Source organism: Methylobacterium sp. J-078 (genome assembly GCF_022829285.1).
Taxonomy (GTDB): domain Bacteria; phylum Pseudomonadota; class Alphaproteobacteria; order Rhizobiales; family Beijerinckiaceae; genus Methylobacterium.
On the sequence record NZ_JAKSYI010000094.1, the window covers coordinates 112,267 to 157,797 of the forward strand.

Below are 45,531 nucleotides of genomic sequence, written 5' to 3' on the forward strand. Positions count from 1 at the left end.
TGCTCGGCGCGTTCCTCGGCGTCGGATCCTCGGTGGTGGCCACCCAGACCCACCTGCTCTCGGGGACGAGCGCCGTGGCGGCCTCCGCCGAGACCTACCGCCAGCTCAGCCTGTTCGGCGACGTGTTCGAGAAGGTCCGCACCGACTACGTCGAGAAGCCGGACGAGGCGAAGCTGATCGAGGCGGCCGTGAACGGCATGCTGACCTCCCTCGATCCGCATTCGAGCTACATGGATTCCAAGAGCTTCCGCGACATGCAGGTGCAGACCCGCGGCGAGTTCGGCGGCCTCGGCATCGAGGTCACCATGGAGGACGGCCTGATCAAGGTCGTGACCCCGATCGACGACACCCCCGCCTCGAAGGCCGGCATCCTCACCAACGACGTCATCACGCAGATCGACGAGGACCAGGTCCAGGGTCTCACCCTGAACCAGGCCGTCGACAAGATGCGCGGCCCGGTGAACTCGCCGGTGAAGCTTAAGATCAGCCGCAAGGAAGCCAAGGACCCGATCGAGGTCACGCTCAACCGCGACGTGATCAAGATCAAGCCCGTGCGCTCGCGCGCCGAGGGCGGCGACGTCGGCTACATCCGCCTGACCCAGTTCAACGAGCAGACCTTCGACGGCCTGCGCGCGGCGATCGACAAGCTGAACACCGACATCGGCGCCGACAAGCTCAAGGGCTACGTGCTGGATCTGCGCAACAACCCGGGCGGCCTCCTCGACCAGGCCGTGATGGTGTCCGACGCCTTCCTCGACCGGGGCGAGATCGTCTCCACCCGCGGCCGCAACCCCGACGAGACGCAGCGATTCTCGGCCAAATCCGGCGACCTGACCAAGGGCAAGCCCATCGTGGTGCTGGTGAACGGCGGTTCGGCGTCCGCCTCCGAGATCGTGGCCGGCGCCCTGCAGGACCACAAGCGCGCCACGGTGCTGGGCACGCGCTCCTTCGGCAAGGGCTCGGTGCAGTCGATCATCCCCCTCGGCGGCTCGGGCGCCCTGCGCCTGACCACGGCGCGCTACTACACGCCGTCGGGCCGCTCGATCCAGGCCAAGGGCATCGAGCCGGACCAGGAGGTCCTGCAGGAGGTGCCGGACGAGCTGAAGGGCAAGGACGAGACCAAGGGCGAAGCCGGCCTGAAGGGCCACCTCAAGCAGAAGGACGTCGAGGAGCGCGGCGGTTCGTCGGCCTACGTCCCGCCGGACCCGGCCAAGGACAAGCAGCTCATCGCGGCCTTCGACTTCCTGCGCGGCATCCAGAAGGGCGCGGCCAACACGCCCAAGGCTTCCGTCCCGAACTGACGCTCGTCCTCCGGCGCGACCCGGATTTAGCGAAGCGTTAACCATGGCGGCCCCCAATGTCGGTCCACGACCGATTTTGGGGGCCGTCTTCGTCTGGACGCGCGCCGCCCCGACCATCGGTCCGGGACCTTGGGGAAGCGCCAGCGCGTGGCCACCGACGACATCCTGACCCGGCCCCTCGGGGCCAAGCCGACCGCCGGTCAGCGCCTGCGGGCCCTGAAGCGGTTCCGCCCCACCGTCCCGATGGTCCTCGGCGGCGTGGTGGCGGGCCTCGCCCTCGGCCTCAGCATTCTCGTGGTGACGGGCGATCCGGAGGGCGGCGAGCCCAGCGCCGTCGCGGTCATCACCCTGCGGGAGCCCGTCGTCGCTCCCGTGGCGCAGGCCGCGCCGAAGCGCGAGGCATCCAAATCACCCTCCAGCAACGCGGACGAGGTCGAGAGCGCCTCGGGCGTCACCGTGTTCCGCCCGCCCGGGACCGCCGCCCCCGGCGATGCGGTTGTGATCCAAGTGCCGTCCGCGGCACCCGTCAAGCTCAACGCCGCCCCCGATTCGCGCCTCGTCGAGCGCGGTCGCCACGGCACCCTGCCGCGCATCGGCGAGGGCCGCCTGCGCCCCCTCGACGTCTATGCGCGGCCCGAGGGAAGCGGCTCCGGGCCGCGCGTCGCCATTCTGGTCTCGGGCCTCGGCATCGGACAGGCCGCGACGGCGAGCGCCATCACCCGTCTGCCCGCCGCGATCAGCCTCGCCTTCGCGCCCTATGCCGGCGATCTCGAACGGACCGTGGCCCGGGCCCGCGAGGCCGGTCACGAGGCGCTGCTCCAGGCACCGATGGAGCCCTTCGACTATCCAGACAGCGACCCGGGTCCCCAGACCCTGCTCACCACCGCGCGGCCGCCCGAGAATCTCGACCGGCTAAGCTGGGTCATGAGCCGCTTCCAGGGTTTCGTCGGCATCGTGAACTACATGGGTGCCAAGCTGACCGGCGATGCCGCCGCCCTGGAGCCGGTCCTGCGCGAGATCGGCGCCCGCGGCCTCGGCTTCGTGGACGACGGCACCTCGCCGCGCTCGCTGGCCACTACCCTGGCCGGCAAGGCCAAGGTGCCGGTGGCCCGCGCCGAGATCGTGCTCGACGCCCTGCCGCGCCCGGAGGCCATCGACCGGGAATTGGCACGCCTGGAGGCGCAAGCCCGCAAGAACGGCTTCGCCTTCGGTTCGGCCAGCGCCATGCCGATGAGCATCGACCGGATCGCCCGCTGGGCGGCGGAGGCGGAGGCGCGCGGCATCCGGCTGGTCCCGGTGAGTGCGGCCCTGCGCGGGCCCGTCACCACCCGGGTAACGAGCGCGAAGCCCTGACGCCGGGGGCACCACGAGGCGCGCGCTACCGGAGACGAATCCGTGCAACTCGACGTTTCGTGCGTTGCGGCACATGGCGTGCCTGCCTATGGTCGCGGCCATGACCGCATCCCCGATCGCCGACGGCGCCGACCTGTCGTATCGTCCCTGCGTCGGCATCACGCTGATCTCGCGGTCCGGTCTCGTCTTCATCGGGAGACGCCGGGCCGATGCGGGTCCCGAGCACGTGGCGGACGGGCGCGCCTGGCAGATGCCGCAGGGCGGTATCGATGCGGGCGAGGATCCGGAGGCGGCGGCCCTGCGCGAACTCTACGAGGAGACGAACGTGGCGGTGGGCTCCGTCGTGCGCCTCGGTGAGACGGAGGGCTGGCTCTCCTACGATCTGCCGCCGGACGTGCTGAAGCAGGCCTGGAAGGGGCGCTATCGCGGCCAGACCCAGAAATGGTTCGCCTTCGGTTTCGTCGGCTCCGACGACGAGATCGACGTGGCGTCACCCGGGAATGGCGCCTTCAAATCCGAGTTCGACGCCTGGCGCTGGGAGCCGATGGCGGGCTTGCCCGACCTGATCGTGCCCTTCAAGCGGCCGGTCTACGAGGGGGTGGTCGCCGCGTTCGCGGGGCTCACGTCCTGGCGGGCCCCGCAGTGACCGCCTGAGCCGGCGCCCCGATGCGGTGGTGGTCGATCCCGATCCTGTTGTTGCTCGGGTGGTTCGCGTTCACGCTGACACCCCTGTGGGCGCTCTACGACCTCGCCCGCGCGGTCCAGGCGCACGATACCGACTACATCGCGCGGCACGTCAACTTCCGCACCCTGCGCCTTTCGGTGATCCGGCAGGCCGCCGCCGCCGCGCAGGCGCGTGATCCCGCCGCGCCCGATGTCGAGCCGCGTGAGCGCCAGCGTCTCTCCGAGGCTGCCGCCGCCCTGGCGGTCCCGATCGCCGAGGCGCTGGTGACGCCCGCCACCGTGGTCGATCTCCTCGACGACGGCTGGCCGCAATCCGTCGAACTGGGCCAGGAGGCGCCCGCCCCGCGCTCCGGGGGCGGGGGCCTGCGCATCGACAACCTGCGCCGACTGATCCCGTTCTACCTCGCTTCGGAGATGCGGGGCTTTCGGACGGTCGTGGTGGGTGTGCCGCCCGAAGCGTCCCGCGAGCGTCGGCTGCGCATCCGCCTTCGCCTGCGCAACTGGACCTGGCGCGTGGTCGACATCGAGTTGAACGACGATCTGCGGGCGCGCATCGCCCAGACGTTCGCGCGGGCCGACGCGAAGACGCGCTGAGCGGGGAGGGGCCTCCAAGAGCCCCCGCGCTCAGCCCTCGGCCTGTTCGGTCTCGCGGTTGGTGAAGCGCGCATTGCCGAGGCCGGTGCCGATGGTGAGGATGCCCCAGCGGGTCACGTCCTTGCGGTCCGGCACTTCGCTCAGGCCCTGCACCACGGCGTCGTTGTGCATCACCACCATGGTGGCGTGTCCGCCGATGCGCGGGATGGACGCCGCCACTCGTTCGGCGAGGTTGAAGCCGTCGCTCTCCCAGTTGCCGGGCAGGTTCTGGCCGCCACGGGTGATGGTGCCGTCGGCTTCGATGAGGCCCGGGCAACCGATTCCGATGAACGGCGCCAGGCTCAGATTGGCGCGGTCGGCCCGTCGGATCAGGTCGGTCAGCATGTCGATCAGGCGCTCCACCGCCTCGTCGCGGGTCGGCGTCGGCTCGTCGTCGCGGTGGCGCCAGATCTCCGAGCGCCAGACCTCGCTGCGCGACAGGTCGGGGGCCTTGCGCAGATTCGTCGTGACCACACCCGTGCGGATGTTGCTGCCGCCGATATCGACCGCCAGCAGGCTGTCGTAGCCGGAGAAGATCCAGGCCGGCGCGAGGTGGACGGCGCCGATCAGACCGCCCTCGTCCGGATGATGCCGGATCGGCTCCAGGGTGATGTCAATGCCTTCCGCGCGCAGGAGGTAGCCCGCGCGCCCGATGGCGAGGCAGCCGGCGCGGCTGTCGCGGAACCCCCCGCCTACCGCGATCGCCTGCGTGCCCTGCCAGCCTTCCTGGGCCAGGAAGAGACGGACCACGCGGGCGAGCTCCTGCGCGAAGGCCTCGATGGCGCTGAACACCGTGCCCGAGGCGAGGGTGTCCTCGGCCAGGAGGATGTGATCGAGGCGCCGCTTGGAGAAATCGCAGCTGTCCCTGTCGCCGAGAGGATCGGGGCCGAGAGCCCGCATCCGCGCGCGGCACGTTTCCAGCATCTCGCGGAAGGCGGCCTTCGAGACCCGGTCGCCGACGAAGCCGTCGCCGTCCTTCAGCTCGATGTTGTAATCGTCGACGATGACGGACGGCAGCCGTTGTGCCGCGTGCGCGATCCCCGCCTCGCGGACCGAGGTCTCTTTCGCCGTACCGTTGCTCGTCATGTTCGTCCGCCTGACCTTCGCCGCATCATCACGCGCGTCTCAACGCGCAAGCACGCTATTTCGGCTTGACGGTTTCGGGAGCGACCGGCGCCTTCGGCTCGCGGGCCTCCATGAGGTCCTCGGCCTTTTCCTCGTCGGTGTCGCCGCTGCGCTCGATCGTCTTCTCGGGGTTGGCCGCGAGCGCCCGGATGATCGCCACGACGCGCTCGCACTCGGTCTCGTACTTGTAGGTCTCCAGCACGATGGCGGCGTCGCGCAGCGTGCGCAGGTCGCGCACCGTCTGCTTGTTGGCGGCCTCGCGCAGCTCGGACTTTGCCGCGATCGCCTCTTCGAGCTTGGCCCCCTTCACGTCGCAGGCGGCGCCGGCCATGGCGGTGCTGGCGGCAAGGATCAGGGCGGCGGCGAGGATGCGCATCGTGTGGCTCCGGAGGGCGGGTCCCGCGCGGGTCGCGCGGTATCGTCAGGCGTGGTGGGGGTTGGGACGCAGGATGCCGTTGGCCAGGGCCACGAGATGGCTCAGGCGGTAGGGCTTGGGCACGAACACGGATTCGGCGACCGCGTCCGCCTGGGCGAGGTGGCCGCGTCCGCCCGAGGTATAGACCACGGGCAGGTTCGGCCAGTGCTGGCGGGCGCGGCGGGCGAGCGTGATGCCGTTCGTGTTGCGGGCCAGATCGATATCGGTGAAGAGCAGGTCGACGCGCTCCCGCGCGAGGATGTCCTCAGCCGCGTCGGCATCGGCGGCGGTGAGGACCCGGTAGCCCTCGTCGAGCAGCGCCTCGGCGGCGAGCTCGCAGACCATGGCTTCATCCTCCACCACCAGGACGGTCTCGGCGGCGGCGCGCGGGCTGAAGGCGGGCAGTGTCGGAAAGGCGCAGGCGAAGGAAATCATGACGCAACTCCTACTCACCCGGCATGAGGCCGTGGGGCCCGTGCCGGATCGCCAGACAAACGGGCCGCCAAGGCCCATCGTTCGCCGCCGTTCACTCCAATTGCGCGGACTTGGTAAGCGAAGCTTTAACCCTGTGGGCCGGGTCGTGAAGGCGTGCCTGCCGCGCCCATGACCCGTCCCTGGCATCTCGGCTTCGGCCTTATTCTCACGGCGCTCGCGGGCTACGTGGACGCCCTCGGCTTCATTCGCCTCGGCGGCCTCTACACCTCGTTCATGAGCGGAAACACGACGCAGTTCGCGGTCGCCCTCGGCCATGGCGATCCGCATCACGCCCTGCTGCCGGCCCTGCTGATCCTCGCTTTCCTCCTCGGGGGCATCTGCGGTGGCGGCCTCTCGGCGCTCACCCCGGCGCGGTGGGTGACGCCCGTGATCCTCGGCTTCGAGACGGCGGTGGTGACGGCGGCCTTTCAGGCCGCGACGGCCGCGCCGGATTCCGGAATCGCCTCCCTGATGCTGGCGCTCGCCATGGGCGCGCAGAACGCCGTGCTGTCGTACGTCCAGGGGTTCCGGGCCGGCACCACCTTCGTCACCGGCGCCCTGTTCGGTCTCGGCCAGAAGCTCGCCCTGGCGCTCGCCCGGCGGGGCGCGCGCACCGCTTGGGTCGGGGATGGCGTCGTCTGGTTCTCGCTCCTCGCCGGATCGGTGGCCGGAACGGTCGCCTACGGGAAGCTGGCGTTGTATGCCCTCGCCATTCCCGCCGGCCTGGCCGGCTCCCTCGCGCTCCTTGCGACGATCCTGGTCGCGCGGTCCGCCTCGGCCAAGGGTCCTGCCAAGGCACCCGCCATCAAGGCCGTGGCGAAGTGAATCGCGAGGACCAGCGTTGAGAGATCCGTCCGGATGAGTGCCCCCTCCCTCCTCGATCACGTCGCGCCGGTCGCGGCGGGCGCCCATGTCACCCAGGCTGTCTGGCTGAAGGATACGCTCGCCCTGGCCCTCGGCGACGGCGGCTTGCTCCTCGTCTCCGGGCAGGAGACGCGTCGCGTCGAGGCGCATCCTGACGCGGGAATCCTGGTGGGTGTCGGCGACGGGCGCCGCCTCGTCACGGGCGGCGACGACGGGCGCGTGGTCGCGACCTCCGCCAGCGGCGATGCCGTGGAAGTCGCCTCCGCCCGGAACGGCGCCTGGATCGACGCCCTCGCGGTGCATCCCGATGGGACGATCGCCTACGCGGCCGGCCGCAACGTCGTCGCCCGTGACGCCAAGGGCCGCGAGAAGACCTTCGCGGCGCCCTCCACCGCGCGCGGCCTCGCGTTCGCGCCGAAGGGCTACCGCCTCGCGGTCTCGCACTACAACGGCGCCACCCTCTGGTACCCCAACCTCGAGACAGCTCCCGACTTCATCGAGTGGAAGGGCTCGCATATCGACGTGACCTGGTCGCCCGACGGCCGCTTCGTCGTCACGACCATGCAGGAGAACTCCCTGCACGGCTGGCGCCTCCAGCCCGATCGCGGCCACATGCGGATGTCGGGCTATCCCGGCAAGGTGCGCTCCGTGGCGTGGTCCGGCGACGGCGACTGGCTCGCCACCAGCGGCGCCGAGGCCGCCATCGTCTGGCCGTTCGACTCGAAGGAGGGTCCCACCGGCAAGGCGCCGCGCGAGTGCGGCGTGCGCCCGGCCCGCGTCTCCCGCGTGGCGTTCCACCCCAAGGCCCTGGTCCTGGCCGTCGGCTACGAGGACGGCTGCATCCTTCTGGTGCGTTTCACCGATGCCTCGGAACTGCTGGTGCGCCATGCCGTGAAGGGCAGCGCGGTCTCGGCGCTGGCCTGGGACGGGCGCGGCACGCGCCTCGCCTTCGGCTGCGCCGACGGGCAGGCCGGCATCCTCGCGCTGCCGACCTGAGGCCGCCCACGATGGCGCTGTTCGGATTCGGCGGTCGCCGCGCTCCGGCCGACCAGGGGGCCCGCGAGGGGGTGATCGCCCGAGTTCGCCGCCTCGGCGGCTTCGATGCGGAGGTGATCGTCAAGGTCAGCGAGATCGTCTGCGCCGATCCGGCCTGCCCCGGCCTGGAGACGGTGATCCTGATCATGGTGCCGGGCGATCCGACCCGAGCGGTCAAGATCGCGCGGGCCATGGCGGAGATCGGCGACGCGGACGTAGCGGCCGCCCTCGCCTCGGCTTCGTAGGGCCACCGGAACCGGGTGCCCGGTTCCCGCCTTGTCCTCGGCAGCCTTCGGTTCCCCGCCGTGCCCGACCGGGAGGTCCCGTGTTCCGCGTCCTGCGCACCCTCGGCCTCGCTCTGGGTCTCCTCGCCGGCGCCATCGCCGCGCAGGCCCCCGAATTCGCGCAGCAATACGCCCAGCGCCTCGGCGGCACCGTCGACGAGCTGCGCCGGGTCGTGTCCGGGTTCGAGGCGGACGCCGCTGCCACCGGGCGGAGCCGCGACGACGCGCTCGCCCGCCTGAGCGGCGACCGCGACGCGCTGGTGTCCCGCCGGGGCGCGGCGGCGCGCGCCGACATCGCGCGCCTCGAGGCGCTCTCCGGACAGCAGCGCGCCGTCGTCGAGGCGGGCGGCCCCCTGGGACGCGCGGTGGCGGTGCTGCGCAATCCCGACCCGTCCCTCGTCCGGGCGACCTACCAGGACTACGTTCCGGCGATCCCCACCACGGCGGACGGGCTCACCGCCGGGCTCCTGGGCTTCCTCGCCACCTGGGCGGCCTGGCGGCTCCTGGCCGAGACCGGGCGGCGGATGGTGCGGGGGCGCCGGCGCCCGGTGACCCAGGGCGCCTGACCCGCTTCGCGGTGGGCCACGGCATCGTGACTGTTGCACATCGTCTACAGCCCCTCCGCCGTGGCTGCACTAGGACTGGGACGGTAGCGCGCGGGCCTCACCCTGGCGCCGTTTCACGGCCTTCGATCGAACGCATGGCGCGCGCCTCAACTTCTTCCGTCGATCCGGCGAGCGATGCCGCCGCGCTCCTGCGCCGCGTCGGCTTCATCGGCCTGTTCGTGGTCATGCCGGTGGCCGCGCAATTCGCGCGGCGCGCCGTGGTGGTGCTCGCGCCCATCGCCATCGCGCTCCTGGTGCTGGCCAGCATCATCGACGGCAAGTCACGACCCGTCCGGCCGGCCTCGACCCGCCTGCTGCGCTCGCCCGCCTTCCTGGCCGGCTGCCTCTTCATCCTCTGGGCCGCCCTCTCGCTGGTCTGGACACCCTTCCTCGATCTCGCCACCGAGCGCCTGCTCAACCTGGTGGCGACCCTGCTGATGACGATGGCGGGCTACCTCGCCCTGCCGGACCGCATGCGCTCGGCGAACCTCTACCTCCTGCCGGTAGGGCTCGCGGCGGCAGCCCTGGTCGCCATCGGCCTCGGCCTCACGGGGCAGGGCCTGTTCGGCCAGCGCCTCGCCCGCATCGGCGACGACGAGGGCATCCTCGACCGCGGCCTCATCCTCCTGGTCCTGCTGGTCTGGCCGGGCGTGGCATGGCTGCGCTCGCGCGGCCGCGACGGCGAAGCCCTCGGCCTCGCCGTCCTGGTCTCCCTCGCCCTCATCGTCTCGCCGGGTCCGACGACCTTGGTCGCTCTCGCGGTCGGAGCTCTAGCCTTCGCGTTCACGGTTTTCCGGCCGACTCAGGGGCCGCGCATCCTCGCCCTGGTCGCCGCCGCGCTCCTCGTGCTCGGCCCGGTCCTGCCCTTCATCGCCCGCCCGATCGGCGCGTGGCTGTTCGGCGGACGCTCGCCCGGCGTCCTGAGCCTGAAGGCCTGGCAGGCGATCGTCACATCGGAGCCCGTCCGGCTCGTCACCGGGCACGGGTTCGAGACGGCCCTGCGGGGGCGCTACGTCAACCTGCTGCCCATGAACGCGCCCCGGACCCTGCTGTTCGAACTCTGGTACGAACTTGGCCTCGTCGGTGCCTTCGCCGCCGCCTTCGCCCTGCATGCCGCGATCCGGCGCGCGGGCCGCGAGGTCTCGGTGCTGGTCCCGGGTGCCATGGCGGCTTTCGCCGCGGCCTTCCTCATCGCCTGCATCGGCGTCGGCATGATGGTGATGTGGTGGCTCACCACCCTTGCCCTGGCGGTGTTGGTCTTCGTGGCGGTGGAACGCGGCCAGTTCCGCACGCGCCGGCCCAAGGCCAGCCTGCTGCGCCCGGCCGGGACCGCCTGATCAGGGATCCACCGCCGCCTCGATGGCCTCCATGTCGTCGTCGGACAGGCCGAAATGGTGGCCGATCTCGTGGACGAGGACATGGGTGACGAGGTGCCCGAGGGTCTCGTCGTGCTCGGCCCAGTAGTCCAGCAGCGGCCGCCGGTAGAGCCAGACCTGATTCGGCATCTGCCCTGTGGCGGCCTCGCCCCCTTGCGCCATTCCGATGCCGCGAAACAGGCCGAGGAGATCGAACTCGCTCTCGCAGCCCATTTCGCCGAGGGTCTCGTCGTCGGGGAAATCCTCGACGTGGATGAGCAGGCCGGCGCACAGGTTGCGGAACGCCAGGGGCAGGCTGGCGAAGGCGGCGTGCGCCATGTCCTCGAAGGCCGCGAGATCCGGTGCCCGCGCCTCGGTCCAGTCCGGTCTGGTGTTCACGCGAGTTCCGGCAGCACGCGCTGCGCCAGGAAGCCCGCGAGGTCGCTGGTGATGTGGTCGATATGCGGTTCGCGCACCGCTTCCTGCTCGAAGGCCTCGCGGAACGGGTCGATCGTCGGGGGCACCACCAGCACCGTGGACATCCCGATGTCGTGCGGCACGACCAGGTTGCGGGCGATGTCCTCGAACAGGGCCGCCCGGCGCGGCTCGACCCCGTGCCGCTTGAGGAAGCGCTCGTAGGTGGAGCGCTCGGGCTTCGGGATGAAGTCGGCGTCGGCGATGTCGAACACGTCCTCGAAGTGATCGAGGATGCCGAGCTTGGTCGCCACGTTCTCGGCATGCCGGCGCGAGCCGTTGGTGAGGATCAGCTTGCGCCCCGGCAGGGCCTCGATGGCATCGCCCAGGGCTGCGTCGAGCCGGATGGTCGAGTGGTCGATATCGTGCGCGAAGTCGAGGAAGTCGTGCGGGTCGATCGCGGATTCGACCATCAGCGCCTTCAGCGTCGTGCCGTAGCGATGGTAGAAGTACTTCTGCAGGGCGCGGGCAGAGAGGCCGTCGAGCCCGTAGAGGCGCATGACGTAGAGGGTGATCCGCTCATCGACCTGCGGCCAGACCCGGGCGTCGCTCGGATAGAGCGTGTTGTCGAGGTCGAACACCCATGTGTCGACGTGACGAAAGCCGCGGGATTGGGCGGTGGTGAAGTGGCTCTCGCCGGGGAGGAACAAGGCGTCTCGACATGGTTCGGGGTGGGCTCGCGAAGCCCGGCCGTCCGAGATGGGGACCGGTCTCTGCGAAGGGAAGCGTCACCTGAGGCTGTTTCAGAGCATGGCCGTGGGCATCCGGCAAGCGTCGAGGGCGATCGACGGAGGCGCCACGCCTCGCACGGACTCTCGCCAATTCCATCAAGCGTGGCGGGAAATTAAGCAATAAGCTGGAAATTTGAGCGTATTTCGCCAGCAACTGATGGGGTCGGAGCCTTGGATTCCGGCAAGTTTCGAGGTGTGTCCTTGACGCCACTTTAACCCGACATACACGAATGCGAGACTAGTTCTGAGCGGCGGTATGGCGCACCCTGGGTCGGGCGCTCCGCGCCTCGTCCGTCGGGAGAGAAACCCTTGCTCGCTCGCGATTTCATGAACTTCTTCGACGCGTCCCGGCGTCAGGGTGTGATCCTCTCCTTCGGCGGCGATATTTCCGAGAACGTTCTGTTCTCCCTGGGCGAGGTGCTCAAACTGCGCATGAGCCAGGGCGAGACGGACGCCTCGGTGGCCAAGCGCGTCTTCGCGGTCTTCGTCGAGCAGGCCCAGAACGTGATCCGCTACTCGGCCGACAAGGTGGCCAAGCCCTCCGGACCGGCGCCGGGCCTGATTAGCAACGGTGTGATCGTGGTCGGTATGGAAGCCGCGCGGTTCTACGTTCTCTGCGGCAACGAGATGCCCGACTCCGACGTGCCGTCCCTGCGGGCCCGCCTCGACCACATCGCCAGCCTCAACAGTGATGAGTTGAAAGCCTATTACCGCGAGAAGCTGCGCCAGCCCCCGGACGAGGGCAGCCTCGGCGGAAGCATCGGGCTCATCGAGATCGCTCGACGCTCGAGCGCCCCGGTCGAGTACGACTTCCAGGAGCTGGGCAGCCAGCGCAGCTTCTTCTGCCTCAAAGCCTATATCTGACGGGCCCGCCACCGATGGATCGCATCCAGCTTGCCGCCACGGACCGCTCGCCGCAGGTCGATTTCGACTTCGCGTCGGGACACCTGTCCCTGCGCGGCGAATCCTATCCCGAGGACGCGGCCGCCTTCTTCGGGCCATTGCTTCAGGCCCTGAGGGCCCATCTGGCGGACCAGTCCGGGGCACCGATCGTGTTCGAGGTCGGCCTGGCCTACTTCAATTCCTCCAGCGCCAAGGCGTTGATGAACCTGTTCATGCCCCTGGAGGATGCCGCGGAGGAGGGGCGCTCGGTGACCGTGCGCTGGCACTTCGTCGACGGCGACGAGACCATCGAGGAGGCGGGCGAGGATTTCGCCGCCGATTTCTCGCATGCGCGGTTCGAGATGGTGAGGGAGTCGGTGGCATGACGCGCGCGGTGCGGGCCGTGGCCGGGACGCCTCCCGCCAAGCCGGAGGATGCCTTCAGCCTCTACGACGCCGAGGAGGCGGTGCTGGCGCGCTCCGAGGCCATGCTGGCGGGGCTCTCGGACGTGGCGGGCGGTGTCCAGGCCCTCGCCGACGCCTATCGCCGGGGCTACCGGGAGCAGCGCCGCCTCGTGCGGATGAGCGACCGGATGCAGCTCGACCTTCAGAAGGCGAACCAGGCGCTCGCCGAGCAGCGCCGCGACCTCCAGGCCCTGAACGCCGCCCTGTCGGGCGAGATCGAGCACCGGACCCGACTAGAAGCCGAGCTGCGGCGCCTTGCCGACACCGACGACCTCACGGGGGCGCTGGCACGCCGTCGCTTCATGGAGATCGCCGCCCGGGAATGGCTGCGGCACGAGCGCAGCGGTGCCCCGGTCTGCATCCTCATGCTCGACCTCGACCGTTTCAAGCTCCTCAACGACAGCTTCGGACATGCCGCCGGAGACGCTGCCCTGGTCGCGTTCGTGGCGACCTGCCGGGCCAACCTGCGCACCCTGGACTTCATCGGCCGCACCGGCGGCGAGGAATTCGCCATCGTGCTGCCGGACACCCCCATCGAGGGGGGCTTCACCTTCTCCGAGCGCCTGCGGGAAGCCGTCGCCGTCACGCCCGTGGGCGGCGCCGACTCGGCCGTGACCATCACGGTGAGCATCGGTGTCGCCCAGGCCTGGCAGGGCGAGAGCCTGGAGGGCGCGATGCAGCGCGCCGATGCCGCCCTCTACGCGGCCAAGCGCGGCGGCCGCAACCGCGTCGGTCTCAAACCCGACACCGCCGCCCCGGAGCGCACGTGAGCGCCGAGGCGACCCCCATCATTCCGACACAGTCAGCCCCGGGCCAGGACGCGGTCCCGCGCCCTCGGGGCGGTTCCCTGCGCGGAGCGGGGCCCCGCCGGAGCAGCGACTTCCTGGAGGCTGCGGGCTTCGTCGACGTGCCGACGGGCGAGCCCGACACCATGCGCCCGGGTGCGCTGCGCGGCGCGGCGCAGGGGCGCGATCTCGACACGCTCGCCCACACCCTGTTCCTGCGGATCTACCCCGTCATCGCCGTCGTCGTGCTGGTGACGCAGATCGGCATCGCCTGGGTGAACTACCGCGACCAGATCCACCTCTACACCGAGCGGGCCGACCTGATGGCCTCGCTCACCGCCAAGGCCATCGCACGGCCGGACTGGCGCGCCAGCCCGGAGATCTACCGCCGCCAGGTGGAGGCTCTGAGCCTCGATCCGGCCTTCCGCTCGGCGACCCTGCGCGACGCGGCTGGCACCGTGCTGGTGAGCCTCGGCGATGCGAAGCGCGGCCGGGGCTTCGAGCTCATCACCGCACAGGCCGACCTACCCGCAGAGCCAGGAAGCGCCGCTCAGGGACGTCTCACGCTGGCGATTTCGGCAGAGGGCCTGCGCGGGAACGCCGAGAAACAGGCGGTGCTGGCTGTCGTCACCAGTCTCATCCTGATGCTTGCCTTTGTGCTGACGCTGCATGCGAATGTGCGCCGGCACGTGCTCGCGCCACTCAAGCGCCTTCTGCTCGCGATGCGCGAAGTCGAGCACAAGCGCTGGGTGCCGGTGGAACTCGACGGGGCGTTTCGCGCCAGCAACGAGATCGACGTGATCTCCCAGGCCTTCAACCGGATGGTGGATGGCCTGCGCAGCGGCGACGAGGCCAAGCAGCTGCTCCAGCAACTGGAAAAGGCCCACCAGAAGCTGGAGGGTGCCAACCGCCTCGTGATGGAGAGCATCGGCTATGCCCGCCGCATCCAAAGTTCCGTGCTGCCCGACCGGACGGCCCTGGACGGAACCGGCCTCGAGGTCGCCGTCCTGTGGGAGCCGCTCCACCTCGTCGGCGGCGACTACTTCTGGCTCGAGGAGATCGATGGGCTCGGCATCCTGGTGGTCGCCGATTGTACCGGCCACGGCGTTCCGGGCGCCTTCCTGACCCTGATCGTCGCGACCGCCCTCGACCGGCTGCTGCACGAGCGGTCCTTACGCGATCCGGCCGCAATCCTGGAGGCCCTCGACGGCATGGTCCGGACCCAACTGCGCCAGGATGGCCGCGGCTCGGAATCCGACGACGGCCTCGATTGCGGGATCTGCGTCTGGGACCGCAGGCGCGGGGAGATCCGCTTCGCCGGGGCCGGCACTGCCCTGACGATCATCGACGGCGCCGCCGTCACCCGGATTCGGGGCGCCAAGCGCGGTCTCGGCTATCCCCAGCGTCCGGGCGAGCGCGTCTCGGTTGAGGAGACGACCCTGCGCGTCATGCCCGGCATGAGCTTCTACCTGATGACGGACGGCATCACCGACCAGATGGGCGGCGCCGGGCCCGCCCGTCGGCTCCTCGGCCATCGCGGCGTCACCGACATCCTGGCCGGCGATCAGGCGGCGCCCCTGGCCGAGCAGGTCGCGCGGCTCGACGCCGCGCTGACCGCCTACCGAGCCGATGAGGCTCGCCGGGACGACATGACCCTGCTGGCTTTCCGGCCGCGCCGGGAGGTGCTGCCCACGGCGGCGTGAGGGCGGGTCCCGGGGCACCCGGCCCCGGGTCGAGCATTCAGGCCCGGCGGATCAGGGTGCCGGCACCGTAATCGGTGAACAACTCCAGCAGCACCGCGTGGCTGACCTTGCCGTCGAGGATGACCACCGCCTCGACACCCTGCTCCAGGGCGTAGATGCAGGTCTCGACCTTGGGGATCATGCCGCCCGTGATGGTGCCGTCCGCGATCAGCCGGCGGCAATCGTCGATCGACAGTTCGGGAATCAGCTTCTTGTCCTTGTCGAGGACGCCCGGCACGTCGGTCAGCAGCAGCAGGCGCTTGGCCCGCAGCGCCCCCGCGATGGCGCCCGCGAAGGTGTCTGCGTTGACGTTGTAGGTCTGGCCGTCGGCGCCGAAGGCCACGGGAGCGAGGACGGGGATCAGCTCGGCCTTGAGCACCGCGTCGAGGACGCCGCGCTCGACATGGTCGGGCTCGCCGACGAGGCCGAGATCGAGCTCCTGCTCGGTCTGGCTCTCGGGATCGATGATGGTACGCGTGGCCTTGCGGGCCCGCACCATGTTGCCGTCCTTGCCGCACAGGCCGATGGCGCGTCCGCCCTCGGCCGAGATCCAGCCGACGATCTGCTTGTTGATCGAGCCGGCGAGAACCATCTCGACCACCTCGACGGTGGCCTCGTCGGTGACACGCAGGCCGCCGCGGAATTCGGATTCGATGCCGAGCCGGCCGAGCATGCGCCCGATCTGCGGTCCGCCCCCATGCACCACGATCGGCTTCAGGCCGGATTGCTCCAGGAGCACGATGTCCTCGGCGAAATCCTCGGCAGCCGCGCGGTCGCCCATGGCGTGCCCGCCATACTTGATGACCACGATCTCCTGATCGTAGCGCTGCATGTGGGGCAGGGCCTGGACGAGTACTTCGGCGCGCACATGAACGTTGGGCAGCGGTTCTTTCATCGTGGGGCTGGTCCTCGATGGCGCGTCGGGCGTTGCGCGCGACGCGGGGCTTCTAGCGCAGCAATGCGGCGGTGCGAAGCAGGACGCGGACGATTTTCGCCGCTCGGGTGGATTGCGGTGCCCAGCGGGGCAGGTGGATCGGGCGTCGAGAGCGTGGTGCCGTGGAAGGGTAAATCTTTATTAAGGTTGACGAATCATCATCAAGGCATCGCCCGGGAATTCGCGCCATGCTCCATTCCGACCCGCTCCAGCCGCGTCCGACCCTCGTGAATCCCAGCCATCTCGCCAGTGCGGTCGACCAGCTCGGCCATCACGCTTCGTCGCAGGCGGAGGTCTGGCACCTGCTCACCCAGAACTTCATCGTCGACCTCGACGCCGTCGCCATCCTGCTGCCCCGCAGCGAGCCCGAGCCGCACTGGCTGCCCACCCGGCGCTGAGCCGACGACCGCGCGGACAGCGGATTCGCGCGTCGCCTTTCCGGACCCTTCCTGGCACACGCCATGCTTGAGCGAGGGGCAACGTCAAGAAGCCGATCCGACAGGTAAGGGGAAACACCAGGACAACGATCACGCGGACGCTCTGACGCCGGAGCCACACCGCGGACCTTATTCGCCATCTCGAACAAGGGGTCCGTCATGTCCGAACTTCTCTCCGTCGCCCTCGTCTGCGCCGCCACCCTCCTGGCCAAGGATTGCTCGCGGGACACCGCCCTCGACGTCATCGTGTCGCCCGCCCGCACCCCCATGGAATGCCTGATGCACGGGCAGGCCGTGGCCGCCGCGACCGGCCTGCCGGGCGGCGACAACCGCTACCTCAAGGTCACCTGCGAGCGCCGCCATGCCGACCTGCGCCACCTGCGCCGGGCCGGCTACGCGGCCGCCATCGTGCTGGTGCGTCGCGACGCGATCTAGCCCCCGCAAGGGACGGCGGCGCTTCTCCAGGTCCGGAAGGCGCGAAGACCCTGTCCTTCTCTGCGCTCGCGCGAACGCGGCACGATTCGAGCGCCGAGTTCTCGTCATGGCGAGCCGATTTCGTCTCTGGCGCGATGAATCCGGGTTGTGTTCGCATCACGTTCGAGTCGACAATGGGCGCGAAGGAGCCGTTCGATTTGTCGATGCGGTGCGTATCACGCCCCCTTTGGGCTACCCGGTGAGCCATGATCGATCTGAAGACGTATTTCAGTACGCAGATCGAGGGGCGGAACGGGCAGCTCTTCTATACCGGCGCGGACGGGGCCGCGAGCCTGCTGAACTACTACACGGCTGGCATCAGCCCCGCCGCCGTCCAGTCGTGGCGGGCGACCTTCGCCCGCCGTGGCCGAGAACTCGCCCGGCGTGGCATTCCCTATCACGTCGTCATCGTTCCGGGTGCGCATGTCGCCTGCGGGGACGATTTGCCGGACGCCTTGCGCGGGACGATCAAGGCACCGTTTCCGGAACTGGCGGCGGTCATGGAGGGCGTCCCGGGCGTCACCCTCCACGACGCCCTGCCGGATCTGGTGGTCGACGACCCGCCCTACCGGACCTACCGGCGCAACGACACGCACTGGACGGATTACGGCGCCTATCTGAGCTATCGGGCGGTGTGCCGACGCGTCGCGGAGGACGTCCCCGTCCGGATGGTCGCGTCGGAGGACGTCAACGTCGAGATGAAGGACGCCTTCGGGGACCTCTCGATCCACCGTGTGCCGGAGGGGGCGCCCGAGCCGATACCCCTGATCAAGATCGGCCGCAGGCACCGCGCCCGCTTGGTCCAGAAGAACACCACCGTGGTGCGCAACCGCTTCATCCGGATGGAATCCGACACCGCCCCCCCGACCTTGGCGCTCTTCTTCCACGATTCCTACGCGACGGCGCAGGCGAAATTCTGGGCCCGGAGCTTCGGCCGCACGGCCTTCGCGGGCGTATCCCATCGAGTCTATCTCGACGCGGTCGATCGCGACCGGCCCGACGTGGTGTTCACCATCATGGCCGAGCACCGCCTGTTCCAGAAGCCGAACGACCACGATCACTGGACCTTCGCGGACGATTTCGAGAGCGACTGCGCCTCGGCGGCGGGCGTGAGGACCGCCGAGATCCTGGTCCTCTACCGACAGCAGAGGCTCGCCGAGGCGGCTGAGAGGGCGGTGGGACTGGCGGATCTTGCGGGCTTCGGGGCCTATCACGCCCGCGTGGCCGCCCAGGTCACCGTTTCGGTCCATCGCTATGACGACGCTGTCGCGTTGAGCCGGATCGCCCTGTCCCTCGATCCCCAGAGCCCGTCCCATCTCTGGATGGCGGCCTATGCCAGCCTCTACGCGGGTCAGGCGGACGAGGCCGTCACCCTGGCGACCTGGGCGGTGGGCCAGGACCCGCAGAACGGGGCCTGGGCCGAACTCCTGGCCTCCGCCCTGATCGGGCTCGGCCGCTGGGACGATGCCGCCCTGCTCCTAGAGAACACGATCCTGCGGATCGACGACCATCCCGCGCTCTGGCGCCACCTCGCCCATGTCCGGGACATGCGGGGCGACCCGGTGGGCCGGGATGCGGCGCAGGCCGTGCTCACCTTGCTGGACGGGCCGCCTCCGCGGCTCGACGCCTGACCGGCAGCCGTTGCCGGCTCGGAGGCGCGATCGCACCCGGCGCGGTTGGCCGAACGCGCTTCGAGTCAGACGAGGGTGAGTGTCGCGCCGGTTTTCAGTTCGCCACCCGCGATCACCTCGGCGTAGACCCCGCAATCGGTGTGGCCGAGATGCTGGGACAGGGTGCGGGGGATCGCGAGGTCGCGCTGGCCCGTCGCAGGATCCACGTTGGTGGCCGCGCAGCGCTCCGTTCGCTTGTGGATGCGCAGGGTCAAGCCATCCGGCGCCGTGAGCGTACGCCCCACGAGGTCGAGTTCGGCCCAGGGGGCGAGGCCCGAGAGGTAGAGGTTCGCTCGGAAGCGGAGCGGGTCCACGGCCGCGCCCGTCATGTCCTCAAGGGCCGCCACGCTCGCGAGATTGATGAGGGAGACGAAGCCGCGCGGCGAATCGGTGAAACGGTAGCCCTCCGGCGCGGTCAGGAGGCGGGCCGGGCCCCGCATGGCATCCGGCAGGTAGCCTGCGAGGAAGGCCTCGATCGCGGCGCGGCCCTCCGGGGTGGCGAGGTCGCCCTCGGCCACCACCGTCCCGCCCTGACGGATCGTGAGGAGGCCGCTGGCGGGCTCGTAGCGCGTGTCGAGTTGGGCCAGGGCCTCGTGGCGCATCAGCATCAGGAACTTGATCTTGGGCTGGTGGCTCGGTGCCTCCGGATCGAAGCCGGAAGGACCGTTCTCCACGGCGAACAGGCGGTCCCCCGGGAAGTAGGCGCCCGCCGCCAGGTCGACGGCGTCGAGCCGTTCCGGCGAGAGGCCTTTGACGGGATAGCGGTAGAGGGCTTCGAGGCGAAGCGGCGCGGCGGAAGCGGAGGCATTCATGCACCCAGCGTGGCCCTGATTTGCGTAACGGCGCAAGCCCGGACTTGGGCGCGAGATCCGCGCGGCGAACACCCTTGTGGTGCCGATATGCAACACTACATCCCGATGACCGGCGGCCAGGTGGCGCCGGGGTCTCCAGCGGCAGTGGTCGTGGAGGCGACGTTTCGGCGATCGGCCGTGCCGCGACGCGCGGGCGGCGGGTCGCGTCGACACGGGGAGGTGGGACCAGATGAACTTTGAAATCTACACCGAGCGCGCCCGCGGTTTCGTCCAGGCGGCGCAGAGCCTCGCGATGCGCGAGGGCCATCCGCAATTCCAGCCGGGTCACATCCTCAAGGTGCTGCTCGACGATCCCGAGGGGCTCTGCGCCGGTCTGATCGACCGGGCCGGCGGCCAGTCGCGGGTCGCCCTCGCGCAGACCGAGGCCTGGCTCGCCAAGCAGCCGAAGGTGTCCGGCAACGCGTCCCAGCCGCAGGCGACGCGCGAACTCGTGCGCCTGTTCGACACCGCCGAGAAGGCGGCCGAGAAGGCCGGCGACAGCTACGTCACCGTCGAGCGCTTGCTCCTCGCCCTCGCGGTGGAGAAGGACACCGAAGCCGGCCGCGCACTGGCGGCGGCGGGTGTCACCGCGGCCTCGCTCAACGGGGCCATCAATGCGCTCCGAAAGGGCCGCACCGCGGACAACGCCACGGCCGAGAACGCCTACGACGCCCTCAAGAAGTACGCCCGCGACCTCACGGAAGCGGCGCGCGAAGGCAAGCTCGACCCGGTGATCGGCCGCGACGAGGAGATCCGCCGCACGATCCAGGTTCTGTCCCGGCGCACCAAGAACAACCCCGTCCTCATCGGCGAGCCCGGCGTCGGCAAGACCGCCATCGTCGAGGGCCTCGCTCTGCGCATCGTCGACGGCGACGTGCCGGAATCGCTTCGCGACAAGAGCCTGCTCGCCCTCGACATGGGATCGCTCATCGCCGGTGCCAAATACCGCGGCGAGTTCGAGGAGCGGCTGAAGGGCGTGCTCTCCGAGGTCACGGCGGCCGAGGGCGGCATCATCCTGTTCATCGACGAGATGCACACCCTCGTCGGGGCCGGCAAGGCGGATGGGGCGATGGACGCCTCGAACCTCCTGAAGCCCGCGCTGGCGCGCGGCGAACTGCATTGCGTCGGCGCGACCACGCTCGACGAGTACCGGAAGCACGTGGAGAAGGATGCGGCCCTGGCGCGGCGCTTCCAGCCCGTCTTCGTATCCGAGCCTACCGTGGAGGATACGGTCTCGATCCTGCGCGGGATCAAGGAGAAGTACGAGCAGCACCACGGCGTGCGCATCCAGGATGCGGCGCTGGTCGCAGCCGCGACCCTGTCGAACCGCTACATCACCGACCGCTTTCTGCCGGACAAGGCCATCGACCTGATGGACGAGGCCGGCTCGCGCCTGCGCATGCAGGTCGATTCGAAGCCCGAGGAACTCGACAACCTCGACCGCGAGATCGTGCGCTTGAAGATCGAGGGCGAGGCCCTGAAGAAGGAGACGGATTCCGCCTCGCGCGACCGTCTCGTGCGGCTGGAGAAGGAGCTGGCCGACCTCGAGGAGCGATCGGCGGCGATCACCTCGCGCTGGAAGGCCGAGAAGGACAAGCTCGGCGCGGCGGCCGAACTCAAGCGCAAGCTGGACGAGGCCCGCACCGAACTCGCCAACGCCCAGCGGCAGGGGCAGTACCAGCGCGCCGGCGAGATCGCCTACGGCGTGGTGCCTGGCCTGGAGAAGCAACTCGCCGAGATCGAGGCCGCGGGTGAATCCGCCGTCGCACGCGACGGCATGGTCGAGGAGGCGGTCACACCGGCCCATATCGCGGGCGTCGTCTCGCGCTGGACCGGCGTGCCCGTCGACAAGATGCTGGAGGGCGAGCGCGACAAGCTCCTGGCCATGGAGAAGGTGCTGGGCGAGCGCGTCGTCGGGCAGCGCGAGGCGGTGGAGGCGGTGGCGACCGCCGTGCGCCGGGCCCGCGCCGGCCTTCAGGATCCGAACCGGCCGATCGGGTCGTTCATCTTCCTGGGCCCCACGGGCGTAGGCAAGACCGAGCTGACCAAGGCGCTCGCCGGATTCCTGTTCGACGACGATACGGCGCTGGTGCGCATCGACATGTCGGAATACATGGAGAAGCACTCCGTGGCCCGGCTGATCGGCGCGCCCCCGGGCTATGTCGGCTACGAGGAAGGCGGAGCCCTGACTGAAGCGGTGCGGCGCCGGCCCTATCAGGTCGTGCTGTTCGACGAGGTCGAGAAGGCGCATCCGGACGTGTTCAACGTCCTGCTTCAGGTACTCGACGACGGGCGGCTGACCGACGGACAGGGGCGGACGGTGGACTTCCGCAACACGCTCCTGATCATGACCTCGAACCTCGGCTCGGAATACCTCGTCAATCAGAGCGAGGGCGACGACACCGATGCCGTGCGCGAAGAGGTGATGGGGGTGGTGCGCAGCCATTTCCGGCCGGAATTCCTGAACCGGATCGACGAGATCATCCTATTCCACCGTCTCAAGCGGTCGGAGATGGGGGCGATCGTCGATATCCAACTCAAGCGCCTGCAGAAGCTCCTCGACGAGCGCAAGATCACCCTCGACGTGGAACCGGAAGCCCGCGACTGGCTCGCCGACAAGGGCTACGACTCTGCCTACGGAGCCCGCCCCTTGAAGCGGGTGATCCAGAAGGCGGTGCAGGACCGGCTGGCGGAGCAGCTCCTGTCGGGGCTGATCCACGACGGCGAGGCTGTGCCGGTTGCGGTCGGGCCCCTCGGCCTGACTGTCGGCAAGTCCGGCCTCAGCACCGAGCGCCGGCCGGAGAGCGTCACCCTCAACTGAGACGGTTGGCGAACGACGAACGACGGGACCCGGGACGGCAGCGGCCGTCTCGGGCCCCGTCGCACCTGCGCGTCATTGTCCGGAATTCAGGATCATCTTGCGGATCCTGCCGTCGAAATCTTGGAATCGGGCCAAGATACCGCGTGACGCGCAGGCCCCGAAAGTGTCGCCGGCATAGAAGCCGCGCGCGCTCTGCTCGCGGCACGCCATCAGGGGCGGCACGAGCACGGTGGCGAGGCCAACGGCCACCACCAGGGCAATGTTCAGGAGAACGGCGCCGAGCCAGCCGAGCGGCGATGAGAACGGCTTCTCGAAATCGGTGCTGCCCTGGTTCGGTCTGGCGAGATCACGAACGGCGGTACCTGCGCCACGGCGTTCGGCCATCCGCGTATCGAGGTCCCGCAACTTCGAGATGTCGGCCACGAGCGATATCCTCACGCGAACGCGGTCCACTCTGCCCGGGCAAACCTCAAGGAAGGCTGAAGCGCGGCGCTGACATTCGTGCGGGACCGTTCCCATCAAGGCTGTGCACCGACGCGAATGCGTCTTGAGCGGAGTCGGCATTTGCGGAGAATGCGGCCTCCCAAAGCCGCGTTTCTCGTTCCCAGGACTCCCGATGTCGACATCCACGCCGGAACGTCGCGCCGATCCGGCTGCGGCGGAGAGTGCCCTCTCGCGAGCCGGCATCCGTTTCACCGCCTGGGCGGAGAAGTGGTTCCCCGATGCTTTCATCTTCGTGGCCATCGCGGTGGTCATCGTGGCTTTGGGTGCCCTGGCCAACGGGGCACCGGCGCCCGCCATCGCGAAGAGTTTCGGTGACGGCTTCTGGAGCCTTATCCCCTTCACCATGCAGATGGCCTTTGTCACCATCGGCGGCTACGTGGTGGCGACGGCGCCGCCGGTGCAGGCGCTGATCGACCGGCTGGCCAGCATTCCGAAGACCGGGCGCGGCGCCGTCGGCTTCGTCGCCGCCGCGACCATGCTGTCCTCGTTCCTGAGCTGGGGCCTCAGCCTGATCTTCGGCGGCCTCCTGGCGCGCGCGCTCGCCCGCCGCACGGAACTCCGGATGGATTACCGCGCCGCCGGGGCGGCCGCCTATCTCGGCCTCGGGGCGACCTGGGCCATGGGCCTCAGCTCCTCGGCCGCCCAGCTTCAGGCGAACCCCGCGAGCCTGCCGAAGGCGCTCCTGCCGATCACCGGCGTGATCCCCTTCAGCGAGACCATCTTCCTGTGGCAGTCGATGCTGATCGCCCTGGTCCTGTTCGTGATGTCGGTGATCATCGCCTACGCCTCCGCACCGCGCCCGAACACTGCGGTCACGGCCCAGGACCTCGGTGTGAGCGTCGAGCGCGAGAAGCCCGACCTCGGCCGCCCCGAGCAGCCCGGCGAGTGGCTGGAGCACTCTCCGATCCTCACGGTCCTGCTGGTGGTGATTGCCGGCGCCTGGATCTACCAGGAGTTCGCGCGCCAATCCTGGATCACCGCGATCTCGAACCTGAACACCTACAACCTTCTTTTCATCACCCTCGGCCTGCTGCTGCACTGGCGCCCGAAGCGCTTCCTGGTGGCGGTCGCCAAGGCGGTGCCGGCCACCGCCGGCATCCTCATCCAGTTCCCTCTCTACGCCGCCATCAGCGCGATGCTGACGGGGCCGAAGAACGCGGCCGGCATCTCGGTCTCCGAGGTGATCACCCACGCCTTCGTCAGCCTGAACACCACCGGCAGCTTCCCGATCTCGATGGGCGTCTACTCGGCGGTGCTGGGCTTCTTCGTGCCCTCGGGCGGCGGCAAATGGCTGCTCGAAGCCCCATACGTGATGCAGGCGGCCAACGAGCTTCAGGTGCATCTCGGCTGGGCCGTGATGGTCTACAACGCGGCCGAGGCCCTGCCGAACCTCATCAACCCGTTCTGGATGCTGCCGCTCTTGGGCATCCTCGGCCTCAAGGCGCGCGACATCGTGGGCTTCAGCTTCCTGCAGCTTCTCATCCACCTGCCGGTGGTGCTGTTCCTGCTCTGGGCGCTGGCCTTCACCCTGACCTATCACCCCCCGGTGATGCCGTAGTCTCGGGCGAAAGCCTCGCGAGGGGACTGATCCACATGCGCATCGCCATCCTGCCGGTCCTGTCGATACTGCTGCTCGGGAGCCTACCCGCCATGGCCCAAGATCGACTGCCGGAAGATCGACTGCCGGAAATTCCGGCCGATTCCCTCACCGATGCCCAGGAGAAGGCGTCGGCGGACTTCCTCGCCGCGCGCAAGACGCCGGTGTTCGGGCCGTTCGTGCCGCTCCTGCGCAGCCCGGAGCTGATGACCAATGCCAGCACCATGGGCCTGCATCTGCGCTATCGCAGCGTGCTGCCCCTGCGCTTGAGCGAGTTCATCATCCTCATCACCGCGCGGGAATGGACGCAGCAGTTGGAGTGGCACATCCACGCGCCGATCGCCCTGAAGGCCGGCCTCGATCCCGCGATCGTCGCGGCGATCCAGGAGGGCCGGCGGCCGGACGCGATGGGGCCGGAGGAAACGCTGGTCTACGCGTTCTCGACGGAACTCCACCACAACAAGGCGGTGAGCGACACCACCTATGCCCGCTCGGTGGAGACCTTCGGCGAGCAGGGCGCGATCGAGATGGCGGGGATCAACGGCTACTACACCCTGCTGGCGATGAGCATGAACATGGCGCGCACGGCCTTGCCGAAGGGCGCCACGCCGCAACTGCCGCCGCTGGTGCGCTGAGGGCGGGCTGTCGGTTCTTCTGAGCCGGCGTGCAGGCGAACCGGCATGGCACCGATGACCACGACCGGGTTCGTTCGCCCCCATACGGAACGGTACGTGCGAAACTCAGGCGCGCCGCGTTGGAACGAGGGCACCGACGGCCGCGAGCAGCCAGCCGGCCATCAGCGCAAAGCCGCCGGTCGGCGCCGCCATTGGAAACAGCGGCGTGCCTTGGAGCGCTCGAAGGGCGAGATCCCCGGAGAACAGCATCAGCCCGACGACGAGAGCGAAGGCCGCGACGCGCGTGATCGGCCGGTGCGTCGTGCCCGTCGCCGAGAGCGCCACGAGCGCCAGGATCGCGGGGGCATGGAACAGCAGGAACTGGGCGGCCGTCTTTAGGCTGTCGGCCCCGCTGAGATGCGCGGCGGCCGCGCTCGCCGCGACGCCGAGGAGGCCCGCGAGGGCGCCGAGCGCCAGCAGGAGGCGGTCGAGCCCGCTCACGCGCCGCGCTCCCGCAGCAGCCGGGCGATGCTCGCGCGCAGCTCGGGTACGCCGCGATCGTCGCGGCTCGAGGTGAGCAGGATCTCCGGATAGGCCGCCGGGCGCCGGGCGATGGCGGCCTGCACCCTGGCGATGCGGGCATCCATCTCGGACTTCTTCAGGGCGTCGCCCTTGGTCAGCACGATCTGGTAGCTCACGGCGGCCTTGTCGAGCCCGTCGAGCACGTCCGTGTCGATGCCCTTCAGGCCGTGGCGCGAATCGATCAGCATGAAGACGCGGGCGAGGTTCGAGCGCCCCTTCAGGTAGTCGTGGATCAGGTCGGTCCAGGCCTCGACCTTCGTCTTCTCCACCGCCGCGTAGCCGTAGCCCGGCATGTCGACCAGGGTGAGGCGGCCGCCGATGTCGAAGAAGTTCAACTGCTGCGTCCGCCCCGGCGTGTGCGAGGTGCGGGCTAGGGTGTTGCGCCCGGTCAGCGCGTTGACGAGGCTGGACTTGCCGACGTTGGAGCGGCCCGCGAAGGCGATCTCGACCCCCTTCATCGGCGGCAGGGCGGGCACGTTCGGGGCCGAGGCGATGAAGTCGGCGGCGCCCGCGAAGAGCAGGCGGCCGGCCTCCAGCAGGGCGGCATCGTCTTCGGCTTGGGACATCGGGCGGCTCCGGACGGGTTGGGAGGGCGTATCCCCCACACGCGCGAGCCGATACGCCGGAAACAGGAAGTCCTCCCCGTCGCGGGACGGGGAGGACCGGGTCGATGGGAGTCCCTCGGCCTCGACCGGGGAGGGCGCACTCAGCTCTTGGCGACGGCGTTCTTGCGCTTGAACATCCCGCTCAGGTTGTCCCACAGCTCCACCTTCACGCCGTTGCGGCGCATGATGACGTATTGTTGGATCACCGAGAGGGTGTTGTTCCAGGCCCAGTAGATCACCAGTCCGGCGGGGAACGAGCCCAGCATGAAGGTGAACACGATCGGCATGAAGGTGAAGATCTGCGCCTGGACGGGGTCCGGCGGCGCGGGGTTCATCTTCATCTGGATGAACATCGTCACGCCCATGATGATGGGCCAGATGCCGAGGTGGATGAAGTCCGGCGCCGCGAAGGGCAGCAGGCCGAACAGGTTGAGGATGTTCGTCGGGTCGGGGGCCGCCAGGTCCTGGATCCAGCCGAAGAACGGCGCGTGCCGCATCTCGATGGTGATGAACAGCACCTTGTAGAGCGCGAAGAAGACCGGGATCTGGATCAGCACCGGCCAGCAGCCGGCGACCGGGTTGATCTTCTCCTTCTTGTACAGCTCCATCATCGCCTGTTGCTGCTTCATCTTGTCGTCTTTGTAGCGCTCCCGGATCGACGTCATCTCGGGCTGCACGGCCTTCATCTTGGCCATGGACTGGTAGGATTTGTTGGCGATCGGCAGGAACAGCAGCTTCAGGCAGAGCGTGACCACCAGGATCGCCACGCCGAAATTGCCGAGCAGGTGGAAGAAGAAGTCCAGGGCCCGGAACATCGGCTTGGTGATGAAGTGGAACCAGCCCCAGTCGATCAGCAGGTCGAACTGCTTGATGCTCTGGTCCGCCTGATAGGCGTTGACGGTGTTCACCTCCTTGGCGCCGGCGAACAGCTTCTGCGTCGCGGCCGCCGAGGCGCCGGGCTGCACCACCTGCACGTTGCCGAGCACGTTGGCCTGGTAGACCTTGGTGGCGCCGTCCGTCCGCTCCGTGAAGCTGCCCGTGTAGGGCGCCGACTGGTCGGGGATGGCGGCGGCGGCCCAGTACTTGTCGGTGATGCCGACGAAGCCGCCGGTCACGCCCGCCCAGGTTTTACCCTTCGTGCTGGCATTGCCCAGCGCCGGCTCCTTGGCGAGGTGGTCGTAGGTGTATTCCTGCAGGCCATCGGCGCCGAGCACGCCGATCAGGCCCTCGTGCAGGACGTAATACCCTTGCGTGTGCGGCTTGCCCCAGCGCGAGACGAGGCTGTACGGGTACAGGCTGACGGCGTTGCCGCCCTTGTTCTCGACCTCGTCGCGCACCGTGAACAGGAACTTCTCGTCCACCGCGATGATGCGCTTGAACAGGAGGCCGGCGCCGTTGTCGTAGCTCAGCGTCACGGGCTTGCCGGGCGCCAGGGTGGCGGCGTCCGCCGTCCAGACCGTGTCACCGCCGGGCAGCGGACCGGCATTCTGGCCGACCCAGCCGAACTCGGCGTAGTACGGGTTCTCGGTGCCGGTGGGCGAGAGCAGCACGATGCGCGGGCTCTTGTCGTCCACGGTCTCGTGGTAGTTCTTCAGGGACACGTCGTCGATGCGGCCGCCCTTCAGGGCGATCGATCCGGCGAGCGCCGGGGTGTCGATGGTCACGCGCGGCGAGCGGGCGATCGCGGCCTCGCGGGGCACGATGCCGCCGGCGCTGCCGGAGGTGCCCGGCAGGGTTCCGGGGACGGGCGTGGCCGGGCCACCCTCCTTCGGGGCCGCGCTCGGCACGCCGTCGGGGCTGGTGGCCTGCGTCGCCGCCTTGTTCTGCAGGGCGGCCTGACGCTGCTGCTCCACGCGCGGGGCGGCGATGAAGTAGTTCCAGCCGAGCAGGACCGCCAGCGACAAGGCGATCGCGACGATCATGTTCGTCTTGTCATTACCCATCGGTCGGTCCGTCGCATGCGTTGGATGGAGGGGAGGGCGCGCCCGCTGGCGCCGGGCGGGGGCCGGGCGACACGGAGGCCGTCGCGCCCGTGGCCAATACCGGAGCCGCCGCCGATGCGCCAGACGCAGGCGCGCCTTTGCCGCGCCGACGCCGGGACGAGGCCCGATCGGGTTCGCCCCTGTGTCCGGGTCCGGACCCTGCGGCCGTCTTGGCCGCCTGCGGCTTCGTCACCACGGCGACGGCCTGGCGCAGATCGTCGATGAGGGTCTGGAACGGGGCGTGCAGGGCGGGGCGCCGGGCCACCAGCACCACGTCGGCGTCGCGCGCCGGCAATGCGCCGGCCGCTTCCGCCACGGCCGCGCGCAGACGCCGCCGGATGCGATTGCGCTCCGTGGCGTGGCCGACCCGCTTGGTGATGGTGAAGCCGATGCGCAGGCCCTCGGGCGGATCATCGCCCGCAGCCGGTTCGGCACGGACGAGGCCCTGTGCCGAGAGGCGCTCGTTGTGATAACGACGCCCGCCGGCTGCAGCCAGGAAATCGGAGCGTCGCGTGAGTCGTCCGATCGTCGACATGGCCGATCCGATCCCGCGACCCGGTCTGCGGCCCTCGGCCGGGAGGCTTCGAACCAGAAACATGCTGGAGCGCGCCGCCATGGCGGCGCGGCCGGTGCTCTTAGGCCGAGAGCTTCTTGCGGCCGTGAGCGCGGCGGGCCGCGATGACCTTGCGGCCGCCGGCGGTGGCCATGCGGGCGCGGAAGCCGTGACGACGCTTACGCACGAGCTTGCTGGGCTGATAGGTTCTCTTCATGGCGCGATCTCCGAATGGTCGAGGATCGATCCGGGCTGCACGGATGGCCGCGCCGGATATTCACTCGCCCGAAAATGTGTCTGCAAGCGCGAACAGCGCCCATCGAGGGCGCCGCGTCGCGATGGCGCGGCTTATGACGGATGGGGTGGACCGAGTCAATTCCGGCAGGCCGGTTTCGGTGCGCCGGATCTCGATTTCGAGCATCGCACGCGGGCGCCGTTCGCCGCCTCCGGGCCAGCATCCGAATCCTCCGGCGCGGTAACGCTTCGTTAACCGCGTTGCGCCATCCTGTGATCCTGTTCGGCGACCCCGAGCAGCGTTGGACTGCTTATCCGACGCTTGAATTGCTCCCGACGACATCTCCAAGGCCGCCCTGGAAACAGGCGGCCTTTTTTCGTGTTCACTCGGCCGAGGCACCGATGGCGCCGATTAACGTTAACATCACGTGAAGCCCCCGCGCCGGGTCTTCGGCGCTAGAGTTGCGATCCAGGTGCAAACGCGCCGCCAGCGTCTCATTTCGGGACGAACCCGGTACGGTCGCGGCACAGGAGGCACCATGAGCGGATTCGACGTCATGTTTCGAGACGAGCGGGATTGGGTCAACTTCGGTGACACCTACATCACCTCCGAGGCGTTCAAGGTCCTGTTCCGCGAGGGCATGACCCTGGTGGAGGAGGCCGCCGCCTATCTCGACGGGACGGGACGGGAGGAATCCCGGCTGATGTCCCGCGACGGCACGCTGAGCTATGCCAGCGAGAGCATGCGTCTGACCACCCGGCTGATGCAGATCGCGTCCTGGCTTCTCGTGCAGCGCGCGGTGTCGGAGGGTGAACTCACTCCGGCCGAAGCCATGCAGGAGAAGACCCGCGTTCGCCTGACCACGCCTGAGACCTTCCGCGGCGAGGTGTTCGGCGTGCTGCCGCCGACCCTGCAGGATCTCATCGTGCGCTCGCGTCGTCTCCACACCCGCATCCTCCACCTCGATGCCGTGATCACCGACGAGCGGCCGACCCCGGCCCCACAGGAAAGCCCGGTGGTGGCACAGCTGAGCCGACTGCGCTCGGCCTTCGCACCGGTCTCCGCCTGACGCCCGCTGCCCCGGCGCCGCCGGGGCGCGCCGACGGGGAAGCCGCGCGGATCAGGATCCAGAAACGCAGAGCGGGCGACACCCATGAGGTGCCGCCCGCTCTGCGTTTCACGCCATCGTGAGGCCGGCCGCCGCGTGAGCGCCGAGCCAGCCTACGATCCGCTTACTTCTTGCCGAACGACAGGGCGCCGAAGCGCGAGTTGAAGCGCGAGACGCGGCCACCGCGATCGAGCATCTTCTGCTCGCCGCCGGTCCAGGCCGGGTGCGTGTTCGGGTCGATGTCGAGGTTGAGGGTGTCACCCTCCTTGCCGTAGGTCGATCGGGTCATGTAGTCCGACCCATCGGTCATCACGACCTTGATGAAGTGGTAGTCGGGATGCTCGGTACCCTTGGCCTTGTCGGCCGCGCTCTTTGCCATGACGAAACCCTTGAAGTCGAAATCCTGGAATAGCCAAGCCGACCGGCCCGTCTGGCGGCCCGCGGCCATAGATCACGCGCAATCGGATGAAGGCGCGCCTATACCCCACGCACCTTCGCTCGACAAGCGTGCGCCGATCGAAGAGACCGCCCGGCGGTCGCTTTTCCTGAGACGACCAATGATGACGAGGCACCATGGCTCGCGGCCGTGACAAGAAAAACTCCGGGGAGGCCCGGCCGAAGGCACCGCTCGGCTCGCTGCGCCCGCTGATTCCCTTCGCGGCGGTGTATCGCGGGCGGATGCTCGCGGCGTTCCTCGCGCTGCTGGCGGCGTCGGGCGCGACTCTGGTGGTGCCGATCGCGCTGCGCCGGGTGATCGACCACGGCTTCTCGCCGGACGGGCAGGGGGTGATCGACACCTACTTCGCCGCCCTGATCGGCGTGGTCGCCGTCCTCGCCCTGTCCAGCGGCGCCCGCTACTACACGGTCGTGACCCTGGGCGAGCGTGTGGTGGCGGACCTGCGCACGGCGGTGTTCCGGCGCCTGACCCAGCTCGACCCGGCCTTCTTCGACCGGTCGCTCTCGGGCGAGATCATCTCGCGCCTCACGGCGGACGCGACGCAGGTCAAGGCGGTCTTCGGCGTCTCGATCTCGATCCTCCTGCGCAATGCCTTCCTGTTCTCGGGCGCCGTGGTGATGATGGTGATAACCAGCCCCAGGCTCTCGATCCTGGTGCTGGCCGCGATTCCCCTCATCGTGTTCCCGCTGATTCTGTCGGGGCGGGGCGTGCGCCGGCGCTCGCGGGCGGCGCAGGACCGGCTGGCCGACGCCTCCGCCTACGCGGCCGAGGCGGTGAACGCGATCCGCACGATGCAGGCCTTCGGCATGGGCCGGACCACTGCGGCCCGCTTCGGCGAGGCCTCCGAGAATGCCTATGGGGCGGCCCGCGATTCGATCCAGGCGCGTGCCCTCCTCACGGGCGTGGCGATCTTCCTCATCTCCGCCAGCGTCGTCGGGGTGATGTGGTACGGCGCGCAAGGAGTGCTGGCCGGCACCATGACCGCCGGCCAGCTCTCGCAGTTCGTGCTCTACGCGGTGTTCGGCGCGAGTGCCCTGGGCCAGCTCTCGGAGGTCTACGGCGAGCTCGCCCAGGCCGCCGGGGCCGCCGAGCGCCTGGGTGAGATCCTGGCCGCCGAGCCGGCGATTCGGGTCCCGGCGGACCCCGTGCCGATGCCGGTCCCGGCCAAGGGCGCTGTGTCCTTCGAAGCCGTGCGCTTTCTCTACCCGGCGCGTCCCGACCATCCCTCCCTCGACGGAATCAGCTTCACGATCGCACCGGGCGAGCGCGTCGCGCTGGTCGGCCCCTCGGGCGCCGGCAAGACCACGGTGCTGCAATTGCTGCTGCGCTTCTACGATCCGCAGACCGGCCTCATCCGGGTCGACGGGGTCGACATCGCTCGGGCCGATCCCGATGCGCTGCGCGAGCGCCTCGCCCTGGTGCCGCAGGACCCCACCGTGTTCTCCGGCAGCGTGTTGGAGAACATTCGCTACGGCCGGCCCCAGGCCACCGAGGCGCAGGTGCAGCGCGCCGCCGAACTCGCCAATGCGGACGGGTTCATCCAGGCCTTGCCGCAGGGCTACGCCACCACCGTGGGCGAGCGCGGCGTCACCCTGTCCGGTGGCCAGCGTCAGCGCGTGGCGATCGCGCGCGCCATCCTGAAGGACGCCCCGATCCTGCTCCTCGACGAGGCGACCTCCGCCCTCGACGCTGAGAGTGAGCGCGCCGTGCAGGCCGCCCTCGACACCCTGATGCGCGGGCGCACCACCCTGGTCATCGCCCACCGCCTCGCCACGATCCGCAAGGCGGACCGGATCCTCGTCCTCGACGGTGGCCGGATCGTGGAGAGCGGGACGCACGAGAGCCTGCTGGCGCAGGGCGCGCTCTATGCGCAGCTCGCCGCCCTGCAGTTCACCGACGCGCTGGACGAGACGGCGCGGGGCAAGGAACCGCGTCCGCGCCTGACGGCCCTTCCAGCCGAGTAGGCGCCGGCCGGGCCCGGGGCCCCGCTCAACCCTGGAGCTGCGTCCCGCTGAGGGGGTTCGCCTCGTCCCAGCCGTAGCCCAGGGTCTCGAACCGCATCGAGCGGGTGTCGACCATGAGCAGGCGCCCGATCAGGGGTTCGCCGAAGCCCGTCACGGTGCGAATCACCTCCAGCGCCATCAGCGAGCCCATGACGCCCGCGAGTGCCCCGAGGACACCGGCCTCCGCGCAGGGTGGCACCGCGCCGGGCGGCGGCGGGCTCGGGAACAGGCAGCGATAGGTCGGGTTCGGGCGCCCGTCCGCGCCGGCCTCGTAGGGCCGCAGCGTGGTCAGGGAGCCGTCGAATCGCCCGAGCGCCGCCGTCACCAGGGGGCGCCGGGCGTGGAAGCAGGCATCGGAGACCGCGTAGCGCGTGGCGAAGTTGTCCGAGCCGTCGGCCACCACGTCGTAGGCCGCGATCAGCGCACCCGCGTTCTCCACCGTGAGGCGCGTCGGGTGCGCTTCCACCGCCACGTGCGGGTTGAGGCGCGCCACCGCCTCGGCCGCGCTCTCGACCTTGAGGCGACCGATATCGGCGGTTGCGTGAATCACCTGCCGCTGGAGGTTCGAGAGCGAGACGATATCGTCGTCGACGATGCCGATCGTCCCGATTCCGGCGGCGGCGAGGTACTGGATCAGCGGCGCGCCGAGGCCGCCGGCCCCGATGACGAGGACGCGGGCGGCCTTCAGCCGTGTCTGTCCCGGGCCGCCGACCTCCGGAAGGACGAGGTGGCGGGCATAGCGTTCGACTTCGTCGGGGGAGAAGGCCATGGCCAGCAGATAAGCCCGGCCGGCACGCGGCGAAAGCCCGGCCGCGAATTGCACCCCCGCGCACCGGCGCTTATGGCCGTGCGCACCCGGACATCACGCCAAGAGTCCCGCCCGTGCCGAACGCGCTCCTCGACCGCTCCCCCGTCGCCCTCGCCCAGAGCCTGATCCGCTGCCCCTCCGTGACACCGGAGGAGGGCGGCGCGCTCACTTGGCTCGCCGGCATCCTCGAAGGGGCCGGTTTCACCGTGGAGCGTCCCCGCTTCTCGGAAGCGGGCACCCCCGACATCGAGAACCTTTATGCCCGCATCGGCACGCGGGCGCCCTACCTGCTGTTTGCCGGCCACACCGATGTGGTGCCCCCCGGCGACGTCGCGCGCTGGGGTCACGGCCCCTTCGACGGTACGGTGGAGAACGGAATCCTGTACGGGCGCGGTGCCGTCGACATGAAGGGCGGCATCGCCTGCATGCTCGCCGCGGCCCTCGACTATCTCGACGTGGCCGGACCGGACCTGCCGGGCTCGATCGGCTTCCTCATCACCGGCGACGAGGAGGGGCCGGCGATCAACGGCACGGTGAAGCTCCTCGAATGGGCCCGGGCCCGGGGTGAGCGCTTCGACCATTGCCTGCTCGGCGAACCCACCAACCCCGATTCGCTCGGCGACATGATCAAGATCGGCCGGCGCGGTTCGCTCACGGGCCGGCTCGTGGTTCATGGCCGCCAGGGCCACGTGGCCTATCCCGATCTCGCCGAGAACCCGATTCCCGGTCTCATGCGCCTGGCCTCCGCGCTGCTCGCCGAGCCGCTCGACGCCGGAACCCGGCACTTCGACGCCTCGAACCTCGAATTCACTACCCTCGACGTGGGCAACCAGGCCACCAACGTGATCCCGGCCGAGGCCCGCGCGACCTTCAACGTCCGCTTCAACGAGACCTGGACCGCCGAGACCCTGGGGGCGGAAATCCGTGCCCGCCTCGATCGGGCGGCGGGGCGGAGCGTCCGCTACACCCTCGACCTCCTGCCCTCGAACTCCCCGGCCTTCCTCACGAAGCCCGACGCGTTCACCGAGCTCGTCGCCGGGGCGATCACCACGGAGACCGGGCGCCGGCCGCTGCTCTCGACCACGGGCGGCACCTCGGATGCCCGCTTCATCAAGGATGCCTGCCCGGTGATCGAGTTCGGCCTCGTCGGCCGCACGATGCACCAGACCGACGAATGCGTGCCGGTGGCCGACCTCCACCGTCTGACCGCGATCTACACGCGGGTGCTGGCGGCGTATTTCGACGCGCGCTAGTCCCGTCGTCGCGCCCGGCCGGGCCTGTCTGCCGCGAGGTCGGACCTCAGGCGGAACTACCCGGTGTGCCCGTTGAGGTGGATTGGGTCCGGAAGCGCCGGCAATCCGGACCAAGACGGTCGCCCACCGCGATGAAGATCTGGCGCAGGCGCTGGACGTGTGGATCGTCGAGGCGCAACTCGATGCTGGCGACGACGAGGTCGACCGCGGACGCCCGGTCCGGTGCTGCTTCGATCATGGTCGCACCCAGGATGATCCGGCCGACTTCGATCAACAGAGCCTCGTTGCGCACCGCGCTCGGGGCCGCGAGCCGTTCGAGGTCGAACAGGGTGCGCACACCGAGGGGCCAGAGCCTGATCACCTTCTCGCGCCCGACCGAGCAGCAGAGCTGCGCCTGAGCCACCCAATCCATGATCTGGTAGACGCCGTAGGGCGTCTCGACGAACAGCATCAGGGGGTTGGCGGCCGCCAGGTTCTGAGTCGAATGGATGTGATGGTCGTCGAGGCGCACGCGGATCTCGCTGTCGATCCCGTCGATGATCTCCACGGGCGTGATCTTGAAGGCCCGGTAGACCTCGTATTCCTCCCGCTTGAAGTTCTTGAGCTTGTCACGCTGGACGATGTTTCGCAGCACGACGTCCGGCATGATGCCGGCGACGAAGCAGCCGGTGACGGCGAGGGCCAGCACCAGGGGCGCGTTCATGGGCTCCTTCACGGTGGTCAGGAGTTCCGCGCCGCTCGCCCCGAGGCGGAGCAGGCCGATCACCAGGATCGGTGCGAGGACGATGCCGATGACGATCTTGATCGTCTCGCCGACGATCGTCGCCGGGCTCAGGTCGAAGTTCTTGATCGCGCGATACAGGTTGCGCAGCGCCGTCAGATAGCTGCCGGCGAAGGCCGCGCTGGCACCGAACAGCCAGACCGTGGTCCCGTCCTGGATCCGCGCGCAGGCGCCGTCCAGCCACGCGAAGCCGGGCGAGGTCGCGCACAGGAAGGCGGCCAGCAGCGACAGGGTGTGAAATACGGCCGCTGCGGCCACCAAGCTGAAGGCGACGCTGCCCAGAACCCAGGCGGTCGTGGTGAAGTCCTCGCGGTGCCGCGACTGGTCGAAGATGTCCAGCGACCCGTCGGAGCCGTCGACCGCCCCGCTCTTTCCGAAGACCCGGGCGCGGCCGACGAAGTACTTGTACTTCACGAACTCGAACGAAGGGATCAATCGCTGGCTCGATGGCCCCGCGATGTCGAACACGGCTGCGAGATCACGGACGATCTCCTGCCTCTGGCGTTTCACCGCTTCGCGGATCGCGATGAAGATGAAGGGCGACAGGGCCGCGAAGACGGTTGCGCCGAGGATGAACAGGTGAATGGGGAGTTTCGTCACAGGGCGTCCCATCATCTCCGGCACGGGTCACACCGGATCGGACGAATGATCACGCTTCCTGTAGATTTCGCAACTTAAGATAAAATATTATCAACCTAAAGTTATTCTGGTGCGTAATCCACCCCCACGAGCGTCAGCCCGCAGGCCGGGGCCAGCGGACCGCAGCGGCTGCGGTCGCGGCTGGCCAGGATGTCGGCGACGTCGTCGGCGCTGAGCCGACCGCTGCCGGCGAGCATCAGCGTGCCGACCATCGAGCGGACCTGATGGTGCAGGAAGGCGCGGGCCGAGGTCGCCACCACGATCTCGTCGTGCAGGCCCATCGGCATCGCCGCCACGTCGAGTTGATCGAGGGTCCGGAGCGGGCTCTTCGCCTGGCACTCAGCGGCGCGGAAGGCGGTGAAGTCGTGCAGGCCGAGGAGGCGGGTGGCGGCCACGCGCATCAACCCGACGTCGAGGGGCCAGGGCACCTGCCAGACATGGGCCCGGTTGAGGACCGGCGGGGTGCGCCGGTTGAGGATCCGGTAGCGATAGTGTCGACGGGTGGCGGAATGCCGGGCATTGAACGCGGCGCCGACGATTTCCGCGCTAAGGATCGCCACGGGGTTCGGGCGCAGATGCGCGTTGAGCGCGTCGCGGACCACGTCGGTACGCCAGTCCCGCGCGAGATCGAGATGCGCGACCTGGTGGGTGGCATGCACCCCGGTGTCGGTGCGCCCCGCACAGGTGAGTCCGGCCACCTCGCCGGAGAAGCGCTTCACGGCCGATTCGATCGCGCCCTGGACGGAGGGCTGGGCGGTCTGGCGCTGCCAGCCGCAGAACGGGCTGCCGTCATACTCGATGACGAGCTTGTAGCGCGGCATCAGACCCGACCCGGACTGGTCATGCCAGCCCCATTCCCGGCGTGCGATGCGCGCCGCGCATGAACTCCGCGCCGCTGGCGACCCCACCCTTGCCGGCTCGGCGCAGGGCCCGCAGGCGCACGGCGCCCGTGCCGCAGGCGACCGTCGCCTCCGTGTCGAGGAGCGTGCCCGGGGCACCGGAGCCCGATGCGGTCTCGGCCGCCAGCACCTTCACGCGCTCCGGACCCTTGCCGAAATCCGCCTCGAAGAACGCGCCCGGAAAGGGAGACAGGCCGTTGATGTGGTTGGCGATCTCGCGGGCCGGCCGAGACCAGTCGATGCGGGCCTCGTCGTTGGTGATCTTGTGGGCGTAGAGCACGCCGGCCTCGGCCTGGGGCGTGAAGGTGAGGGCGCCCCGATCCAGGGCCTCGAGCGCGCGCGCCATCAGGTCGGCACCCAGCGGCATCAGCGCGTCGTGCAGGTCGCCCGCCGTCATGCCGGGGGTGATGGGCAACCGCGCCTCCATCGCCACCGGGCCGGTGTCGAGGCCCGCTTCCATGCGCATCACGCCGACGCCACTCATCCCGTCGCCCGCCATTACGGCGCGCTGAATCGGCGCGGCACCGCGCCAGCGCGGCAGCAGCGAGCCGTGCAGGTTCAGGCAGCCGTGGCGCGGCAGGTCGAGGATCGCCTGCGGCAGGAGCATGCCGTAGGCCACCACCACGGCGACGTCGGCGGCGTGCCCCGCGAAGGTCTCGGCGGCGTCCGCTCCCTTCAGGCTGACCGGCGTCAGAACCGGGGCGCCGAGGCTCTCGGCCATCACCTGAACGGGCGAGGGCCTGAGGGCCATGCCGCGCCCGGCCCGGGCCGGCGCGCGGGTGTAGACGGCCGCGATCGTGTGTCCGTCCCCGGCGAGGCGCGCCAGGGTCGGCACCGCGAAATCCGGCGTGCCCATGAAGACGACGCGCATGGCTCTTGATCCCTGAGGCTGCGGCGTCAGACGTCGCCGCGCTTGGCCGCCTTGGCGAACTTCTTCACCACCCGGTCGCGCTTGAGCTTCGACAGGTGGTCGATGAACAGCACGCCGTCGAGATGGTCGATCTCGTGCTGGATGCAGGTGGCGAGCAGGCCGTCCGCCTCGATCTCCTGCTCGACGCCCGCCAGATCGCGGAACCGCACGCGCACGCGATCGGGCCGCTCGACCTCACCGTAGAATTCCGGGATCGAGAGGCAGCCCTCGTCGTAGACCCGCTTCTCTTCGGACGCCCAGACGATCTCGGGATTGAGGAAGACCTGGGGGTGGCGGTCGTTCTCGTCCTTCGAGGTGTCGATCGTGACGACGCGCTTGGCCACCCCGATCTGGATCGCCGCGAGGCCGACGCCGGGCGCGTCGTACATCGTCTCCAGCATGTCGGCGGCGAGCGTCCGGATCTCGTCCGTCACGGGGCCGACGGGCTCGGAGGCGAGGCGCAGGCGCGTGTCGGGCAGGATCACGAGGGGGCGGATGGTCATGGGAGCGATCGGACTTGAAACTGGGAGCGGGGCCGGCGGTGGCCTGAACCTCCGCGGATCGTGAGTCCCCGCAGATACGGGTGCGCCGGAGGCCGGTCAAATTGCCCGGCGCCCGCGCGACGCGATCAGAACGGCGTGCGGCTGCGGATCGCCGCCGTCAGCGTGCCCTCGTCGAGGTAGTCGAGCTCCCCGCCCACCGGAACCCCGTGCGCCAGGCGGGTGACCTTCAGGTTATGGGCCTTCAGGGATTCTGTGACATAGTGGGCCGTGGTCTGGCCGTCGACGGTGGCGTTCAGCGCCAGGATGATCTCGCGCATCGCCGGGTCGGCGGCACGGGCGACCAGGCTGTCGAGGTTCAGGTGCTCGGGCCGGACCCCGTCGAGGGCCGAGAGCACGCCGCCCAGCACGTGGTAGCGCGCCGTGACCGCGCCCGAGCGCTCGAGGGCCCAAAGGTCGGAGACATCTTCCACCACGACCAGGATGGCGGGATCGCGACCTTCGTCGCAGCAAATCGTGCAGGGATCGCGCGTGTCGACGTTTCCGCAGGTCTGGCAGACGACGATGCGTTCGGATGCCACCCGCATGGCATCGGCCAGCGGCGCCAGCAGCGTCTCCCGCTTCTTGATGAGTTGCAGGGCGGCACGGCGCGCGGAGCGTGGGCCGAGCCCCGGCATCCGGGCGAGGAGCTGGATCAGGCGCTCGATCTCGGGGCCGGCGACGGCTTGGGGCATGAAGCGCGGATCTCGTGGCGGGTGGAGAAGAGCCCACACGGCGGATTGCGTAAGGACGGACAACCGGGCCGTGCGGGACGAAAGGGATACCCGGCGGTACTGCGCCGAGCCCGTCCCGTTCGATCCTCAAATAGGGCCTTCGCCGCCCGATTTCGCCCCCTTCGGACGGACCGGGAACATCAAAAGGCAACGTCCCGGCGCATTTTCGAAAAAGCTTGGCCATCAACGCTGTTCATGTAACTTTTTTTGTCAGCCAACAGGCGAGTTGACGGCAAACCATCCGGGTCTATGCAAGGCGTGCGTGGTTCCGGACTGGAGAACCTGCGTGCGGTGGACCTGACCAACCGCGCGGACATTCCGGAGCGCGCGCAGACGGAGAGCCGGAACGGCTTCCGGTCACAGAGGCGGCGACGCGATCAGGTGCCCGAGGAGAGATGAGCGTGACCAATATCGGCGACTACAATGCGGCGCACGGCTCCGACGCCATCGGGCTGCGCAACCTGAAGGCGGTGCACTGGAACCTCGAGGCCCCGCGCCTGTACGAGGAAGCCCTGGCCCGCGGCGAGGGCCAACTGGCCCGTGGCGGCGCCTTCGTGGCGACCACCGGTTCCCATACGGGACGTTCCCCCAAGGACAAGTTCGTGGTGCGCGATGCCGCCACCGAGAACGAGATCTGGTGGGACAACAACGGCGCGATCACGCCCGAGCAGTTCGACACCCTCTATTCCGATATCCTGGCCCATGCTGAGGGCCGCGAGTTGTTCGCCCAGGACCTGCGCGGCGGCGCCGACCCGGTGCACGGCGTCAATGCCCGCGTCTTTACCGAACTCGCCTGGCACTCGCTGTTCATCCGCAACCTGCTGATCCGTCCGGATCGCGCCACGCTCGCGACGTACGTGCCGGAGCTGACGATCATCGATCTGCCGAGCTTCCAGGCCGATCCGCATCGGCACGGCTGCCGCTCGAAGACGGTGGTCGCCATCAACTTCGCCCGCAAGCTCGTCCTCATCGGCGGCTCCGCCTATGCCGGCGAGATGAAGAAGTCGGTCTTCACCTACCTCAACTACATGCTGCCCGGGGCCGGCGTGATGCCGATGCACTGCTCGGCCAACGCGGCCCTCGACGAGGCCGGCGATTCGGCCCTGTTCTTCGGCCTGTCCGGCACCGGCAAGACCACGCTCTCCAACGATTCCTCGCGCCAGCTCCTGGGCGACGACGAGCACGGCTGGAGCAAGGACGGCATCTTCAACTTCGAGGGCGGCTGCTACGCCAAGACCATCCGCCTCTCGCGCAATGCCGAGCCGGAGATCTACGCCACCACGGAGCGCTTCGGCACGGTGATGGAGAACGTGGTGATCCATCCCGAGACCCGGGTGCCGGATTTCGACGACGCGTCGCTCACCGAGAACACCCGCTGCGCCTACCCGCTCGACTTCATCGCGAATGCGAGCGCCACCGGCCGGGCCACGCACCCCAAGAACATCGTCATGCTGACCTGCGACGCCTTCGGGGTGATGCCCCCAATCGCCAAGCTGACCGGCGCCGAGGCGATGTATCACTTCCTGTCCGGTTACACCGCCAAGGTCGCCGGCACGGAGCGAGGATTGACGGCGCCCGAGGCGACATTCTCGACCTGCTTCGGCGCGCCGTTCATGCCGCGCCACCCCAGCGTCTACGGCAACCTGCTGCGGGACCTGATCGCGGAGCACGAGGCCGATTGCTGGCTTGTCAACACCGGCTGGACCGGGGGCGGCGTTGGCACCGGACGGCGTATGCCGATCCGTGTCACGCGCCGCCTGCTCAACGCGGCCCTCGACGGCTCCCTGTCCAACGTCGAGTTCCGGCGCGACCCCTATTTCGGATTCCAGGTGCCCGTCGCGGTGCCCGGCGTCGAGACGGAGGTGCTGTCCCCGATCGAGACCTGGAACAATAAGGCGGCCTTCCACGAGACGGCCACCCGCCTTGTCACTATGTTCCAGGAGAACTTCAAGCGCTTCGCCGCGCATGTCGACGCGGATGTCCGCGCCGCGGAGCCGGGGCTCGCCGCGGCCGCCTGAGCGCCGCGATTCATCCGAGAGAGCCGGCCGGGGCGACCCGGCCGGTGGCGGCTCAGCCGGCCGGCGGCGTCAGGACCAGCTTGCCCTCGAAGGGCGCCTTCTGGTTGCGGTTGCTCGTGCAGGCATAAGTCTCCTGCCCCTCTTTGAGGGTACGGATGCGCAGCGTGCCCTTGCCGTTCTGCTTGACGAGGTAGCCCTTCTCGCTCGCCACGTGAACGAGGTCGCCGTCGGCGTGCAGCACGTTGGCGTTCTCGAATTGGCCCGGCGCCGTGATGGTCACCGGCTCGCCGGCCGAACTGACGATGTGCAGTTCCACGTTCGTGTTGGCCGGAAGCCGCAATTCGGCGGGCGCGCAGACCGGTTTGTCACCATCCATCGTGATGGTGAGTTCGACCGGCGGCATCGCCCCGCTGCTGGCCGGCGGCAGCGGCTTGCTTTGGGCCAGGGCCGCATTCCCGAAGGCCGTGGCGCTCAGCGCTACGAGCCCGAACATCGCGTATCGCAAAATCATCACCTCGAACGTGTCTCACCGATCCCTGTGAGAAGCGTTGGAGATTCCGCGGGTTCCGGTTTCCGGAGGCGCGCGGCAAGGCGCCGCGACGCGGCGGGGAGGGCGCGAATCCCACACCCGCCGTGTTCGATCCTCAGAACAGCTTCATGCCCGGCGGGATCGGAAGGCCCTTGGTCAACTCGGCCATCCGCTCGGCGGCGACCTGCTCGGCCTTGCCCCGCGCGTCGTTGACGGCGGCCACGAGGAGATCCTCGAGGATCTCGCGCTCGTCGGGGACCATCAGCGTGGGATCGAGCTGGATGCCCCGTACGAGGCCCTTGGCCGTCATCGTCACCCGCACGGCGCCGCCGCCCGAGGCACCCGTGACCTCGACCGTGTCGAGTTCGTCCTGCAGGGAGGCCATCTTCTCCTGCATGGCCTGGGCCTGCTTCATGATGCCCATCAGGTCGCGCATCGGCTCTGCTCCTTGGTTGGTTCGGGTTGGCGTCGTGAAAGAGACGGAGATGGCTCGCGATTCGGGACGCGACCAGGTGCGCGGCTACGCTTCGTCGTCGGGCTCCTCGGTCTCCGCCTCGCCCGTGGGAGGCGCCTCCAGGGCGGGGGAGGCCTCGGGGGCGCGGTCGCGCACGTCGACGATCTGCGCGCCGGGGAAGCGGGCGAGCACCTCGCGGACGAGGGGATGGGCCGCCGCGTTCTGGTGGCGGGTCTCGGTGGCGGCACGGGCCGTGGCGTCGAGGGTCGGCTCGCCGGCCTCCTTCGACAGGGCGACGATCCAGCGCCGCCCGGTCCAGGCGTCGAGGGCACGGGCGAGGTCGTTGGCGATGCTCTGGCGCCCGCCCTCCGCGAGGCGGAACTCGATGCGGCCCTCCTCGAAGCGCACGAGGTGGACCTCGCGCTCCAGGGCCATCTTCAGGCCGATGTCGCGCTTGGCATCGGCGAGAGCGACGACGTCGGTGAAGCGCAGCAGGCGGGGGCCTTCCGGCTGCGGGGTGGGAGCCGGGCTTGCCAGGGCAGGGCTTGCCAGGGCGGGACTTGCGAGGCCGGGATTTACGAGGGCGGGGCGCGAACCGCTGCCGTTGGCCGCCATGGACAGGGCAGGGCGCGGCGGGGGCGCCTCGGCGGAGAAGGTCGGGATCGGCGGCAGGGCCGGGCGGGCGTCGGCCGAAATCGGTCCCGGCGCGGAAACCGCCTGTGCGGCCCCGGATACGGACGCGGGGCCCGCCAGCGCCTGGGCCTTCATCTGGCGCAGGGCCTCGTCCGGGGTCGGCAGGTCGGCCGCGTAGGCGAGGCGCACCAGGGCCATTTCGGCCGCCGCCTGGGGACGCGTCGCGGTCTGGACCTCGGGGATCGCCTTGAGCAGGATCTGCCAGGCCCGCGAGAGCACGCGCACGGAGAGCTTGCCGGCGAAATCGCCGCCGCGCACCCGCTCCGCCTCGCTCAAGGTCGGGTCGGCGGTGGCCTCGTCGGGAACGAGCTTCAGGCGGGTGACGAGGTGGGTGAAGCCCGCGAGGTCCGACAGGATCACCGCCGGGTCGGCGCCGGCCTCGTACTGCCCGCGCACTTCCGCGAAGGCGGCGGGGATGTCGCCGCGCATCACCGCCTCGAACAGGTCGACGATGCGGCCGCGATCGGCCAGCCCCAGCATGTCGCGCACGCTCTGGGCACTCACGACGCCCGCCCCGTGCGCGATGGCCTGATCGAGGAGCGAGAGCGCGTCGCGCACCGAGCCCTCGGCCGCCCGCGTGATCGCCGCGAGCGCCTCGGCATCGGCCTCCACGGCCTCGGCCGTGCAGATGCGGGCGAGGTGGCCGACCAGGGTCTCGGCCTCGACGCGGCGCAGGTCGAAGCGCTGGCATCGGGACAGGATCGTCACCGGCACCTTGCGGATCTCGGTGGTGGCGAACACGAATTTGGCGTGCGGCGGAGGCTCCTCAAGCGTCTTCAGGAAGGCGTTGAACGCCTTCTCGGAGAGCATGTGGACCTCGTCGACGATGTAGACCTTGTAGCGCGCCTCCGTCGGCGCATAGCGGATGCCGTCGATGATGCCGCGCACGTCGTCGATGCCGGTATGCGAGGCAGCGTCCATCTCCAGCACGTCCATGTGCCGGGATTCCATGATCGCCCGACAATGGCGGCCGAGTTCCGGCATCGCGATGGTGGGACCTGTGTCGGGGTGTCCGTCGCGGACGTAGTTCAGGCCGCGCGCCAGGATCCGGGCCGTGGTGGTCTTGCCGACGCCGCGCACGCCCGTGAGCATCCACGCCTGCGGGATGCGGTTCGCCGCGAAGGCGTTGGCCAGGGTGCGCACCATGGCGCCCTGGCCGATCAGATCGTCGAAATTCTGGGGGCGATACTTGCGGGCGAGCACCCGGTAGGGCGTCGCGGCCGGCGCGGGCTCGGGAAGGCCGGGCAGGAACCCGGCATCGCTCGGTAGACCGGAGGTCGCGTCCATGCCGCCTTAGCTGCGTTCGGAGCGGCTCCGGTCGGAGGATGCCGCCACGCGAGCCGAAAGGCATCGATCGAGGTGGGAGGCTGGACGAAGACCCGCTCGGTCTCGTTAGGGCTGCTTCCTTCCGGACCTGACCCGGTTGGCGAGTGAAACGTCCCTCGCCAACCTCCCGAGCGCTATATGGCCGGGCTCCGTCGCGGATGCAAGCGGATGACGCCGCGAACCGGACCGGCAAATCGCACTGCGACACCCCGGAGGCCGCCCGCAAATCGCCCGATCCGGGCGCGAGGCAGGGCGAAACCCACCTGTGAACGGATGAGGAGATGCCGCATGCTGGGACGTTTCGGCCTGAGCCTGCTGGCCTTGTTAGGCCACGGAGCGTTGGCCGCCACCGCCGCGACGGAGGCGGCGCACGCCTGGGCCGGCAGCTATCACTACGAGCACGATGCGGGCCGCACGGTCGGGGGCTCGCCGATCATCGTCACCTATCGGCTCGACATCGCCGCGGGGCGCGGCAACCGGGACTGCCTCCTGCGAATCGAGGGATTCCAGACCGACGAGACCATCGTCTGCAAGGTGAGCGGCGGGGACGACGCGGTCGCGATCGGCTTCCACACCTTCGGGGACGGCCGAACCGTGAACGCCTACGGCACCCGGCTCTACGATGTCGGAGGGCCGCTCTTCGAGATCCGCCGTGGCGACGGCCGCCTTCTCACACAGTGGCGGGGCCTCAATCCCAGCGGCGCTGGCGCGAGCCCGCCCGCTGGGACCTACTTCATCCGCAAGGGCTGATCCGGCGCCACGGCCGGACCGCCCGTGGAAACCGAGACCTACTCGGCCTTGCGCTTCACGATGGCGAAGGTCTTCGGGTCGAGCTCGAGGTCGAACTGCTTGCCGTTCGCGTCGATCGCGTCGTCGATCTCGATCTCGTCGTCCTCGACCTCGATCTTCTTCCACTTCGTGAAGCCTTCCTGCTTCAGGACGGCCTCGATCTTGGTCTGCTCCTCGGGGGTGGGCGCCCGATCCGCGAAGGCGGAACCGGTAAAGGCGAGACCGAGGGCGAGGGCGGCGAGGCCCGTGAACTTGATCGACATGTCATCTCCCGTGGGTGTTGGAGTCCGTTTTCCGACGCCCACCGAACCGTCGAGGCCCGACGAGGTTCCAGTGCCGGCGGGAAAAGGCCCGCCCGCAATGGTTGTGTCGCGCCGGCCTGCCCCCTAGTGCACTGACGCGGTCAGAGGATTCACGAGGCGGGCGATGCATGCGAGTCTGGGCAATGGCTCAGACCGTCTGCGTGCTCCTCGACGCCGCCACCCAGTCAGCGCTTGCCGCGATCGCCGGCGATCGATCCCGCCCC

48 protein-coding genes and 1 other RNA gene (1 of these 49 only partly in view) are annotated in these 45,531 nt (G+C 69.5%); 24 read left to right on the top strand and 25 right to left on the bottom strand.

The genetic code is table 11. The annotated features are described in order from the left end of the window. The 4 genes from MKK58_RS14530 to MKK58_RS14545 all read left to right on the top strand — a co-directional run. A protein-coding gene (locus MKK58_RS14530; RefSeq protein WP_243912715.1) for a S41 family peptidase crosses the window boundary here: on the top strand, positions 1-1,301 show its 3' portion. 22 nt of this gene lie to the left of the window's left edge; 1,301 of the gene's 1,323 nt are visible here — the last part of the coding sequence; its start codon lies off the left edge, out of view; its stop codon occupies positions 1,299-1,301. 147 nt (positions 1,302-1,448) lie between these two features. Beyond that, positions 1,449-2,654 (top strand): divergent polysaccharide deacetylase family protein, encoded by a 1,206-nt coding sequence (locus tag MKK58_RS14535; protein ID WP_243912716.1) that lies wholly within the window; start codon positions 1,449-1,451, stop codon positions 2,652-2,654. A gap of 88 nt (positions 2,655-2,742) precedes the next feature. Next, positions 2,743-3,300: an RNA pyrophosphohydrolase gene (locus tag MKK58_RS14540; protein ID WP_243912761.1), complete on the top strand. Its 558-nt coding sequence runs from the start codon at positions 2,743-2,745 to the stop codon at positions 3,298-3,300. Positions 3,301-3,320: 20 nt separating this feature from the next. Further along, a complete protein-coding gene (locus MKK58_RS14545) occupies positions 3,321-3,932 on the top strand; it encodes a DUF2939 domain-containing protein (protein ID WP_243912717.1) in 612 nt (203 codons plus the stop codon). Positions 3,933-3,962: 30 nt separating this feature from the next. On the opposite strand, the gene MKK58_RS14550 is transcribed toward MKK58_RS14545, so the two are convergent. The 3 genes from MKK58_RS14550 to MKK58_RS14560 are packed head-to-tail and all read right to left on the bottom strand — an operon-like array spanning position 3,963 to position 5,946. Then, complete coding sequence (locus MKK58_RS14550) at positions 3,963-5,057, bottom strand: ROK family protein (protein WP_243912718.1); 1,095 nt, start codon at positions 5,055-5,057, stop codon at positions 3,963-3,965. Positions 5,058-5,112: 55 nt separating this feature from the next. After that, a complete protein-coding gene (locus tag MKK58_RS14555) occupies positions 5,113-5,472 on the bottom strand; it encodes a photosystem reaction center subunit H (protein ID WP_243912719.1) in 360 nt (119 codons plus the stop codon). Positions 5,473-5,517: 45 nt separating this feature from the next. Beyond that, positions 5,518-5,946, bottom strand: coding sequence for a response regulator (locus MKK58_RS14560; RefSeq protein WP_243912720.1), 429 nt, complete (start codon positions 5,944-5,946; stop codon positions 5,518-5,520). 168 nt (positions 5,947-6,114) lie between these two features. Between MKK58_RS14560 and MKK58_RS14565 the strand changes: the two genes are divergently transcribed. The 5 genes from MKK58_RS14565 (at position 6,115) to MKK58_RS14585 (ending at position 10,110) form a co-directional block, all read left to right on the top strand. Next, positions 6,115-6,810: a YoaK family protein gene (locus MKK58_RS14565; protein WP_243912721.1), complete on the top strand. Its 696-nt coding sequence runs from the start codon at positions 6,115-6,117 to the stop codon at positions 6,808-6,810. Between the two features lie 33 nt (positions 6,811-6,843). After that, entirely contained in the window at positions 6,844-7,845 is a 1,002-nt protein-coding gene (locus tag MKK58_RS14570) for a WD40 repeat domain-containing protein (protein ID WP_243912722.1), read from the top strand. 11 nt (positions 7,846-7,856) lie between these two features. After that, positions 7,857-8,129, top strand: a complete 273-nt coding sequence (locus MKK58_RS14575; protein ID WP_243912723.1) for a hypothetical protein — start codon at positions 7,857-7,859, stop codon at positions 8,127-8,129. An 80-nt stretch (positions 8,130-8,209) separates the two neighbouring features. Then, positions 8,210-8,734, top strand: a complete 525-nt coding sequence (locus MKK58_RS14580) for a DUF2937 family protein (RefSeq protein WP_243912724.1) — start codon at positions 8,210-8,212, stop codon at positions 8,732-8,734. Positions 8,735-8,868: 134 nt separating this feature from the next. Next, positions 8,869-10,110: a peptide ABC transporter permease gene (locus MKK58_RS14585; protein ID WP_243912725.1), complete on the top strand. Its 1,242-nt coding sequence runs from the start codon at positions 8,869-8,871 to the stop codon at positions 10,108-10,110. Here the strand turns inward: MKK58_RS14585 and MKK58_RS14590 are convergent, their stop codons facing one another. Then, positions 10,111-10,467: a metallopeptidase family protein gene (locus tag MKK58_RS14590; protein ID WP_243912762.1), complete on the bottom strand. Its 357-nt coding sequence runs from the start codon at positions 10,465-10,467 to the stop codon at positions 10,111-10,113. A 56-nt stretch (positions 10,468-10,523) separates the two neighbouring features. Next, complete coding sequence (locus MKK58_RS14595; RefSeq protein ID WP_243912726.1) at positions 10,524-11,252, bottom strand: pyrimidine 5'-nucleotidase; 729 nt, start codon at positions 11,250-11,252, stop codon at positions 10,524-10,526. 390 nt (positions 11,253-11,642) lie between these two features. Between MKK58_RS14595 and MKK58_RS14600 the strand changes: the two genes are divergently transcribed. From MKK58_RS14600 to MKK58_RS14615, 4 genes are read left to right on the top strand one after another with little or no spacing between them, the layout of a single operon-like run. After that, entirely contained in the window at positions 11,643-12,197 is a 555-nt protein-coding gene (locus MKK58_RS14600; RefSeq protein WP_243912727.1) for a SiaB family protein kinase, read from the top strand. A 14-nt stretch (positions 12,198-12,211) separates the two neighbouring features. Further along, positions 12,212-12,601: a DUF1987 domain-containing protein gene (locus MKK58_RS14605; protein WP_243912728.1), complete on the top strand. Its 390-nt coding sequence runs from the start codon at positions 12,212-12,214 to the stop codon at positions 12,599-12,601. After that, positions 12,598-13,449 (top strand): GGDEF domain-containing protein, encoded by an 852-nt coding sequence (locus MKK58_RS14610; protein ID WP_243912729.1) that lies wholly within the window; start codon positions 12,598-12,600, stop codon positions 13,447-13,449. The genes MKK58_RS14605 and MKK58_RS14610 overlap by 4 nt, the downstream gene beginning before the upstream one ends. After that, positions 13,446-15,167 carry a SpoIIE family protein phosphatase gene (locus MKK58_RS14615; protein WP_243912730.1) on the top strand — a complete coding sequence of 574 codons (1,722 nt, stop codon included), beginning with the start codon at positions 13,446-13,448 and terminating at the stop codon, positions 15,165-15,167. The genes MKK58_RS14610 and MKK58_RS14615 overlap by 4 nt, the downstream gene beginning before the upstream one ends. Before the next feature lie 37 nt (positions 15,168-15,204). Here MKK58_RS14615 and argB read toward each other — a convergent pair whose 3' ends face one another. Then, complete coding sequence (gene argB / locus MKK58_RS14620) at positions 15,205-16,101, bottom strand: acetylglutamate kinase (protein WP_243912731.1); 897 nt, start codon at positions 16,099-16,101, stop codon at positions 15,205-15,207. 227 nt (positions 16,102-16,328) lie between these two features. Between argB and MKK58_RS14625 the strand changes: the two genes are divergently transcribed. The 3 genes from MKK58_RS14625 (at position 16,329) to MKK58_RS14635 (ending at position 18,682) form a co-directional block, all read left to right on the top strand. Beyond that, positions 16,329-16,538 carry a hypothetical protein gene (locus MKK58_RS14625; RefSeq protein WP_243912732.1) on the top strand — a complete coding sequence of 70 codons (210 nt, stop codon included), beginning with the start codon at positions 16,329-16,331 and terminating at the stop codon, positions 16,536-16,538. A 198-nt stretch (positions 16,539-16,736) separates the two neighbouring features. Next, positions 16,737-17,012 (top strand): hypothetical protein, encoded by a 276-nt coding sequence (locus MKK58_RS14630; protein WP_243912733.1) that lies wholly within the window; start codon positions 16,737-16,739, stop codon positions 17,010-17,012. Positions 17,013-17,257: 245 nt separating this feature from the next. Further along, positions 17,258-18,682 carry an alginate O-acetyltransferase AlgX-related protein gene (locus MKK58_RS14635; RefSeq protein ID WP_243912734.1) on the top strand — a complete coding sequence of 475 codons (1,425 nt, stop codon included), beginning with the start codon at positions 17,258-17,260 and terminating at the stop codon, positions 18,680-18,682. A 65-nt stretch (positions 18,683-18,747) separates the two neighbouring features. Here MKK58_RS14635 and MKK58_RS14640 read toward each other — a convergent pair whose 3' ends face one another. Continuing rightward, positions 18,748-19,533 (bottom strand): MOSC domain-containing protein, encoded by a 786-nt coding sequence (locus MKK58_RS14640; RefSeq protein WP_243912735.1) that lies wholly within the window; start codon positions 19,531-19,533, stop codon positions 18,748-18,750. Between the two features lie 229 nt (positions 19,534-19,762). On the opposite strand from MKK58_RS14640, the gene clpB reads away from it, so the two are divergent. Continuing rightward, positions 19,763-22,393, top strand: coding sequence for an ATP-dependent chaperone ClpB (clpB, locus tag MKK58_RS14645; protein ID WP_243912736.1), 2,631 nt, complete (start codon positions 19,763-19,765; stop codon positions 22,391-22,393). Between the two features lie 72 nt (positions 22,394-22,465). On the opposite strand, the gene MKK58_RS14650 is transcribed toward clpB, so the two are convergent. Beyond that, complete coding sequence (locus MKK58_RS14650; RefSeq protein ID WP_243912737.1) at positions 22,466-22,816, bottom strand: hypothetical protein; 351 nt, start codon at positions 22,814-22,816, stop codon at positions 22,466-22,468. A gap of 193 nt (positions 22,817-23,009) precedes the next feature. Here MKK58_RS14650 and MKK58_RS14655 point away from each other — a divergent pair, with 193 nt between their 5' ends. After that, positions 23,010-24,455: a short-chain fatty acid transporter gene (locus tag MKK58_RS14655; RefSeq protein WP_243912738.1), complete on the top strand. Its 1,446-nt coding sequence runs from the start codon at positions 23,010-23,012 to the stop codon at positions 24,453-24,455. 35 nt (positions 24,456-24,490) lie between these two features. Further along, the gene (locus MKK58_RS14660) at positions 24,491-25,129 is read left to right on the top strand and encodes a carboxymuconolactone decarboxylase family protein (RefSeq protein ID WP_243912739.1); all 639 of its coding nucleotides are present in this window, start codon (positions 24,491-24,493) and stop codon (positions 25,127-25,129) included. A gap of 105 nt (positions 25,130-25,234) precedes the next feature. Here MKK58_RS14660 and MKK58_RS14665 read toward each other — a convergent pair whose 3' ends face one another. The 5 genes from MKK58_RS14665 to rpmH form a co-directional block, all read right to left on the bottom strand. Continuing rightward, complete coding sequence (locus tag MKK58_RS14665; protein ID WP_243912740.1) at positions 25,235-25,609, bottom strand: DUF423 domain-containing protein; 375 nt, start codon at positions 25,607-25,609, stop codon at positions 25,235-25,237. Beyond that, a complete protein-coding gene (gene yihA, locus MKK58_RS14670; RefSeq protein ID WP_243912741.1) occupies positions 25,606-26,256 on the bottom strand; it encodes a ribosome biogenesis GTP-binding protein YihA/YsxC in 651 nt (216 codons plus the stop codon). The genes MKK58_RS14665 and yihA overlap by 4 nt, the downstream gene beginning before the upstream one ends. A 140-nt stretch (positions 26,257-26,396) precedes the next feature. Beyond that, the gene (gene yidC / locus MKK58_RS14675) at positions 26,397-28,238 is read right to left on the bottom strand and encodes a membrane protein insertase YidC (RefSeq protein ID WP_243912742.1); all 1,842 of its coding nucleotides are present in this window, start codon (positions 28,236-28,238) and stop codon (positions 26,397-26,399) included. Further along, positions 28,231-28,812, bottom strand: coding sequence for a ribonuclease P protein component (gene rnpA / locus MKK58_RS14680; protein ID WP_243912743.1), 582 nt, complete (start codon positions 28,810-28,812; stop codon positions 28,231-28,233). Before rnpA ends, yidC begins: the two co-directional genes overlap by 8 nt. A 100-nt stretch (positions 28,813-28,912) precedes the next feature. Beyond that, the gene (rpmH, locus tag MKK58_RS14685) at positions 28,913-29,047 is read right to left on the bottom strand and encodes a 50S ribosomal protein L34 (protein WP_055947927.1); all 135 of its coding nucleotides are present in this window, start codon (positions 29,045-29,047) and stop codon (positions 28,913-28,915) included. 556 nt (positions 29,048-29,603) lie between these two features. Here rpmH and MKK58_RS14690 point away from each other — a divergent pair. Continuing rightward, positions 29,604-30,134: a DUF1465 family protein gene (locus tag MKK58_RS14690; RefSeq protein WP_243912744.1), complete on the top strand. Its 531-nt coding sequence runs from the start codon at positions 29,604-29,606 to the stop codon at positions 30,132-30,134. Between the two features lie 163 nt (positions 30,135-30,297). On the opposite strand, the gene rpmE is transcribed toward MKK58_RS14690, so the two are convergent. Further along, positions 30,298-30,552 (bottom strand): 50S ribosomal protein L31, encoded by a 255-nt coding sequence (rpmE, locus tag MKK58_RS14695; protein ID WP_018045309.1) that lies wholly within the window; start codon positions 30,550-30,552, stop codon positions 30,298-30,300. Between the two features lie 194 nt (positions 30,553-30,746). Here rpmE and MKK58_RS14700 point away from each other — a divergent pair, with 194 nt between their 5' ends. After that, on the top strand, positions 30,747-32,594 hold the full coding sequence (locus tag MKK58_RS14700; RefSeq protein WP_243912745.1) for an ABC transporter transmembrane domain-containing protein: 1,848 nt from the start codon (positions 30,747-30,749) through the stop codon (positions 32,592-32,594). A 25-nt stretch (positions 32,595-32,619) separates the two neighbouring features. Here the strand turns inward: MKK58_RS14700 and MKK58_RS14705 are convergent, their stop codons facing one another. After that, on the bottom strand, positions 32,620-33,402 hold the full coding sequence (locus tag MKK58_RS14705) for a HesA/MoeB/ThiF family protein (protein WP_243912763.1): 783 nt from the start codon (positions 33,400-33,402) through the stop codon (positions 32,620-32,622). Positions 33,403-33,515: 113 nt separating this feature from the next. On the opposite strand from MKK58_RS14705, the gene dapE reads away from it, so the two are divergent. Next, positions 33,516-34,694 carry a succinyl-diaminopimelate desuccinylase gene (gene dapE, locus MKK58_RS14710; RefSeq protein WP_243912746.1) on the top strand — a complete coding sequence of 393 codons (1,179 nt, stop codon included), beginning with the start codon at positions 33,516-33,518 and terminating at the stop codon, positions 34,692-34,694. A gap of 46 nt (positions 34,695-34,740) precedes the next feature. Here dapE and MKK58_RS14715 read toward each other — a convergent pair whose 3' ends face one another. From MKK58_RS14715 to recR, 5 genes are all read right to left on the bottom strand, one after another. Further along, complete coding sequence (locus tag MKK58_RS14715) at positions 34,741-36,075, bottom strand: hypothetical protein (protein WP_243912747.1); 1,335 nt, start codon at positions 36,073-36,075, stop codon at positions 34,741-34,743. 101 nt (positions 36,076-36,176) lie between these two features. After that, on the bottom strand, positions 36,177-36,935 hold the full coding sequence (truA, locus tag MKK58_RS14720; protein WP_243912748.1) for a tRNA pseudouridine(38-40) synthase TruA: 759 nt from the start codon (positions 36,933-36,935) through the stop codon (positions 36,177-36,179). 19 nt (positions 36,936-36,954) lie between these two features. Then, on the bottom strand, positions 36,955-37,884 hold the full coding sequence (gene fmt, locus MKK58_RS14725) for a methionyl-tRNA formyltransferase (RefSeq protein WP_243912749.1): 930 nt from the start codon (positions 37,882-37,884) through the stop codon (positions 36,955-36,957). A 26-nt stretch (positions 37,885-37,910) separates the two neighbouring features. Further along, positions 37,911-38,426, bottom strand: a complete 516-nt coding sequence (locus MKK58_RS14730) for a peptide deformylase (RefSeq protein WP_243912750.1) — start codon at positions 38,424-38,426, stop codon at positions 37,911-37,913. A 125-nt stretch (positions 38,427-38,551) separates the two neighbouring features. After that, positions 38,552-39,157, bottom strand: coding sequence for a recombination mediator RecR (gene recR / locus MKK58_RS14735; RefSeq protein WP_243912751.1), 606 nt, complete (start codon positions 39,155-39,157; stop codon positions 38,552-38,554). A gap of 440 nt (positions 39,158-39,597) precedes the next feature. Here recR and MKK58_RS14740 point away from each other — a divergent pair, with 440 nt between their 5' ends. Beyond that, entirely contained in the window at positions 39,598-41,214 is a 1,617-nt protein-coding gene (locus MKK58_RS14740; RefSeq protein WP_243912764.1) for a phosphoenolpyruvate carboxykinase, read from the top strand. Positions 41,215-41,266: 52 nt separating this feature from the next. On the opposite strand, the gene MKK58_RS14745 is transcribed toward MKK58_RS14740, so the two are convergent. The 4 genes from MKK58_RS14745 to ffs all read right to left on the bottom strand — a co-directional run bounded on the left by MKK58_RS14745 (position 41,267) and on the right by ffs (position 44,345). Continuing rightward, positions 41,267-41,725, bottom strand: coding sequence for a cupredoxin domain-containing protein (locus MKK58_RS14745; protein ID WP_243912765.1), 459 nt, complete (start codon positions 41,723-41,725; stop codon positions 41,267-41,269). Positions 41,726-41,858: 133 nt separating this feature from the next. Next, positions 41,859-42,179, bottom strand: a complete 321-nt coding sequence (locus tag MKK58_RS14750; RefSeq protein WP_243912752.1) for a YbaB/EbfC family nucleoid-associated protein — start codon at positions 42,177-42,179, stop codon at positions 41,859-41,861. Between the two features lie 84 nt (positions 42,180-42,263). Continuing rightward, positions 42,264-44,177 (bottom strand): DNA polymerase III subunit gamma/tau, encoded by a 1,914-nt coding sequence (locus MKK58_RS14755; RefSeq protein WP_243912753.1) that lies wholly within the window; start codon positions 44,175-44,177, stop codon positions 42,264-42,266. A gap of 71 nt (positions 44,178-44,248) precedes the next feature. After that, an RNA gene (gene ffs, locus MKK58_RS14760) (signal recognition particle sRNA small type) lies at positions 44,249-44,345 on the bottom strand. A gap of 159 nt (positions 44,346-44,504) precedes the next feature. Between ffs and MKK58_RS14765 the strand changes: the two genes are divergently transcribed. Continuing rightward, a complete protein-coding gene (locus tag MKK58_RS14765; RefSeq protein ID WP_243912754.1) occupies positions 44,505-44,966 on the top strand; it encodes a DUF5991 domain-containing protein in 462 nt (153 codons plus the stop codon). A 38-nt stretch (positions 44,967-45,004) separates the two neighbouring features. Here MKK58_RS14765 and MKK58_RS14770 read toward each other — a convergent pair whose 3' ends face one another. After that, a complete protein-coding gene (locus MKK58_RS14770; protein ID WP_243912755.1) occupies positions 45,005-45,268 on the bottom strand; it encodes a PepSY domain-containing protein in 264 nt (87 codons plus the stop codon). Positions 45,269-45,531 lie beyond the last annotated feature (263 nt).

What these genes read in the sequence shown, in the direction of transcription:
- MKK58_RS14540 (WP_243912761.1), top strand. Translation starts at nt 2,743, where the DNA reads ATGGTCGCGGCCATGACCGCATCCCCGATCGCCGACGGCGCCGACCTG.
- MKK58_RS14545 (WP_243912717.1), top strand. Translation starts at nt 3,321, where the DNA reads ATGCGGTGGTGGTCGATCCCGATCCTGTTGTTGCTCGGGTGGTTCGCG.
- MKK58_RS14550 (WP_243912718.1), bottom strand. Translation starts at nt 5,057, where the DNA reads ATGACGAGCAACGGTACGGCGAAAGAGACCTCGGTCCGCGAGGCGGGG.
- MKK58_RS14555 (WP_243912719.1), bottom strand. Translation starts at nt 5,472, where the DNA reads ATGCGCATCCTCGCCGCCGCCCTGATCCTTGCCGCCAGCACCGCCATG.
- MKK58_RS14560 (WP_243912720.1), bottom strand. Translation starts at nt 5,946, where the DNA reads ATGATTTCCTTCGCCTGCGCCTTTCCGACACTGCCCGCCTTCAGCCCG.
- MKK58_RS14565 (WP_243912721.1), top strand. Translation starts at nt 6,115, where the DNA reads ATGACCCGTCCCTGGCATCTCGGCTTCGGCCTTATTCTCACGGCGCTC.
- MKK58_RS14570 (WP_243912722.1), top strand. Translation starts at nt 6,844, where the DNA reads ATGAGTGCCCCCTCCCTCCTCGATCACGTCGCGCCGGTCGCGGCGGGC.
- MKK58_RS14575 (WP_243912723.1), top strand. Translation starts at nt 7,857, where the DNA reads ATGGCGCTGTTCGGATTCGGCGGTCGCCGCGCTCCGGCCGACCAGGGG.
- MKK58_RS14585 (WP_243912725.1), top strand. Translation starts at nt 8,869, where the DNA reads ATGGCGCGCGCCTCAACTTCTTCCGTCGATCCGGCGAGCGATGCCGCC.
- MKK58_RS14590 (WP_243912762.1), bottom strand. Translation starts at nt 10,467, where the DNA reads ATGGCGCACGCCGCCTTCGCCAGCCTGCCCCTGGCGTTCCGCAACCTG.
- MKK58_RS14605 (WP_243912728.1), top strand. Translation starts at nt 12,212, where the DNA reads ATGGATCGCATCCAGCTTGCCGCCACGGACCGCTCGCCGCAGGTCGAT.
- MKK58_RS14610 (WP_243912729.1), top strand. Translation starts at nt 12,598, where the DNA reads ATGACGCGCGCGGTGCGGGCCGTGGCCGGGACGCCTCCCGCCAAGCCG.
- argB (WP_243912731.1), bottom strand. Translation starts at nt 16,101, where the DNA reads ATGAAAGAACCGCTGCCCAACGTTCATGTGCGCGCCGAAGTACTCGTC.
- MKK58_RS14625 (WP_243912732.1), top strand. Translation starts at nt 16,329, where the DNA reads ATGCTCCATTCCGACCCGCTCCAGCCGCGTCCGACCCTCGTGAATCCC.
- MKK58_RS14630 (WP_243912733.1), top strand. Translation starts at nt 16,737, where the DNA reads ATGTCCGAACTTCTCTCCGTCGCCCTCGTCTGCGCCGCCACCCTCCTG.
- MKK58_RS14635 (WP_243912734.1), top strand. Translation starts at nt 17,258, where the DNA reads ATGATCGATCTGAAGACGTATTTCAGTACGCAGATCGAGGGGCGGAAC.
- MKK58_RS14640 (WP_243912735.1), bottom strand. Translation starts at nt 19,533, where the DNA reads ATGAATGCCTCCGCTTCCGCCGCGCCGCTTCGCCTCGAAGCCCTCTAC.
- clpB (WP_243912736.1), top strand. Translation starts at nt 19,763, where the DNA reads ATGAACTTTGAAATCTACACCGAGCGCGCCCGCGGTTTCGTCCAGGCG.
- MKK58_RS14655 (WP_243912738.1), top strand. Translation starts at nt 23,010, where the DNA reads ATGTCGACATCCACGCCGGAACGTCGCGCCGATCCGGCTGCGGCGGAG.
- MKK58_RS14660 (WP_243912739.1), top strand. Translation starts at nt 24,491, where the DNA reads ATGCGCATCGCCATCCTGCCGGTCCTGTCGATACTGCTGCTCGGGAGC.
- yihA (WP_243912741.1), bottom strand. Translation starts at nt 26,256, where the DNA reads ATGTCCCAAGCCGAAGACGATGCCGCCCTGCTGGAGGCCGGCCGCCTG.
- yidC (WP_243912742.1), bottom strand. Translation starts at nt 28,238, where the DNA reads ATGGGTAATGACAAGACGAACATGATCGTCGCGATCGCCTTGTCGCTG.
- rnpA (WP_243912743.1), bottom strand. Translation starts at nt 28,812, where the DNA reads ATGTCGACGATCGGACGACTCACGCGACGCTCCGATTTCCTGGCTGCA.
- rpmH (WP_055947927.1), bottom strand. Translation starts at nt 29,047, where the DNA reads ATGAAGAGAACCTATCAGCCCAGCAAGCTCGTGCGTAAGCGTCGTCAC.
- MKK58_RS14690 (WP_243912744.1), top strand. Translation starts at nt 29,604, where the DNA reads ATGAGCGGATTCGACGTCATGTTTCGAGACGAGCGGGATTGGGTCAAC.
- rpmE (WP_018045309.1), bottom strand. Translation starts at nt 30,552, where the DNA reads ATGGCAAAGAGCGCGGCCGACAAGGCCAAGGGTACCGAGCATCCCGAC.
- MKK58_RS14700 (WP_243912745.1), top strand. Translation starts at nt 30,747, where the DNA reads ATGGCTCGCGGCCGTGACAAGAAAAACTCCGGGGAGGCCCGGCCGAAG.
- MKK58_RS14705 (WP_243912763.1), bottom strand. Translation starts at nt 33,402, where the DNA reads ATGGCCTTCTCCCCCGACGAAGTCGAACGCTATGCCCGCCACCTCGTC.
- truA (WP_243912748.1), bottom strand. Translation starts at nt 36,935, where the DNA reads ATGCCGCGCTACAAGCTCGTCATCGAGTATGACGGCAGCCCGTTCTGC.
- fmt (WP_243912749.1), bottom strand. Translation starts at nt 37,884, where the DNA reads ATGCGCGTCGTCTTCATGGGCACGCCGGATTTCGCGGTGCCGACCCTG.
- MKK58_RS14730 (WP_243912750.1), bottom strand. Translation starts at nt 38,426, where the DNA reads ATGACCATCCGCCCCCTCGTGATCCTGCCCGACACGCGCCTGCGCCTC.
- recR (WP_243912751.1), bottom strand. Translation starts at nt 39,157, where the DNA reads ATGCCCCAAGCCGTCGCCGGCCCCGAGATCGAGCGCCTGATCCAGCTC.
- MKK58_RS14745 (WP_243912765.1), bottom strand. Translation starts at nt 41,725, where the DNA reads ATGATTTTGCGATACGCGATGTTCGGGCTCGTAGCGCTGAGCGCCACG.
- MKK58_RS14750 (WP_243912752.1), bottom strand. Translation starts at nt 42,179, where the DNA reads ATGCGCGACCTGATGGGCATCATGAAGCAGGCCCAGGCCATGCAGGAG.
- MKK58_RS14755 (WP_243912753.1), bottom strand. Translation starts at nt 44,177, where the DNA reads ATGGACGCGACCTCCGGTCTACCGAGCGATGCCGGGTTCCTGCCCGGC.
- MKK58_RS14765 (WP_243912754.1), top strand. Translation starts at nt 44,505, where the DNA reads ATGCTGGGACGTTTCGGCCTGAGCCTGCTGGCCTTGTTAGGCCACGGA.
- MKK58_RS14770 (WP_243912755.1), bottom strand. Translation starts at nt 45,268, where the DNA reads ATGTCGATCAAGTTCACGGGCCTCGCCGCCCTCGCCCTCGGTCTCGCC.